Here is a 57,671-nt window from a genome sequence, read left to right on the forward strand (position 1 = left end):
TCTCTAGCTTAACTTAGAATCATGGGTACTACTCACTTCATGGATTGTAGTGGAAGGCGGCGACTCCAGCGGGATCAGCGGGACAGGTGAGACCCCGCAGATCGCGAAGCGACCGAGGAGGCTCACCGCCCGCCCCGCGGTAAGCGTCCGCCTGAAACGGAAATCAACAATATTAATGAATCAATCTTTATGTCCAAAATACCTGAAACACTGGATTTATCGAACTAAAATTATATACTTATCTTTTTAAAAAAGCTCCACTCACTGTTAGTTATAACAGTGAGTGGAGCTTTATCTATTTATTATCTTACACCTAGTGCCATTTTAGCGTAGCGAGACATATTGTCTTTTGACCAACCCGGTGTCCATACAATCTTGACGTCGACTTCTTTTACTTCTGGTAATTCATATAGTGAAGTTTTAACCATATCGACAATCATAGGTCCCATTGGGCAACCTAGTGACGTTAACGTCATCGTAACTACTGCAAAACCGTCTTCTGTCAATTCGACATCATAGACAAGGCCAAGGTTTACTATATCAATACCTAGTTCTGGGTCAATAACATTTTCTAATGCACCCATCATGCTATCGCGCATATCTTGATCCATGTTCATACCCCTTTCAACTTTCATCTATTTCTATCATAACAAATGGTTCTTATTCAGACAAATAATGAGACATGAAATTCGTCGATGCCAGCATTCCTTTTCTAGAAACGGCATGACTCGCAGTTTTGTCAGTCATAAATTGAAAACGTTGTGGATCGTGATCGTAAGATTTTTTTATCGCATTGAAAAAGTTAAAGGTCGGTTCATATGGAACCACATTATCTTGCATCCCGTGCCAGAAAAAAATGGGACGACCATTTAATTTAGTTGGATTCAGGGTGATATCGAATTTACTTAATGTTTCAAACATTTGTTTACGTTCTACATCTGTAATCGGCAATTTAAAACCTCGTGATTCAAACTGAGACATTTGCGCTTTGGCTAATTGCACATATCCAGGAGAACCCATCATAACAGCTGCTGTATCAATCCAAGGGTATACGTTTAAACAACCTAACGTGATAATTCCTCCCATAGAAGTGCCAGCTAGCCCAATCTTAGTATGGTCCGCTATTAAATTTCTATTAATGAGTTCATTTCGTAGCATCTTTATTTCTTCGATAGATGTTAAAATCGTTTCCCAAAATCTTAAGGATAATTGGACTTCGTCGAGCGGTTCCTGTCTTTCTCCATGTAAATGGGCATCAGGTAATAAAACTCGGAACCCTTTCTCTGCTAATTGATAGGCATAATGTAGATTATGCTCTTTTGCACTCGTGAAGCCGTGTAGAAAAATCACAACTGGTACTTGTATATCTTTTTCTGATTCTTTATATACATGTAATAGTGGAATATGTCCCCACTGCTCATTTTCAACGTTCATGCTTCCACTTCCTTTGCATCGTGTACTTATTATCCTAGCAAAACAAATGACAAATTTCAAAATTGAAGTTGCCTTTTTTTGACTAATGGCTGGTTGTGACGATACACTTTACTTTAGTAGGAAAGGAGTCCACAAATATGCAACCTCATTTAATTGTTTTAGATCTAGATGGTACGTTATTAACAGATGACAAAGTCATTTCAGAAAAGACATTACATACGCTTTTTAAGGCAAGAGAAAAAGGTCATGAAATCATGATTGCTACTGGACGTCCATACCGTGCAAGTGAAGCTTATTACCATCAATTAAAAATGCAAACGCCTATCGTGAATTTTAATGGTGCGTTTGTCCATCATCCAATGGATAACAATTGGAAGCCAATTCATGAGCCAATAAATCTTGGAGTTGTAAATGAAGTCATCGATGCCCTTCACGATTATAAGTTTTATAACATAATTGCAGAAGTAATGGATGATGTATATCTGCATTATCATGATGAAAAATTACTCGATATTTTCAGTTTTGGAAAACCACAAATAACGACTGGCGACATCCGTAATTATTTAAAAACAGATCCAACTAGTTTGTTAATTCATGCAAATGAACAAGATGTACCTTCCATCCGTCAGCATCTTCACGATGTACATGCTGAAGTGATTGATCATAGACGTTGGGGTGCGCCTTGGCATGTTATTGAAATCGTACGAAGTGGTCTTAATAAAGCGGTTGGTCTAGCTCACGTGTCGAAACATTTAAATATTCCACAACAGAATATTATTGCCTTTGGCGATGAAGATAATGATTTGGAAATGATTGAATACGCTGGTACTGGTGTCGCTATGGGAAATGCCATATCACCTCTGAAAAACATCGCCAATGAAGTAACGACATCGAATAATGAAGATGGTATTGCAGAATACTTACAAGAGCGATTAAACTTATAGAAATAGATATTTCCAGGGGGAAAAAAGATGAGAATATTTGCGGACAGTGCCTGTGATTTACCGAAATCTTATTTTGAGACAAATCCAGTTACATTAATTCCATTACGTGTTCATATCGATGAAACTGAGTACTTAGATGTCATGACAATCGATTCGCAAGAAGTTTATGCAGAAATCCGACAAGGAAAACAACCAAAAACTTCTCAAGCATCACCCGAACAATTCTTAACACTTTTTGAAGAACTGGCACAATCTGGAGAAGAAGGTCTCTACATCGCCTTTTCTTCCGAGCTTTCTGGAACTCATAACACAGCCGTCATGATTCGTGATCAAGTAAAAGAAGAGTTCCCAAATTTAAGCCTTACCATTATTGATTCAAAATGCGCTTCACTTGGTTATGGTTTGCTTGTAAAAGAGGCGGCTCGTTTACAAAAACTTGGTGAATCGGTGGAGCGAATAGCGGAAATTATCCGTTTCAAAGCAAAACATATGGAACATTTATTTACAGTTGAAGATTTAGACTATATGGCTCGAGGTGGACGTGTTTCCAAAACAAGTGCAATTATCGGGGGGTTGTTAAATATAAAGCCCCTACTTCATGTGGAAAACGGCAAGCTTGTACCGATTGAAAAGCTAAGAGGACGTAAAAAAGTAATGAAACGTATTCTCGAACTCATGGAAGAACGTGGCGAAAGGCTTCATGAACAAACCATCGCAATTAGTCATGGAGATGACGAGGCATTTGCAATCGAGATGAAAGATATGATTGAAGACACATTCCATCCTAAACAAATTGACATTTATATAATCGGATCCGTAATTGGTGCCCATGTTGGACCTGGAACTTTGGGTGTTTATTTTTCAAATCAATTACCGTCTTAGGAAACGGAGCGGATAAATATGGTGAAAATCGTCATCGTTGGAGCTGTAGCTGGAGGCGCAACAGTCGCTTCCCAGATTCGTTATTATGACAAAGCAGCAGAAATTATTGTGTTTGAACAAGATGATATGATGTCTTATTCAGCATGTGGAATGCCATATTATATCGGTGGAGAGATTACAGATGCCGATGATCTTATTGCAGCCACTCCTGAAAAGTTTAAAAAAGAGAAAAATATTGATGTTCACTTGAAACACCGAGTAATTAGCATTAATCGAGATAAAAAAACAGTTGAAGTGTTAAATTTAGAAACTCAACAGTCCGTTGAAGAATCATATGAAGTACTTATTCTTTCACCTGGTGGAACACCCATTATTCCAAAAACACCGGGACTTGAAAGCACCAAAATGTTCACATTACGAAATTTCAGTGATATGGAGAAAATTCATCATTATATCAACACGGAACAACCAAAAAGCTGCGTCATCGTTGGTGCTGGATTTATCGGTTTAGAGATGGCAGAAAATCTCGTAAATCTCGGTATGTCAGTATCCATCGTGGAAAAATCGCAACAAGTGATGAACATTATGGATGCTGATAGCTCTGATTTAGTGGAAAAAGAATTACTTAATCATGGTGTTAAGCTCTTTAAAGGAAATTTCATTACAAAAGTTGATGGCGCAAACCTAGAGCTCGACTTAGGAGAAAAACTACAAGCTGATTTTATATTAATGAGCGTCGGAGTCTCTCCAAGTACAGAACTAGCAGAAAACGCACAATTAACAATTGGCGAAACTCGAGGTATTGTTACAAACGAATATTTACAAACGAATGATGCCTCTATTTATGCAATTGGGGATGCCGCAGAAAACATCGATTTTATTACAGGTGATGCAAAACGCGTACCTTTGGCTTGGCCAGCTCACCGCCAAGCACATATCGTGGCTAGGCATATAACAGGTGACAATATTCCTTTTAAAGGGTTGCTTGGCACATCCATTTGTAAAGTGTTCACTCAATCCGTCGCATCAACAGGATTAAATGAAAAAACATTAACTGACCGTAAGATGAATTTTGAAAGTCTTACACAAACATCACTGTCGAATGCCGGCTACTATCCCGACCATGAAAAACTATTTTTAAAAATCCATTATGATTCTCAGACTCGCAAAGTATTAGGAGCACAAGTTGTTGGAGGCAAAGGCGTGGACAAACGAATAGACGTCCTATCCACAGCTATTTATGCAGGACTCACAATGGATGATTTACAAGCATTAGAGTTAGCATATGCCCCTCCCTACTCATCACCAAAAGATCCGGTGAATATGGCTGGCTATAAAGCAAAATAAAATCGCTTGAGACTCTAAGAGTCTCAAGCGATTTTATTTTGTTAATGTTTTTTTCTATGTGCGGTTTTCTGTCGACTATCGGCGGTTCTCTGTCGACTATCAGCGAAACTCTGTCGACTAACAGCGAATCTTTGTCATCTATCAGCGGTTCATCAAAAAAATGGGGACATCCAGCTTTGATGGATGTCCTTAACAATTCAGCTTTTTTCTTTAGATGGTGGTTGATCTTTCTATGAGCGGTTCTCTGTCGACTACCGGCGGTTCTCTGTCGTCTATCAGCGAATCTAAAAACTCTATGAGCGAGCCACGTCATAATGACCATTCACATAAGACCGTTTTCCGCTCTAACAATTTGTATTATTTCATTTCTGCTTCACGTTTCTTTTGTTTACCTTTTCTCCATACAAGATAGATAAAGCCAATGAACAAGATGTACACAAGAGCTAGCGCTGCCATATATCCTTTGTTGAATCCTTTGTTATCGTTGACCTTATAAAATTCAGCGATTTCACGGCTCAACACAAGTTTGTAATTGCCATCATCTTTTTGTCTTAGAATATCGCTTTCAAATAAGCCGTTAAGTTCTTTATTATCACCAATAACTTCTCTTGGTAAATCGAAGCTTTGAGTACCGCCTGTATTGTTTATTGCCACAATCCAAGATTCCTCTTCATTCGAACGTTTGTAAATCATTAATCCAGCTTCATTATGCAACATTTCGATTGATCCAGTACGAAGAGCAGCTGAACCGTTTCGAAGTTTCTGTACATCCCCGATAAACTCAATTAATTCTTCCTCTGTTTTAAAATTCATAAGCGGGTGTGATTCTGGTGGTTGCTCACCATTTACTGCAATTTCAGAACCATATGTCATTAATGGCACTCCTGGAATGGACAGCAAAGTAGCCATTGCCATTTTTAGGCGAGTAGGAGGAAACATATTTGACTCTGCAGAGTCAGCTGTAAATCGGCGAGAATTTAGTGAATCAACTTGCTGAATTACTGGTTTTCCTTCAGTTGGTTCAACAATTCCAGTTGTTTCATTTTCGACTGTTTTAAACGCCTGACGAAGCAATTCTTCTTGCTCAGTCGAAACTTTAGCGTCAAATTCCGCTTCACTTGGTTCATTGCTTAAAACATAAAAGTCTTCATTTTCTTCTTTAAGTGCATTAATCATGTCATTTAAGTAATTGGTGTCAACTTCTTCAATAGAAGTGATTCTCAAACCATCTACTTTATATTGTGTTACAAAATCTAAAGCCGCATTCAAAACAGCCTGTTGAGCATCTTCATTCGTTAAATCAAATGAAATGGTCCCGTCAGTATTTTCTATTATCCAGGCATCATTTGCTTCGTTAGACGCCAACACATGTTTTGAACTGACATTTTGTATAGGGAAATCAACAATAACACTCATATTTTTTTGGTGAATTTTGTCGATTAATGCGGTGAATTCTTCAGATGTACCAAAATGACGTTCTAACTTTCCATAATCCATTACACGTTTTCCATCGTAGGTTTCAGTTGAAAAGACTGGACCTAGCGAAATCATTGAAAAACCTAGCTTTTCAATATGATCGAGCTTTTCGACCACACCTTTAAAATCTCCACCTGCAAATGCTTCAGGTGTCTGTGTGTTTACTTCAAAATCATTTTCAAACGATTGATTAAAGTATCGATCAACTAGTAAATCATATATGCTTTCATCTTCTATAGTTTCTTTTGCTGCTGCTATTGTGGTTAACGGTGAAACCATACTAACAAATAGAGTCATAATAATCGTCATCAGCATCCATTTTTCTGTCTTCACGGGAGGTCCTCCTCAATCGAATCTTCACTCGTCATTTTACCAAACCCTACTGAGCCTCGCCATGATTAATGGAGAATTCTCTTTTATTTACGTCAATACTGTGAAATCAAGGAATTGGTTGATGAACCCTAACATTAAACCCAATTCCAACTTAAGAGCCTATTTTTCCAACTTGGAGGTCAAATTTTCCAACTTGGCCATGAAATTTTCCAACTTGGCAGCCCATTTTTCCAACTGAGCCACCGCTCACCTTCAAATCTATAAAAAAACCACCTCACTCCATATAAATGGAGTAAGGTGGTTCATTAACTTAACATATTAACAAGCTAAAGCTTTCTTTATTAAGCTAAAAAGTTAATACCCATTGGTAGTTTGAAGCCTAAGAACATCGTGATGAACAAGAAGACAAACAATAAAACCCAAAACATAGTTGTTGCTTTTTGTTTTTTCATACGTACTAAAATCATTTCCATCATTCCAATAATAAGAACGCCACCGATTAATTTAAATCCGTAAAGCATGCCCATATCGAAATCCATACCGTCCATAAATAAAGCTACACCAGTCAATATGATGAACACGTAAAATAAGCGTAATACCATATGTGTGATTTTTTGGCCTTTACTGCCGTTTGTCATTGTTACTGCTACAAAGAACAATATAATTCCGATTACCCAAGTTGTAATGTGTAAATGCGTGCTAGCTAAAAAATCCAAAATCGTCACCTCATCTAATTAGTTGTTCTATTCTAGAATATCATATCTACGGTTCTAATAAACTCTTTTAGGCAATCGCTTGTTGATATTTCCCGGGCAATTCTTTTTACTCGAATCGATTGACCAGAGTCCCTATACCTTCAACCGATACTTTCACTGTATCTCCCGCTGCTAAGAATTTAGGTGGGTTGAAGCCTTTTCCAACTCCAGAAGGGGTACCTGTTAAGATTACATCGCCTGGCTCAAGAGTCACAAGTGCTGAAATTTGAGCTATTAAATCTTCTACTGTGAAAATCATATCTTTTGTATGTCCATTTTGACGCACTTCACCATTTACTTTCGTAACAATCGATAAATCTTGTGGATCAGGCAATTCATCTTTCGTTACAAGGTAAGGACCCATCGGACATGATCCTTTCAAACTTTTACCTAAGAAAAATTGTTGGTGTTTTGATTGTAAATCACGAGCAGTCAAATCGTTCGCAATCGTATAACCAAAGACATGATCATACGCTAATTTTTTCGGGATATTGTCGCCTTTTTTACTGATGACAACAGCTAATTCGCCTTCATAGTCATATGACGATGTCACATTCGCGTGAACGGATAATGTTTCTTCATCCGCCGCTATAGTTGTAGGAGATTTTGTGAAAACCATTAAATTTTCAGGAGCTGATTGTACGCCCATCTCTTTTGCGTGGTCTTCATAATTTCGTCCTATAGCAATAATATTTTTCGGCGTACGTGGAATAGGTGATAACCACTCAATCGTTGAAAATGCATGTTTAAATTGATTCGGTTCTTCAGATTTCAAAGCAGCATCCGTAAGCTTTCTCATTTGTTCTACAAAATCCATGCCATTTGCAATTCCATCAACAATTGTTTGAGGAAAACTTGGTAACACCTGGAGCGTCTCTTGTATCGCCAGCACGTCCCACACTGCTTCTTCTTTTTTAACCTTAGGACCAAATTTGACAAGATCCTCGTAGCGATAAGACAAAATTTTCATACACCGACACTCCTTCTTAAAAAGAATTTGTTAAATTCAGTCTACGATACTTCGACAGATTTTTCATCCGAATTTTTTATTTTATTTTTCCGTACGTGGCTCTCTTCCAAATCGCTTCAACGGGTCCTTGCTTAAATTTAGATAACCATATTTCAGCAAAAATCATTTGAATGACAAAAATACCTACTGCCATCCAAGTTCCTGTCAGAACATCCATTTTTCCATATAAACCATAACCGTAGGAATAAAAAATAGTCGTTGCGATGAGAGACTGTGATAAATAAGTAGTCATGGACATGCGACCAACTTTGGCAACAGGACTTAATAGTTTGCGAAAGATTGATAGCTGACATAAAAGAGTAATCAAACCAGCATATCCAATCGCGACTAAAGGTCCTCCAAAGAAATCTTGAACAAACATGTAGTAAAAGTTTGCTTCAAACAAATATGGTAATTGTTTAAGAGAAAACCCAGCAATTAACGTAATAGCTGTTAACGTTACCCAAAACGTTTTCTTACTTGTCGTGCGTTCAATCAACTTTCCTTGCGCTGCTGCCGCTCCAAGTAACATATAAGGTAATATGGTCATTCCAATTAGAAATAGAGAACCTGATTCAATATTAGCGTAAGTCCAATCAGCTGCACGTTGCATGAAAATATCCATCCAAGAACCTGAACCAAATGCCTCAAGAGAGGACGTAAACTCTCCTACTCCTGTATAAAACTCTTCACCTGACGCTACAAATATATAACTCAAAAATGCGAGTCCCAAGTTCGGCAGGATATAAAGGAGTGAAGCGATGGAAATTAACCACATTTTCGATAAACGTAGTAAAGAGAGGACGATAAATCCACTTAGTGCATACGTGATTAAAATATCTCCTGACCACACTAAAAAAGCGTGAAGAATTCCGATGATTAACAAAATGCTTAATCTGCGTAACCCAAGAGGAATAAAAGAATTTCCCCGATCTTTTGATTTTCGAAATTGCATCATTAATCCGTAACCAAACAACATCGAGAATAACGGATACACACTGCCTTGTAGGATGATATCAATCCATTGAAACGTTTCTTTATCAAGCGGATCGGTATACCAAGTGTATGGATTAATGTAGTAAAAAGGTGTATGAAATGCGAGCATATTGACGATAAAAATACCAAGAAGCGAGAAGCCGCGCATCATATCAATGGCGACTATTCGTTCGTGTAATTCAGTAGGTCGAACTTTCACATTTAATCCTCCAGTAAAATCGTTTGATCAGAATCAAACAAATATAATATTTTTTCTTTTATCGTAATAGCTAAAATATGCTCAATCGCTTGTTTATAAAGCGATAGTTGCAGTCCGTAGCGATGTTGCATTTCACGTACAATCGATGCTTCTGTAATAAGGACGCCTTTAATTCGATCCGTTTTATAATCGAGCAGTACCCACTCCCCGTCCGCTTCTTGGAATAAACAGTCAGCGATACCTTGCAAAATTTGCGTATCACCATCGTCATCCGTTAAGCCATACGTAAATGGCACTTCTCGCAACACTTGTTTTGCTTGACGTACGCGAGCAGCCAGTGGGGATTGCAAGAATGCCCCTAGTGCATCTGTCTTAATAGCACTCGCTTCATTCGACGTTAACAGCTGTTTATCTGCAAGCTGTTGAACAAATGCTTCAATCGATTCCTTACTTGAATCTAAATTCATTTCCACATGTTGCATAGCTGTATGCATCGCAGTTCCGATTTCTGCAGATGTTAGTCTTTTCTCACCTTGCTGCAGAAAAGCAGGACGCTTATAGACACTTTTAATCGCTTGTTGAACTTGGCTCGGTCTGAAAAATTCAGGCTCTTCTTCTTTTCTTAATTGATCAAGCCTTTTGAGCTCGCTTACCGATTGTTTTGAACGTTTGTTAATGGAGCGATCGAATGGATAAACCGCATTAAAACGTCTGTCGATTTCGTCCATCATTTCTGTCGATACGACTTTAGCAATCGTGTCATCCGTGTCTTTTGGTGATTGTGATTCTACAAAGACTTCACGTAAATCCTCCACATAGATGGTCTCAAACGACCACTTAGACGGATGTTGCAGTCCCGTGTGTGGTTGCCCTTGCCATAAAGAAAAATCAGGATGTCTCGCAACTGCCGGTCCAATCCAATCTAAAAACCCTTTAGCTCGGGATCGTACATATTCGGGTAACCTGTCTCCGCTAGACTGGGCAATATCAACCCATTTATCAATTGATTTTTGTGCATCTTTTACTGTTGCCACAAGCATTAACTTTTCTTTTGCTCGCGTCATGGCGACATAAAGAACGCGCATTTCCTCCGATTTTAACTCTAGTTGTTTCTTTTCCTTCATCGCTAAAAATGGTAAGGATGTGTAGGCAATACGTTTGTCTGGATCCACTGCTTTTACAGCCAAACCAAACGTTTGATCAAATAAATATAATTCATTGAAATCCATTTGATTAAAATCTCTTCCTAAACCTGCAATAAAGACGTAAGGGAATTCAAGTCCTTTAGACGAATGGATGGTCATAAGTCGCACGACATTTTCTTTCTCACTCATGGCACGCGCAGTTCCTAAATCGTCTCCGCGTTTTTTCATGCGATCAATAAATCGTAAAAAGCGGAATAATCCACGGAAAGATGATTTTTCATAAGACAAAGCACGATCATGCAAGGCACGTAAATTGGCTTGTCGTTGTTTGCCTCCTGGCATAGCCCCGATCATTTCGTAATAATGCGTGTCCATGTATATTCTCCAAATTAAATCGGCTAGTGAACCTCTTCGTGCCAAATTACGCCATTCTTCGTAATGTAGGAAGAAACGTTGTAATTTTTCAGCTGTCTGTGGGTCAATCCCACTTCCACCACTTCGCACAAAGTTTTTCAGTGCTTCATAAAATGGCTCTTTTGGTGCTGATAAGCGAATATGTGATAGCTCGGATTCTGTTAAACCGACAAATGGCGCACGTAACACCGAAGCTAATGGAATATCTTGATATGGGTTATCGACAATGCGCAGGGTGTTTAACATAATCATCACTTCGAGCGCGTCAAAATACCCTTTTGACAGGTTCGCATACAAAGGAATTCCTGCTTGCTTAAACTCTTCTGTTAAATCAGCAGACCAAGTCATTGATCTCATGAGAATGACAATATCTCGGTATTCAAGAGGTCGTTCAATCTTCGTCCATGCATCGACCACCATCGTTTGGTCATTCATCAACTTACGGATTTTCCCGATGATATAACGAGCTTCCCACTGTGACTTTTTCAACTCTTCTAGTTCTTGAATCTCTTCATTAACTTCCCCATCATCATCTGCCAATTCTTCTTCTTCTTCTTCTTGTTGTTGTGAAAGAAGCGTCAGCTCTACCGTTGATTGTTGATCAGGATAAGGCGCACCCGGTTTCAAAGCAGCCGCTTCATCATATTCAATTTCACCAACACGCTCGCCCATGATTTGAGAGAAGATAAAATTGGTGGCATGTAAAACTTCTGGACGACTTCTAAAATTCGCATTCAAATCTATTTTGACACCGGTATCTAAAGCCTCCGTTGTAAACATTAAATACTTTGTTAAGAAGAGCATCGGCTCTGCTAAACGGAAGCGATAAATCGATTGTTTAACGTCCCCTACCATAAACATATTGCCATTTGCTTCAGTTCCACTTTTGACAATTTGTAAGATCGTTTCTTGTAAGCGATTCGTATCTTGATACTCATCCACCAACACTTCTTTATATTGTGCCATCACGTCCTCGGCAATATTCGAAGGAATGAGTTGTCCATTTTCTTCTGTCGTCAAAATCTGCAGTGCAAAATGTTCAAGGTCTGAGAAATCGACTAACCCACGTTCACTTTTTGCTAATCTATACTGTTCCCCGTAGGTAAGAGTTAAATCGACTAAGGTTTTGAGAATTGGGTGCATTAGTCTCATTTCATCTAGCAATCTTGCTGGAGTCCGAGTGAAGTAAGAATCTTTTATTCCATTAACTCGTTTCTTCAATTGATCGCGCTTATCTTTGGCTTTTTGAATGAGGTCTTCATCATACGTTTCTTTAGGAATGCGCGCTGCAGTCGCAAATTTTAAGGTTTGGAAATAGTCAAAAGTAGTTTGCCACGACTGTGTAGAAATTCGTCGAATCCCTTCAGCAATTAATTGTTGATCTTGCTCAACCGTTGTTGCGTATGGTGCTGGACCTGCTGGTTGCAAAGCAAACTGACGCATTTCCTCTGTCATCGCATAAGCCTCTTCAAGCGTATGTTGAATCGTTAATTTTAGTGCATCGATAAAAGGAAGTTCATCGATTTGAACTTCGCTCGGCACATCGTAACCTACTGGAATCGATAGTAACCACTTCTTCGGTTCTGGATGAACACTTGCTGCACCATGTAATTTTTCAACTAACGTTTCAATCAGTTGATCATCACGATCGGTTGTAAAACTATCAACAAGTCGATATATTTCTTCTGGGTTATCCGCTTTATAAGCCGTTTCTAACACGTCTGCCAATACATCATCACGAATTAACGCAGCTTCTGCCTCATTCGCGAGTCTGAATCCTGGATCCAAATCGAGAACGTATGCGTACTGTTTTACGATTGATAAACAAAATGAATGGAGCGTTGAAATCTGTGCTTTATTTAATAGACTCAACTGTCTTCTTAAATGACTTGAAGTCGGATCTTTAATCAACTCTTTTTCCAGTGCTTCCGCCATGCGGTGACGCATCTCAGCTGCTGAAGCGTTGGTAAATGTCACGACTAAGAGTTCATCTACATCAACTGGATTTGTTGTGCGAATCATTTTTTGTATAAGTCGTTCGATTAATACTGCCGTTTTCCCTGAACCAGCAGCTGCTGAAACGAGGACGTCACGACCTTCTGCAAAAATTGACCGCCACTGAGCATCAGTCCAAGTTACGTCTTGTGGTTTAGTCGGTATCAACATTTGGTGTAACCTCCTCTTTTATTCGCTGCGTGATTTCTTCTGGTGTGCTGATTGGTAGTTTACGGTATTGTTGCTCTGGATCTGTTGGATCAAATTGACACACACTTCGGAAGTTGCAATAATCACACGCCGTTTTATCTTTCATGCGGTAAGGGTACACGCGCGTATCGCCCGAAAGCATGCCATCTCCTGCTTGTTGATGTTTGGTCCGTACAAATGAACGTAAATTAGCCATATCTTGTGGAGAGACAACTTTTGAAATTTTCGAAATGGAGCCATCTTTATTAATTCTTGCAGGAATGACCTTAGAAGCACCGACAATTTCTGTATCCATTTCATTTAAAACAGCTGCATCATCAATTAATAACCCACGCATCTTATATTTCTTGAACACTTCTTCTTCTATATCCATATCAGACAACTCTTTTGCAAGTTTTAACATCGGATTATGAACATGAACATATAGCACGCCAGCTGGATCCGCTTCTTCACCTAACCAGATGGCAGAGTTTGTTGCCGCTACGTCTAAATACGTAAGCATTTGCAACGAAATTCCGAAATACACATCATTTAAATCAAGACCTTTTGCAGATGATTTGTAATCAACAATCCGAATAAATTGTTTTCCATCAATAACTGCTGCGTCCACGCGGTCGATTCGTCCGCGCATTTTCATTGCATTGCCGTTCTTAAGTGGAATCTCAAGTGTCGGCAATTCTTCCCCTGGACCAAAACCTGCTTCAATTGCTATCGGCACAAAGCTCGAAACACTGGCATGATCGCGCAAGGTCGTCATTGTTCTTTGCAAAATCTGAACAAGCTTCCGTTGAATATAGTAATACCTTTTTGAACTCAGTAATATTTGGTGAACGAAATAAGGTGAGATTTCTTCCACAGCTTGTCTTGCTAATTCCCAAGCTTGCGTTGTAGAAAGTTGAGCCCAAGAGATTCCTAGTCGTTTCGTTTCGTCAGCAATCCATTTTAAAGCAGCATGGAATAAGTCACCGATTGCGGGTGCTTCAAGACGATATTCACTTCTCTCTTCTAACTGCAATCCATATGTTGCAAAGTGTGCAAAAGGACAACTATAGTATTTTTCAACTCGAGACACACTCGACGTAAAGGAGTCACCATATAAGGCGTTTGTTGTGTCTGGATGTAAGCGTTGCGCTTGTGTAGGGTTGGATATTGGACGCATCACTCGCTTGAAAACACTTTGCCAAAACGGGTCATTCTCATAATAAGAAGCAACGGCTAGCCATTCTTCTTCAAGATGACCTTCCATTCGCGCTTGCTTTATTTTGGTAGCCAAAAACGGCATCGTTGCTCTAGGGTGTTGAATATAGTGAGTGGCGCTCTCTTTCAATACTGCAGGGTCAATCACAGCAAGTTCAACTTCAATATTTGGCATTAATTTTTGTAAACGTTTGATGTACGTTGAAGGTAGCAATGCTTTGCCTTCTTCATCAGCTACAGCATACGAGATAAATAGTTTGTCTGAAGCAGTTGTGACTGCACGATAAGCCATATACGTTTCATCCATCAAGCGCATTTTTGAAGTTGGGGCCAGTTCGAATCCAATTTGCATAAACCATTCCCGCTCGGTATCTGATAGTAACCCTTCTTGCTCAATGCGCTTTGGAAATACGCCATCATTTACGCCAATGACAAAAGCCGCTCGGATATTAGACAAACGTGATAAGTCGACTGTAGCGACAGTAACTTGATCAAGAGAAGGTGGAATACGTGAGAACTCAAGCGTATCAAAACCTTCTTCAAGCAATCGGAAACTTTCTTTCGGTGTTAGCTTTTCATCACCAAACATCAGAACAAATTGATCCAACACGTCTACCCACTGTGACCAAGCTTGATCATGTTCAGTTGCTAGTAGTAGATGACCGTGTTCATTTTCTTCGTCTTTTAACACTTGTAACTTATCGAAAATGTAGAGTTCTTCTACTAATTCAAATAAACTTTGAGCTACTTCTTTGCCTGTCTCACAGTTATTGATCTTATTAGCAAATGTTTGAAGAGGTGCTAACATGCAGTCGCGTACAGCTATAATATCCTCTTGTAAGGCCCGTTCTTCATCGGTTTGAGCTTTCGTATGAAATTCAAGACCTCGATATTTTTTCACAAGCCAGCGTTTTTCATCCGTCCACCGCTCTCCATAAATCCCTTGAGAGATTACGAAATTCTCTAAGCGGTCGGCACGTTCACGCCAAATTTGCTTGTTTGCTTGAAGCGGGAAAAACAAATCCGTTTTAATCGCTCTAAACATAGATTCATATTGATAATCGTTCAACACAGCTTCAAACACAGAACGACTCATTTCCACTAGAGGATGATGCAACATTGCCTTTTTGCGGTTTATGAATACCGGAATATCGTATTGAGCAAATGTGGTTTCAAGAAGTTCATCATATACTTCAGGTTGGCGGTAAAGCACCGCGATGTCTTGATAGCGCATTTCATCGTCTCGTACTAGACGTCTAATATGTCTTGCCACAGCATGAACTTCTGCTCGACGACTGTCAGCTTCAATCACATGTACATGCTCATGATTATCTATAGCTGGAGCGGGATACGTATGTAAATTCTCTTCTATATGCTGAATTTCGTTGTTGGTAAATCGTTTGTTGTCATGTAAATGAACAGATGGTTCGATGGCTACAGAACCTTCGCGCGCCATTTCTTTTAATCTCTCAGCTGTTTTTGCCGCTCCATGGAAAAGTGATTGATCGTCCATTAAATCTTCTATTTCGTTATTTAGTGGCAGAGCGATAGTGACGCGCTTCGCATGTTTCATTAACTCGCCTAATATTTCATACTCCCTTGTCGTCATTGTGACAAAGCCGTCCACATAAATATCAGCCTCTGCAATTAGCTCAGACTGATGAATTTGCTTTGATAGCAACGCATAATACCCTTCGCTATCGATATAAGCCGTGCCAAGTCGTTCTTCTAACGCACGCAGTAACACTGACAAGTCATGCGCCTTATCTTGCAATGTACGAGGGGCATCTACTTGCTTAAGAGACTCTTCAAGTGAATACAATGTATCGCAGTCTAGACAATAGCGAGTAAATTCTTTTAATAGCATTTCCATTTGGTCTGTAAAGCCGCGTTTATTTGCTGCTTGTTTGAAGAGAGAAAACTCTTCTTTATGTTCTTCTAGTAAACTACGTATTAACATGCGATAGCCAAACCCACTAATTTCTTGTCGACTAATCCCACCTGTTTCTTGTAACACGCGCCAAGCCAATCGCTTAAACGTCGTAACTTGTGTACGGATAATTCCTTTTACTTTTTGACTAGTTGATAATGCAGATTCAGTAGAAAATGACATCTGATCGGGTACAACAAAAAATATAGGAGACCCAAGTGGATTGCTCTCCGATGTTTCAGCAACTTCACGTCTCATATATTGTGATTTCCCTACCCCTGCTCGTCCCGTTATTAATCGCAGTGACACATGAAGTCCCCCTTAAATGTTAGTAGTAGTAGTGTTCAAAAAGGAGCATAAAAAGAGCCGTTTTTGGAACTCAGGTTAAGAACGCCAATTCCTTTGGCAACACCTGAGTGACCAACTTCCTGTTGGCCTAAGGCGGCGCAGTCTTCGAGCACCACAGCGTATGTCCTTAATACGTGAGGAGCGGAGAAGCAAGCCAACTGTATGGAATACAGCCTGAATTCGCCACTTCCTGTGGCACAGGCTGCATGACCCGCTTCGTGCGGGCCTAAGTTATTTTTAGCGGACTTTTTGAACTTCATGTAAAAAATCCCGAAATATATTCCCTACCTCTATTGTACAGAACTACTGCAAGAGGTGGAAATTATTCGGGACTTTTACCTGTAAAATCAATGGTTGCTGTATCAAGTGGCCAATACCTTGCCACGACTTTTCCGACAATATCATCTTTCTTTACAAACTTAAAATACCGGCTGTCTAGGCTTTGCCTTCGATTGTCACCAAGGACAAAATAGGAATCTTCTGGAATTCTCAATCTACCGGTGAGCGTTTGAAGTGTGAAATTCTCTGTCAATCTATCATTCGGATCTTGGTAGGCATCGTATGAGTGTAAAAATGGTTCTTCTACACGCTTGTCATTAATAAAAAGCTTGTCATTATAGTACGTAATAACATCACCTGGAAGACCAATAATTCTCTTGACGTAATCTTCATTTTCATCACTATGAAAAACTAATACATCCAAGCGGTCGATCTCACCAAGTGTATATGAAATTTTACTTACTAGTACTTTATCCGAATTGTGAAGTGTGGGCTGCATCGATTGACCAGAAACTGAGTAATTTGTTACTACTAAGGAACGAATGACGACAATGATTAACATGCCAATAATAATTGCTTTAGTCCATTCCCATGCCTCCTGTTTCAATACACTCAAACCATGGGCCCCTTTCCATTTTGTCTTTCTTTTTGAATCATTCTAAAATCCGCTTCAACTCGGGCATTCAACCTACGTTCAATCTGCTTACCTAAAAGCCATAACAATACAATCACTGCGACTACGATAGCTGTCCGTATTGGTTGTGTAATAAGTGCTCGAATATCATAGCCAATAAAACTAATGGTTAAAATCATAACAAACTTACCTGCAAGAAGCGTCCATAAATACGTATTCTTTTTAATATCAGAAAGACCTGCTACAACATTTACCAGTGCAGATGGAGTAAATGGGAAACATAATAAAAGAAATAACGGTCCAAACCCATGAGTTTCAACCCAATGTATTAATTTTTGAACGCGTTCATGTTTAGTCATAATGCGAAGAAAGCGCGCCCGTCCATACTTGCGAATGATTAAAAACACAATATATGAACCAATAGCTGTCCCAGCCCAAGAAATTAAAAACCCTATCCATAAACCATATGCGCTAGCATTGGCAAAAACGAATGCAAATAGGGGTAAAAAGGGTAAAAAAGATTCTAAAAATGGTAATAAGAATCCGATGAGAGGTCCAAGTGATTTGTAATCTCTTGTTAGTTCTAATAAATTTTCTGCTGTTAGCCAATCGAACATGATCCTCATCCTCAAAAATAATATAGTTATATTTCAGTTTTCCCGAGTCAGGCTAGCATCAAACATTATTGATAGGTAATGATTAGATGAGTTACAGACATCGTTTCACCGGCATTTATATAACGGTGTGTTTGACTTCCCGAAAAAACTAAGGTGTCCCCTGATTCGAGATTAACGTCTTCAGCTTCTAATATGATTTTCAATTGTCCATTGACAACCGTTAATGACTCCTCGACTCCATCCATATGTGCAGCACTTTCATACGAACAGTGTGGATCTAACTCAATCCTGTAAAGCTCCCAACCACGGTCTGGACTATACGGAATGATAGAAAATACCCGATAGCGTCCTTCGTCTTCTGTTAAGAATGGGATTTCTGAAGATGAAATTTTTTTCACAGTAGATTTTGGTGGTTGTAAAAGAGTAGAGAAACTAATTTTCAATCCATCGGCAATTTTCCACATGGTCGATACAGTCGGATTTGACTCACCTTTTTCCATTTGTGCAAGTTGTGCTTTACTGACATCTGTCAGTTTCGCAATATCATCTAAACTCATTCCACGTTGATGACGGATTTTTTTTAATTGAACACCTAAATTACGTCTCATCTGTTCCATAGTTTCACCTCTTATTGTTTATTTTAACATACAGTTGTATAATCTATTAAACATTCAGCGATAGGAGCATAATACATATGACATTTATGAATGGAATTCGGGCAGGATTAAGCATCGCAATCGGATACTTTCCAATTGCCCTAACGTTTGGTTTACTCGCTAAAACAACCGGCTTATCTATGTGGGAAGCAACGGCTATGAGTATATTTGTTTTTGCAGGGGCTGCACAGTACATATCATTAACCTTAATTTCAACAGGCGTTGATCCTATATTAATTGTTTTAAACACGTTTGTCGTCAACATTCGTCACTTCTTAATGACGGCATCATTGAATGAAAAGATGCAACCTGACGCACGTTGGAAAAAAGCCATATATGCATTTGGCGTTACAGATGAAACATTTTCAGTTTTAGCCACACAAACACGCGATAATATTCGGACATCCTTTGCTGCAGGCGTCATATTAATCTCCTACGGTAGCTGGGTCGTCTTTACAGCACTCGGACACGTGATTGGTGCTAACTTACCTGAGTTCCTTCAAGCAGCTATGTCTATAGCATTATATGCAATGTTCGTAGGCTTGCTCGTGCCTTCAATGAAAGGCAATCGAAAAGTAGTATTGCTCGCCTTATTCGGTGCAGCCATTCACAGTGCTTTGTATTGGAGCGGCTTACTATCAACTGGCTGGGCAATTCTCGTTGCCACCCTGGGTTCCGCTATGTTGGTTGAAATTCTGTATTCCAAGAAAGGACGTGAAGCTTAATGGAAAAGTGGTATTGGTGGATGATTCTCGGAATGGCAATTGTGACCTATATACCCCGTGCCTTTCCTTTAACATTTTTAGAAGGACGTGAATTACCACCACTAGTTAGTGGTGTTTTGAGAAATATTCCGTTTGCTGTATTAGGTGCTCTGATATTTCCTGCCATCTTATTCGTTCAAGAAGGCAATCTATTGTTCGGCTTCATTGGTGCTGTCGCGGCCTTTGCTTTCGCATTTGCTGGAGCAAACGTAATCATCGTAGTGATGGGCTCCATTGCAGTATTAGCGATCTATAGTTTGATAGGCTAAATGAGTAGGAGTATAGTGGTTCAGGTTGACGAAGTGACTCTCCAGGTTGACGAAGGGGCTCTCCAGGTTGACGAAGTTGTTCTTCAGGTTGACGAAGTGGCTCTACAGGTTAACGAAATAGCGCTACAGGTTGTACAAAATGGTCTCTACCCCATAAAGAGGCCGCGAGCTGGAGCTTCAGGTTGACTTAGTGATCTCTAGGTTGACGAAGTGATCTCTAGGTTGACGAAGTGGGGCTACGGGTTGACGAAGTGGCGCTCCAGGTTGTACAAAATGGTCTCTACACCCATTTTCAACCCATAATAAATAACTGAATGATTTATTTTCAAAAATATCTTGACGATTTACTTCGAAAAGCGTAAAGTCATAATCAATTCTTGCAACAATTTAATAGCAACACATCACTTTCTTATCTAGAGAGACCGAGGGACAGGCCCTTTGACGTCTCGGCAGCGGATTCAACTTAATTGTTGAAAACTGTGCCAACTCCTGCAAGCGGACAAATCTATTCGCTTGGAAGATGAGAACGAGATGGTTTTCCATAAATATGGAGAGCCTTCTTTTTCTTGAGTATAAGAAAAAGAAGGCTCTCCTTTTTCGTTCAGAGATAGAAAGTTGATTAGCTAAAATTGCTTGCGGAATCAATTATTTCTCTTACAGGGTTTCTAACTTAATCCCTTGAGACAATGGTTGACCATTCTTCAGTAAGGAGGTTCCGCTTAATTCATCGCACCCACTTCAACAAACAAGCTTTTACTAATTAAAAATTGGAGGAATATAAAATGACATTGGTAATTGATTTGAAATCTCGGATTTATGAAAGCATCGATAGCCATTCAGAGCGAATAATCTCATTAGCAAAAGAAATTCATGCGAAACCTGAAATTGGCAATGAAGAAGTATTTGCTAGCAGCTCATTAAGCGACTATTTACGTGAATTTGGTTTTGATGTGGATCTTGGTGTGGCTGGTCATGATACTGCCTTTTATGCTGTTAAAGATTCAGGTATCGAAGGTCCAACCATCGCATTTTTAGCCGAATATGATGCCCTTCCAGGTTTAGGTCATGCATGCGGCCATAACATTATCGGAACGACAAGTGTTGCTGCCGGCATTGCACTATCCGAAGCATTGTTAGAAACGGGTGGAAAGGTTATTGTCCTAGGTACTCCTGCAGAAGAAGGTGGTCCGAATGGTAGTGCTAAAGGAAGCTTTGTACGACATGGCTTTTTAGAAGATGTTGATGTTGCTTTAATGATTCATCCATCGGGACGTACTAGTTTAACTAGTCCCACATTAGCTGTGGATCCACTTGATTTTCATTTTTATGGCACAGCAGCACATGCTTCTGGTTCTCCTGAAAAAGGAATTAACGCGTTGGATTCCGTCATTCATTTATTCAATGGCATCAATGCTCTTCGACAACATCTCACAAGTGATGTACGTATTCATGGCATCATCACCCATGGTGGGGATGCGCCGAACATTGTGCCGGACTATGCTTCTGCTCGATTTTACATCCGTGCAGACACTTGGGCTAAAACAGAAGCTGTAAGTACACGTATTCGTGCGATTGCAGAAGGTGCTGCTTTATCAACAGGTGCAACCGTAAAAGTAGAACGATTCCAAAACGAGGTTCAGGACTTCGTGTTAAATCATGTACTCGACAGTGTGTTGCATGAAGAATTGGAGTCACAGGGTGAAGTTGTATTCTCAAAACGAAGTCGAGGATTAGGCTCAACGGACGCTGGCAACATTAGCTATGCCGTGCCGACTGCACATCCTTATATAAAAATAGGACCCGACGAATTAATTGCCCACACGAATGAATTTCGTGAAGCAGCAAATTCCGACATTGGTTACAACGCTTTAGTCACTGGCGCAAAAGCACTTGCTGGAGCAGGTTATCGCTTATTGAGCGAACCAGAATTACTACATCAAGTACGAAAAGCGCATGAAGCAGCGCTTGAATCTAAGAATAAAGAATAACTACTCAATCATTATCGTACAAAAAAAGAGACATCCAGATTTGATTAAGCCGTTCAGTTTTGAATCACTTTTCTTGAATTATAACCCTAAATAGACACCCAATTAGCTAGTCAATTGGATGTCTATTTTTTATTGATATATCAAGGTTTGTATAGATTTTACTCTTAATATAACCATCCCATTGACAGGTCAATTATTGCTATTACAACTGTGATTGTAAATTGATTATTTCGGTGTCTAATTGGCGTGATAAAGGGGTGTGGAATTGAATTGTTGAAAAACAACCAAATGAACTAAACAAGTAACCTGTAAACAGTAAAATGAATACTTGTGTTCAGAAAATATAAAAAAACACTGATTAATTTCTCAGTGTTTTCTGGTTGTAATTTTTAGTAAGCTTAATTTTCATCTACGCTTATTCAACTAAAGCACTCGTTAGTTAAAAATGGTACTCATTTAATTCTGTATGTTTTGTGCGAACTCTATTGCTTGTTCAGTGGAATAAATTAAAGATGAATTACCTTTTGATTTTCTAAGCTCTAACGCTGCCTGAAAGCATTTTATTGCATCTTCTACTCTATTTAATTCTAAGAGGCACTTACCTTTGTGCTGAAATGCAAAATCTAAGTATAAATTTTCATCCGTTTCCTCACATTTAATCAATGCCAGATTAAATTTCTCCAATGCTTCTTCAAGTTTATTATCATATTTCAAAGCCTCTCCAAGACGAATTAAAGAGATGATTTCTCTTTTGTAGTGCTTTCCCTCGATTGCATACTTTAGGTTTATTTCTAAATAGTTAATTGCTGTTTTGGGCTTCCCATATATCCTATAAAGATTTCCTAGTGTTCCATAAAGAAAATACTTTTCCTCTTTATTAATTAAAGTATCTTCTTTTATTTGATCTAGAAATACTTCAGCTTTAATAATAAATTGTTTTAACTTCGAAAGATTTGATGATTTCTCGCGAAGATACTGATTTGAATCAAAATAAATTATATCAGTAATTGAAGAAAGTTCTTCTCTCAACTCTTTGAAATCCATACAAATCCCCCTATTCATAAAAACTCTGTTCATTTGTCGTCTAATTTATCTAACCAATCGATTAAATCAATTATGTTTGAACTGGAGCAACACTCCAATTAATCTTATTTACACCTTTAACATTAATGTTGCCTAAACTCAAAATATGGGGAATATGTGCGAACATCCCAAATTTAACACCCTTTCTATGTTCTTCTGTGAAGTATGCTAATGTGTCTGATGGCAAAGCTGAACATTCTTGATATGAAATTATATCAATGATTTGAATTTCTTCATCAGGAATATCCGTAGCTGGACCTTTATAATTTTCTTTATTATAGAAATACACAGCATTTTTATTTTTCATTCTTTTTTAATACTTACACCATGAGAATGTAAAGCTTCGTAAACATAGTAAGGGTGAAGGGGTAGTAAAAAAATTACATCATTCCATAGACAATTTAATTTGGGGATGCTTTTCAATAATAAGCTCTCCCTTTCTGGATGGTCAAAATACTTTTTTGAGTAGGTTTTATAAAGTTCGGGATGCATCAATTTTATCTCATTAAGAGAAATAAGAGCCTCTCCCGTCATTTTTTTAGACACCATATGATAAACGTAATCCATCAAATTTCCTCCTCATAAAAGGTTAATTCTTAAAAGGACGACTTCCTTAGTATCCTTTTATTCCCTTTTCACCACTCATATTACCTAGAAAAACAAATAAAAAACAGACTGATAATTTATGGAATAATATGCTATAATTGAATTAACTTAGAAACAGAGAACCGCTAGAGAATGTAATTCTTCTCTAGCGGTTTTATAATGTTCTGCCAGTTTCTTATTGAACTAACCTGCCCCGTTAGTACAATAAGTTCAACAAAAAATGCGTTAATCCTTCTTGGATCAACGCACCCGTTAGTGAAATTTAATCCCAATAATTAAATACCAAATGAGTATAAACAAAACATTATTTAACGCACTTATACATAAGAATATCATCTACATATTTATCTTCATCTATCTTATATTCTTTTATTAAACGTCCTTCCTCAATAAAACCCACGCTTTTGTATAATGATATCGCTCTATGATTAGTGGCGAATACCCCTAAACTTACCTTTTCAATAAGAGGTTGTTTTTCAGCCCAATCCAGTAATGTTTGCAGAAGAATTTTCCCGATTCCAGCACCTCTATAGTCTCTACTTAAAGACATTGAAATTGAACCAGTATGAGATAATCTTTTTTTGTTATTAGATCGAAATACTATTGATCCTACAACGACATCATTAATTTCAGCAACAATTAAAGTTTCTTTATCATTATTTATTATCTTTTGAATTTGTTCCTTTTCTTGTTCAATTGACATTTTTTCTAATTCCTCAGATACTACGATAAAATAATCTCCTTCAGAAATAACGGAAGCTGAAATTTCTATAAGTGCTTCAGCATCTTCTAATTCTACTGTTCGAATACTACATTTTTGATTGTTTATTATGTCTGACATTTAAAATCCCCCCTGTCTATATTCAAAAAGAATTCCACAAACACATACCTATATCCTTCTTCAAGTAATGCACTCGTTAGTTGAATAAGAAAATAAAACATCAACTATCTACTTTATTTAAGTCTAGATTAAACAATCGTGTTAATAAATCATTAAATTCACCCTATCTAAAACCTTTTAAAAAGTTTCCTTTGTTTCATATAATCAATAGCCTTAGTTTTATTCTTTTGTTTAGAAACATATATTGCTTCATTTATATCTCTATAATAGCTATTTAATCTTTCTTCTAGAAGAATACCAACAGATATTGCTTTTTTAACTGCACAGTTAGTCTCATTTGTATGAGTGCAGTCAGAAAACTTACAACTCGAAGATAATTCCAATATATCTTCATATTCATTACCTAATTTTTCTTCATAATCTACTATTTCAAACATCTTTTTATTAAACTTCATTTTATAACTCCCTTTTTGTACTATGACTAACCTTCCTTTTTATTTGAAGAAGAAAAAGAGTGCCAATTCAACGCCACGATCTTTAACTAACCTGCCGCGTTAGTAAAACTACTCATTATGTCTTTAATTCTATTAAGTTGGCAATAATTCCTTTAATCTTACATTTTTAGGAGGTATGGAATTGTTACTGTCAAAAGCTTGGGCTTCGTTTGAAGCTGATAAACGAATAGAGGGTTTTTCATCGCAAACATTGAAGGCTTACCAGTTACAGACTTTGCTATTAATTGGTTATTTTAAGGATGTAGAGATGGAATTACTGGATACAAATCAACTGAAAGAATATCTTGCTATATCGGGCAAGCATTTAAAACCAGCCAGTCTTGCACATCGTATCCGCTTTATGAAATCGTTTTTTCGTTGGTCTCATGAAGAAGGTTACCTGAAAAAGAATCCAACTTCCAAAATTAAAGAGCCCAAGGCTGGGAAGAGGATACCAAAGTATTTAACAGAACGAGAGATTGAACATCTGCGTGAATCCTGTCATTCCCCAATGGAAAAAGCGATTTTCGAATTCATGTTTTCTACAGGTTGTCGAATTGGAGAAATAGTTGCGTTAGAAAAGAACCATATTAATTGGTCCAATCAATCCGCGATCGTAAGAGGGAAAGGTGATAAGGAGAGGGAAGTTTATTTTAATATACGATGCGAGATATGGCTTAAACGCTATATCGAAAGCCGTGATGACAATAATCCTGCCATCTTTGTGACAGCAAGGCAACCACATAAAATGAGTGTCGCTCAAATGCGATACATCATCATGCGAATCTCAAATCGTGCTGAAATCAATAAAGAGATTCATCCACACCAACTTAGGCACAGCTATGCAACTCATTTGTTGAATAATGGAGCTCCTATTGAGGTCATACAAAGTCTTATGGGGCATGAAAAAAGTGAAACCACAAGGATATATGCTCAATTAAGCGGAAGGTTAAGGAAAGAGTATTATCAGAAGTACTTTTAAACGTAGAAGGAGCAACATCTTATAAGACGTTGCTCCATTTGACTAAAGCACCCGTTAGCCATCCATGTAGCTAAAATAATAGCTACACCACAGATCATGAAAGAATATTACGTTCTTTCATGGGAGTTGAAGAAGAAATTTTATAGGTATATTATTTTAAGTTTTTAGTCCTGCTCAATATTTCTGAAACTCCTATTGCTATACTTGCATTAAGCATTGCGAATATAGAAATAATCATAGTTGTACCATCATATTCACCAATAAAATTCATTACAAAAAATATGAAACTAATGAAAAAAACAAGTATGCCAAAAACAAATAAAATTCTATCCAACATTATCACCTCATACCATATAATAATCTTTTTTCACTAACCTGCCCCGTTAGCAATAAGTTCAACAAAAAATGCGTTAACCCTTCTTGGATCAACGCACCCGTTAGTTTAATAAGGAAATTGTTAGAACTATAACATTGTTCTTTTAAATACGCATACCTAGTCTCAAAAACGCAAATTGCTTAAGTTATAAGACAATTAACTTTTTTGTGAAAACCAGTTTAGAGTTGTTTTATTATCGCAAATGGTCGCTTCCCAATTCATCCTTCTTATAATTCCAGCGATATTATCATCTTTTGTTAAGAATAACGTGGTATAGGCATCATATTCACTTATAAAGGCAAACTCGAGTTTATCATCCATGAGCATAAATTCCGCTGGTGTTAAATCAGACATCTCTTCTAATTTTATTTCCTCTATTTTTAACCTTCCTTTTTCGCCTTCAAGCGGTGCAGAGTATAATACAAAATCAGCTCCTTTGGATCCAAGTACATTCACGATATCATTCAGTAAAAAAACCGAAATTTTGTCTTCCCTCGGATAATAAAAATCGGAATTAAAGCATGTGCGAAGTTGATTCGTTAAGTCAGGTCTCTTATCTCGATGATCGTGTACTGCTATTCCGACCTCTTGCAAGGTTAAGTCGCTTTGCTGACTGATTTGATTCCACGAAACTGGTTTACCAATGTTTAATATTTCTTCGTCGCTTGGGTAGATGTGTTGAAAAGGTCTTTCCCGTTTCCTTTTTTGCCACCCATTAGGCATTTGGACAAATGGATGAAGCAGAAAAGCTGCTGATTTAAAGTGATTCGATATTTGGCTTAAAATAGGTGAAACATCTAACTGTATATATTCCAGCATGTAAATTCTCCTTTAAAATGTTTTTTGTTCAACTAACCTGCCCCGTTAGTAGAACAAGGTTTAAATTATCCCTGACGTAATATCTTTTGAAACATTCTCGGTTGATGTTTTTCAAAACCTTTTATCAATTCTTTTCCAAAAATAGTGATGGTCTCTTCCCAAGGGTGTCCTAAAAATCCCCATTCAAAATTCTTTTGAATAAAAAAGTAATAATCACCGTTAGGAAAAACAGGTACAATCCATTCATCAAACTCACTTTTCTGAAACTCCAAACGGGGGTTTATCCAATAACCTGGATGCTGCCAATCTACCGCATACATACATTCATTCTTCTGTGTGAGTTCTTGAAAAACAAGCAATGACTTATCCTCTAGGTCATTATAAATCTCATTATAAGTACCTGAATCTCCGGACCAACTTATATATGAGGATATATCATATGTGATAAATGGATTTGGAACTTCAAAAGATGGGAAATTTGATATGCTTGGTTCAAAATTAAATTCATCATATATCCTATCCCATACCTCTTTATATTCTAATGCGGATAATTCAATCCAATTTTCCATTTGAATAGCCACCTTTACGATGCTTTTATTGGGGTTATTATATTATTGCTTGTTCAACTAAACTGCCTCGTTAGTTGAATAAGGAAATCTCTTATATTTATTTTATTATACCAAGAATATCCATTTTTACCTCTAAAAATTTAAAATTTTCTATTATTTATAAAAGCACCTCGAAAAGAGGTGCTAATTCGGGTTATATTTGGCTGTTTATTTTGTTAATAAAACAGGCTTGATTTGACCGTTTATTTAGGGAAAAGTGACTCAAAACTGAACGGCTTAAGATTTGATGGATGTCTTTTGTTTTGGAGATTTTTAGAGAGACTGTTGTATGCTATGAGCGGTTTTGTGTCGACTATGAGCGCATTCCTGTCGACTATCGGCGCAAAAGACATGGCTATCGGCGAATCTTTGTCGTCTATCGGCGGTTCTCTGTCGTCTATGAGCGGTTTAACAAAAAGTGAATGGCCATTGAGCCATTCACTTTTATATCGTCCATTGTACGAATAAATCCCACCAAATTTTTATAGCAGTGGCTGTAATTAAAACTGCTAATATCCATTGCAAGACTTTTTGATTTACTTTTTGTCCATATTTAGCACCTAATGGAGCGGCTAGTAAACTCGCGACAACAAGAACAATAGCTGGAATTGGTAATACTTGATCAGTAGCAACTTTAGCAATCGTTGTACCTATTGATGAAATGAATGTAATCGCGAGTGATGTGGCAATGGTAATGCGAGTAGGTATCTTTAAAAAGACTAACATGATTGGCACCAATAAAAATGCGCCCCCAGCCCCAACGACGCCTGATAATACTCCAACGATAAATGCTAAAAATGTTGCCCATATAAGCGAATACTGCAAGTCCTTCATTTGTATATCCTCGTTCATTTTGCTTGGAAGAAACATCAGAAGCGCAGCTATCAAAGCGACGATTCCATAAATCAAATTAACGGTTTGCTCTGACAAATCGCCTGATCCAAATCCGCCAATCAAACTCCCTATCAATATGGCACTTCCCATGTAAACAATAAGTCGCTTATTTAAAAAACCACTATTACGATATACATAAACGCCACTCATTGTAGCAACCAAAACTTGAACTGCACTGATTCCAGATACTTCATGTGCACTAAAAGCAGCAAATCCAAATAACGAGGGAATAAAAAGCAGCATCGGATAATTAATAATAGCTCCTCCAATGCCGACCATCCCCGAAATAAATGAACCTACAAATCCAATAGCAAAAATTAGTACAATAAAAGCGATTGTATAATCCATCGCTTTATTGCCACTGACTCATTCCGCCACGTACATTCACGACATTCGTGAAGCCAGCTTTCGTTAATATTCCAGCTGCACGAGAACTACGCATGCCACTTTGACAAATAACATATGTTTCTTTTGTTTTATCAAGTTTATCTAATTTAGAAGGAAGCTGATCAAGTGGAATGTTTTGGAATTGTGAAATATTTCTGCCTCTATATTCTCCAGGCGTTCTTACATCTACAAATTGTTTTGATTTATCATTTAGCAGTCCTTTTAAATCCGTTGTAGAAACTGTCTTAACACCTTTTGCTGGTTTCATGCGCCATACGATAAATCCTACTACCACAGCGATTAATATCCATTCCATTTAAATCTCCCCTATCTACTTTTCATCAGTAATTTTACAGCTTGTTTAACATGTTCATCTGAAGCGTTCCCCTCAGCCATGCTTGTCCTCACACATTGCTCTAAGTTTTCACTAACAATTAAACCAATCGTGCGATCAAGTGCACCTTTAATTGCACTTAACTGAGTTACAACATCGTTGCACTCGCGAGCTCCTTCGATCATTCGAATCACACCTTGAAGCTGACCATCCACTCGATTTAATCGATTTGTAATTTGTTTTGAATAATCCATCGGTCTTCTCTCCTCTTTAGAAAAGCGTAAAGCGCCACTCTAGCTCGACTCCTTGAAATGTGAAACAGGCCACTTTAATCCGACTCCAGTGCTAGCTCGACTATATCGAAACTTATTTTTCGAATGAGAAGAATAGCTAAGTTCGCGACATCATGTCGCAATGCCTTCATGACTTACATCCTGTAGGACCAAACTTAGGCGCGGATTGGCTTGTGCAACTGAACATATGATGCTTGAAAGAACGCAATGTCAGTCGCCTTTCTCACCTTAAAGAGGAACGAGAGCTGGCGCTTGAAGCCAAACATAACCAACATGTAAAGAGGGTCATTGCCCTCATATTTATGCTTTTACTAACTCTAATACGCGATCTGGATCAAATCCTAAAACCCATTGACCATTAATGTTTGTTTGTGGAACACCCATTTGACCAGTTGTTTCCACTAGTTTTTGTGCAGCTATAGCATCAGCCTGCACATTCACTTCTGTGTAAGCAAGTTCATTTTGTTGCAAGAAAGATTTCATCATGTCGCAATACGGACACGTGTTAGTTGAGTAAACAGTAATTTGTGGTTTCATTTTCAATTCCTCCATTTTTATGCTTTTTTGTATGCAGCGTAACCGCCAGCAAGATGCTTTACATTTTTGTATCCAAGAGATTTTAATACACTCGCACCAATTGCAGATCGAGCGCCACCTTGACAATGCATTAATACTGGCGTTTCTTTTGGCAAATCAAGGTCACGAAGTTTCCCTAAAAAGTGATGATGGGCTCCTTCAATGTGACCTTCTTTCCATTCAGTATCATTTCGTACATCCATCACATATGAAGTTGAAATTTCGTCTTTAAATTCATCAACTGACAATGTTTCGTATGACGTTAAGTTCATTTCATTCAATACAGATGGATCAACAAACGATTTAATGTTATCTAAATGGATCGATTGAAGTGAGCGAACGATTTCTTCTCGTTGTGCTTCTTCCGCTATAATACCCATTTGTTCATCATAGCTCACCAACCAACCAGCCCAGTTAGTGAATGCTTTGTTAAATGGAATGTTAATGGCACCAGGCAGAAGACTGTTCTCCACTAAATTCGCAGGACGAGTATCCAAAATGAAAACTTGCTCAGTCTGCATTTCAGTTTCTAACTCCTCTTTGTTTTGAATTGTTGGAATTACTTTGTCTTCTAATAAAGCTGGTCCCATTTTATTCACTTTTTTCATTTCCGCAAAGTACACAGGTGCTTCAGGTTGATCTTTCAATAATTCATCAACAAATGCTTGTTCATTATCTTCTTTCATTGCCCAGTTAAATTGTTTTTCATAACCAACAGTTGAAGAAGGAACAGCTCCTAAAGATTTCCCACACGCTGAACCTGCACCATGTCCAGGCCACACCATCATATAATCAGGTAGTTCTTTGAATGTTTGAATGGAATTGAACATTGCACGTGCACCCTTTTCGGCAGTATCTGCAACGCCAGCTGCTTTTTCCAATAAATCAGGTCGGCCAACATCGCCAACAAAAACGAAGTCTCCCGTAAATATCCCCATTGGTGTTGTTGCGCCGCTGCCACGGTCCGTTAATACGAATGAAATACTTTCAGGCGTATGCCCAGGTGTATGCAACACTTTAAAGTCGATGTTTCCTATTGAAAAAGTTGAACCGTCTTTAACCATTTCAACATTTAGACCATTTGTATATTGATATTTCCAATCATCATCGCCTTCGTCAGACAAATACAATGTTACACCCAAATCATGAGCTAGTTGACGAGAGCCTGAAACGAAGTCAGCATGAATATGAGTTTCTGTTGCTGCCGAAATGTGCAAGCCTTCCTTTTTTGCAACTTGGATAACGTCAGAAGTATCACGTGCTGGGTCAATAACAATAGCTTCACCAGTTCGTTGACAACCTATTAAATACGAATATTGTGCTAATTTTTCATCAAAGAATGAGCGAAAATACATATAAGTTCCCTCCAGTTTTTAAAATCGTTTTTCTATATTTATAATATACCACTAGGGGTATATTTGTTCAAGTAATTTGTTTTACATATAACTTATTATTTCCCTAAATCATTTTTTTAACGCAAAATTGGTTCTAAGTGAGTCAATTTCAAAATTGCCTTTTGATGGATGATACACGAATATTTAAATTGTAATCCTAAGTTTATGGACTCAGAAAAACAAAAAAACGCCTCTACACATATGTGTAAAGACGTTTCGTTTAATCTTCTTGTTTTTTGCCGCGTTTCATCATAAGAGTAGCGTACCAAAATCCAATAGTTAAGGACAAGGCATCGACGATGTATAACAACCAAGTATGCGTGTATCCGGCATATACGGAAGCTGTAATAAGAGCGACAGTTAAAATCAACGCTACAATATGTGAGAACGTAATGCGTGTAAATAAGACAACGAGCAAGCCCGGTAAAAACAAAGCTAATATAATTTTCGTAACCATAGATTCCATATATGTTCTCCTATCTTACGACCAATAAACCGAGACGATGGTGGTCGTGACGATAAATAACATGTTGGCGTAAACGTACTTCTCCTTGATGATCGAGAACTTCAAGTCGACAATGTGCGGCGTTTATCTGAATCGCCTCATATAATTCTCTTTCGTTTGAAACAGATTGTCCATTTACTTTGCGAATACATTCGCCAATGACAAGACCCATCTTTTCAGCTGGTGAATCTGGCAAGACTCCTGCAATCATGACACCTAAATCTTTAGGTGCAACAGCGTGGTTGCCTTGTCGTTCTTTGATCGCAAAGTACATCCATACCCCAACTCGTGCAATTGCACCGATAGCTAAACTAATAGCCGCCATCACTGGGAACCAAAATGCACTGATTGATAAAATCACAGTCAGGAAACCAACAGCTACAACAGACATTCCTAGTTTTGGGAATAAATTTACTGGTAGTGAACGGCGAGCTTTTTGTTGGAATCCAATGACAATTGGGAATAATACCAAACCAAATGATTCACTTCCAAATGTTAATTGAGGCCAGTATGGTGAAAACTCTTGAATAGCATCTCCTGGTACAATTACGAGTAATGGAATCATCCATAGTCGCTTGGCTAAATAGCTTGCTGCCGTTAGCCCACGAGAAGATTTCTCTAAAATTGGTGAAGCTGATTCTGCACCCGTTTTACTGATGAGTAGACCTTCTACAATGACCGTTGCACCGATAATGAAGGCAACAGGCAATGATAATTGAATCCAATTCATTTCTCCCGACCAATCAAAATTCATAAATGAAAATGTGCGGTTCATTACATAGCCAATCCACAATGCTGCGACAGCTAGTGCACCTGCTACAATGGGTGAACCCAATTGATACATGAAAAGCACTACTAGTATGGCACTAATGATACTATACGTTGCAATCCAATCTGTCGTTACGGTTAAACCAATACCTACACTAAGTATCGATAATATAACTGCATACATCCAGATGTCCGCAAACATTCGCTTCATTTCAGTCCAACCCCATAAAATGCGCGTTCGAAAAGAACGTCTTTCTCTTTTCACACGGACATATCCGAGGAGTACTGCGAAAAGAATCGCAACGTAAAATAATGGATTGATAAACAATTTACTAATTCCTTTTAACAACTCTAATCCTATCTCTTGCCACATAAAACCTAACACCACCCATTCAACGGTTCGTGCATTTCTTTCCATTGTAACAAACCGTTGATGGAATGCGTATAGGTTTTTTCTACTTTTGAATAGAGTGGAACAAATAACCTAATGACTTTTGCAGTTGATCGTCGTTTTTCTTGCTTGTTTTATACTTTAATATCGACTCTCTAGCTGCTTGATAAAACTCTGTATTCATGATGGAATCGTTTTGAAGTTTCTTTTCTTTTTTGAAAGCTAACACAGCTTTTGCCGTATCTTCATCGAAATATCCGTTTACTTTAGTAATAGGATACCCTAATGCCTTTAACGCTTTTTGTCCATAAATGATATCTTCATGAAAATCTCCTACTTGATAAGTACCACTTATAGGCAACGGCTCTAGTTGGTAAAGCTCATTTGCTTCAACTTCAAAATCAGCTTCTATTCCTTTACCATGTATCCACTGTTGTTTAGGAGTTAACCATTTATGTGAGGAAAGCTTCATTTCTCCTCCATTAGTCAGTTCCCATGTTTCCTGGACAGTCCCCTTGCCAAAGCTCTTAGAGCCAGCAATGAGTGCACGTTGATTTGACTTTAATGCCCCACTTAAAACTTCACTTGCCGAAGCACTACCTTCGTTTTGTAACAATACAATTGGAATCTTTTTCATTTCTTTTGCGTAGTCATCATCATTCGTTGCTTTTACAGGTAATGGTTCAAGTACACCTTTCGCATCTTGCATATAAGCGTAAATTTGGCCGTTCTTCAACATGGTACCGATAATTTGTTCTACACTATGTAAATACCCTCCTGGGTTACCACGAACATCAATCAATAAACCATCGATTCCTTGTTTAACTAAAGTGCGTGTTTGTTGTTCCCATTCTTCAGCAGTTTTATCACCAAAAAGTGAAATGCTGACATAGCCAATAGAAGAATCATCTTGCTTGATGCGCTCACTTGTAACTGTGTGTATTTGTAGTGCTGATCTCATCATACTTAATTCCATATGTCGATCTTCAGTTGGTCTAAAGACAGTTAAAGATACATTGGTTCCTTTCTTACCTTTAATGGCTTTAAGCAAATCAGATAAACTTTTACCATCTACACGTTCCCCATCTACTTGTACAATTTCGTCATACGGTTTAACGCCAGCTTTTTCAGCTGGAGATTCTTTTAAAGGCGTTACGACAATAAAACGTCCTTTATTTTCAACAATTTCTAAACCAATACCCACGCGCTCGTCCGATAGTGATTCGCGATGCGATTTCGCTTCTTCTTTTGTCATGTATTTACTGTAAGGATCACCAAGTGTTTCAGCCATTCCTCGAAGAGCACCTTCAATCAAAAGTTTCCCTTCTACCGGATGGACTGAGCTGGCTAAAATCCGTTCATAGGCTTCATCAATAGGTGACATAGGACTTGTCGCATTACTTGTCTTATCTTTTTTTAACGGTGTCCAAAAAATGAGCAAACAAAGAATCAAAATAACTAAAAAAGCAAACAAAAAAACCCGGCTTCTTTTCAATTAATATCGCCCCCTACTTTCTTCGTTTCATTGTATGAACGAGGACAGGGCAATACGACAAGAAGAAGCCAGATTTATTATTAATCTAAATTTGAAACAAAATCTTTCATCATGTTTTCATCCATTGGTCCAACAATTTTATTTTGAATTCGACCTTTTGTATCAATCATATAAGAGGTTGGAATCGTAATGGCTTGATAAGTCTCTCCAACCTTTCCTTCCACGTCCATTGGGATTGGAAAAGTTAACCCATAATCTTCAACAAAATTCTGTACACTTTCTACTTTATCTCCATTTGTTAAGTTGACAGCTAAAATTTCGACATTTTCATCTTTTGCAAAATCCTCATAGTAATTTTGCATATGAGGCATTTCAGCTTTACATGGAGGACACCAGGTCGCCCAGAAATTCACAATTATTTTTTTTCCTTTTAGATCAGATAGTTGAACCTTTTTACCATCGAGTGTGGTTAATGTGAAATCAGGGGCCATATCCCCTTTGACTAATCCTTCTTCAGCTGACACATTTACTAAATCAACGCCACGTTGTTCGCTGGCAAACGACTCCTCTGTATCGATATTCTTCTTCACAAAACCTGCAATCATTATGGCAATTAGACTTGCGACAACTACCAAACCGAATATTTTTTTCGTCATAATTTTTCCTCCGTAAATTCAAGTTGTTTATTGGTTAGTACGTAAGCTAGTGATCCGCAAATCACGAATATACCCGTGACAAAGAGAGGACTTTGAAGTATACCTTGGGGTTGAATAAGCGCAACGAAAATGTGCGTGAATAAAAACAAGAAAGTTAATTGAATTTGCCAAGTGCTTGATATGGAGATTTTCAACCAAGTCAGTGTTACTAATGCAACAAATAAAACCACTGTGATGATTTTTTGCCAAAGCAAGGCTTCGTTTACTAGAACCATAATTATTTGATATACAGATTGTAACATGACTATTGAAAACAACAGGGCAACTAGCTCTGATACAGGCCAATTTTTCTGTCTAAACCTCCATAATAATTTTAACAAAGCAGCACTCAAACCAAGAAATAACCCTAACCTACCTCCATTAAAATAAAGTATGGACAGCGGAGAATCAATGATCAACTTAAAATCGGTGAGGACTACACTAAATTTCCAAACAAGTAAAAAAAGAATGGCTGCATCTGAAAACCAGTCTTCTGTTTCTTTTCCAAATTTGCGCCATACAATAATTCCTGTAATTAGTATGGCCAAAAGTACAGCTAGCCATGATGACGGGATAGTTAATGATTTTATGATAAACCATTCAGTGACAGGCATAATCTCTCATCTCCAAACAACTTTTTATATACCCTATATCGTATACTATTTTTCATTAATCCGCGACAAATTGATTTGTATATGAGTCCTTCATCTCCTATTATAAGGGGTTCATTGGGAAATCAATACATAGAAAAAACTCACTCTCATTAAAATGAGAGTGAGTTTTTTCTAGATTTAATTAAAATGATACGTAACGAATTGGATTCACAGCATTTGAACGTGAACTATTCCAAGGACCTACATGAACTTCAAAATGTAAATGTGACCCTGTAGAGCGACCCGTACTACCCATTTTACCGATAAGTTGTCCTTTTGAGACAGATTGGCCTACGCTAGAATTAATAGCGCTTAAATGTGCATAAACAGTTGTGAAAATTTGACCATTAATTGAGTGAGTAACCATGATCACGTTACCGTAAGTTCCCATTGGTCCAGCGTGAGAAACAATTCCATCCGCAGCAGAAACAATCGGTGTTCCGATGCTATTAGCAATGTCACTACCATAGTGGAATTCATTTCCAGACCCTATGTTCCGTCCTCCGAATGTTGAAGAGAATCGACCTGAAGCAGGGCGTGTCCATGTTCCTGACGATACTGATACAACCGGTGCAGGTGCAACTGGTCGTGATACTGTTGTTGATTTTTGTCTTGAAGCGCTTTGATTTGCAGCATTTTGTCGTTCACGTTCTGCGGCTGCTTGTCTTTCGCGTTCTGCAGCTGCTTGTCTTTCACGTTCAGCCGCCTCTTTTTTCTTACGAGCGATTTCAGCTTGACGAGCAACTTCTATTAAACGAGCTTGTTCAGCCACAATTTTATTTTCAACGGCTTTACTTACTTTAAGTACTTCTTCATGTTCTTCTTCAAGATGACCTTTTTCTTCTATTAATAAGGCTTGTTGTGCTTCTAGTTTATCTACTAATTTACCTTTAGAAACCTTTTGTGAATCAAGAGTTGCTTTAAGATTCATTAGCTTGTTACGGCTTTGTTTTTGTTCAGCTAATTTCTCTTCAACTTCTGCCTTTTGTTCTTCAAGCGATTTTTTATCAGCCGCTTGTTCTTCTAATATTTTACGATCCGCATCCATTAATGTATTAACAGCAGAGAATCGGTCAATAAAGTCTGCGAAGCTACTAGCACCAAGTAAAACATCCAAATAATTTACAGATCCACCGCTTTCTTGAACCGCGCGTAAACGTTCTTTAATTAATTCGTCACGATCTGCAATTTTCTTTTCTAACACTTTAATTGTTCCGTGTAATTTGTCAATTTCATTATTGGTACGCTTAATATCAGCAAGAATACTATCAATCTCTTTATCTGTTTCATTTATTTTATTATCAAGAGATTGGATTTGAGCAAGCAAATCCTCTTGAGTATTTTGGTTTTTAGAAATGTCGCCTTTTTTCTTATTAATTGTTGAATTCAATTGGTTCTCTTTCTGCTCCAATTGTTTTTGTTCACTTTTTAAGTCATTTAATGAGTTTGCCGAAGCATCAGGTTGAGTCATAAATACAGAACTTCCTAATACTGTTGCTAAGGTAACCATCATCCATTTAGATTGTTTCTTTCCCATGTTATGCCCCTTTCAAAATCGCGCTTATTATTAAACGCGTAAAAACTTTCTCACCGACATGAAGCTTCCCCATACGCCAATAAAAATACCCATCACGATAATTAAGATGTTTACTTGGAATAAAAATGGTGTAAGTGGTAATAAATTAAACAATTCGCCTTCTAAATATGGTTGAAGTATTTGATATAGATTGTAATAAAGAACACTTACAAGAGTAATAGGTAGGATGGAACCAAGGATTCCTATCCACATTCCTTCTAACACGAAAGGAATTCGGACAAAACTATTTGTCGCTCCTACTAGTTTCATAATCTCTATTTCACGACGACGTGCAACAATCGTAATTCGAATCGTATTTGAAATTAAGAACATTGCGGTAAATAGTAAGGCTAAAATCAAGCCTAGTCCTACATTTCGAGCAACATTTAAGAATTCGAACAACTTCTCAATTTTACCTTCGCCATATTCTACTGAATATGTATTTTTAAGTCGGTCAATATTCTCTGCAACTTTTTCAGTTTCTTGAGGGTTAGTTGCTTTTACGTAAAAAGCAGCTCGAAGGGGATTGTTTTGATCAGATAATCCCATGGTTCCACCGAAATCTTTAATTAAATCTTCAAGTTCGGCTTCTTTCGTAGAGTATGTAAGAGATGCTACGCCATCAAGATTTTTAATTTGTTCTTCTAACTTTTCAGCAGCTTTTTCATCAGATGTTAGTTCGACTAATACTTTGATTTCAACATCTTTTTCTAAATCGTCTGCGACTTTATTTAAATTCATCATGATCATGACGAATACGCCTACTAATAGTAATGTAACGGTTACAGCACTTGCAGAAGCAAATGTCATCCAACTATTACGACCTAAACTTTTAAAACTTTCTCGGAAATGACGACCTACTGTTCTAGCTTTCATAACCGTAGGCACCTCCAACTTCATCACGTACTACTAATCCGCCTTCAACGGCTATAACACGGTGTTTATTTGTATTTACAATTTCTTTATTATGAGTTGCCATAATAATTGTTGTTCCTCGACGATTAATTTCTTCAAATAAATTCATAATATCCCATGAAGTTTCAGGATCTAAGTTACCTGTTGGTTCGTCCGCAATCATCACTTTCGGAACATTGACAATAGAACGGGCAATTGAGATACGTTGTTGTTCTCCTCCTGAAAGTTCAGTTGGAAACATGCGTGCTTTATGTTTTAGGCCTACTAAATCCAAAACTTCCATTACACGTTTACGAATTACTTTTGGTGATTCTTCAATTACTTCTAATGCAAAAGCAACGTTTTCATAAACAGTTAACCGAGGCAATAATTTGAAGTCTTGAAAGACTACGCCGATTTGTCTTCTTAAATAGGGAACACGTTTCGACTTCAGTGTCGCCAAATTGATACCATTAACTACTATATCTCCGCTCGTTGGTCGTTCTTCTCTATACATCATCTTGATGAATGTCGATTTACCAGCCCCACTGGGACCTACCACATAAACAAATTCACCTTGTTTTATTTCTACGTTAAATCCATTAGCGGCAACTATACCGTTTGGATATTTTTTATAGACATTTTTCATTGAAATCATATTTTTTGTAACCACCTATACTTACTAAACTTATTGAAAACTATCTTAAAAATTTTTCCAACAAACTCATTATAACAAGGTTAACGACAAAATTTTATTACATTAATATTACAATATGTCTTAAGAAAGCTTATAAAACCTTATACCCATTACTATTTACACAAGTAAATACTCCTGCACTGACATATAATTCAACATTCTAGTCGAAATTTCCTTCTTTATCTTCGACAGTATTTCACAAAATAAAAAGACCAACGCAAGATTATGCGTTGGTCTCTTATTATTTCTTATTTGATAACCATTCTGCTACTACTTCTGCCTCAGCACCTTCAACAATATTAGCAGGCATTGCACCTTTACCTTCTTGTATAACTTTTAAGATTTCTTCTTGTGATAGTCGAGACCCAACATCCGAAATATTAGGGAAGTTACCTTGACCCTCTAAATTCCCACCGTGACAACTTGTACAATTCCCTTGCACAATTTTCTCAGCATCTTGCGTTTCAACGACTTCTCCACCATTTTCTTCATTTGTTTCGGTAGCTTCATCATCTCCACCGCCACATGCGGCAAGCATTAATGCAGAACCAAAAATAGCTGCGAGTAACTTCTTGTTCATTATTTTCCCTCCCGGAAAAAGTTTTACTTTCTACTAAAGTATACCAATATCAAGGACGTTTGAAACCTTCACCCAATACCTCATAGGAATCAGTTACAATGACAAATGCAGATGGATCAACAATTTTTATTACTTGTTTTAGCTTTGAAAACTCGGTTTGATAAACAACTACAAGTAATATTGGTCGTTCTTGTTCTGTATAACCACCAACTGCTGAAAGTTTTGTAACACCCCGATTTACTTCGGTATAAATAGCATCCCTTATTTCTTCTTGTTTATTCGTAATAATGTAAACCATTTTCGATTGGCTGAAGCCAAGTTGGATGATATCAATCGTTTTCGTAGTTACAAATAATCCAATTAGCGCGTATAAACCTTTTTCAATATCAAAAACTAAGGCTGCTGAAAGTACAATCAATCCATCAATTAACATAACGCTTGTACCAAGTGTAAGACCTGAGTATTTTGTAATTATTTGAGCTGCTAAATCGGTACCACCTGTTGATGCACGGCCTCTAAACACTATCCCGAGTCCTACACCAACTGAAATACCACCAAATAATGCCCCTAGCAAAGGATTTAATGTCGCTGGTTCCCAACTTGCTGTTAACAAAACAAATAATGGCAACGTAAGTGTACCGACAAGCGAGCGTGCGCCAAATTGTTTACCTAGAAAAATAACACCCGTAATAAACAAAGGAATGTTAAATGCATATTGCACAATACCTGGATTCCAGTCGAATACACCTTTTAGTATTGTACTTATTCCACTAACTCCACCCGATGCTACTTCATTAGGTAATAAAAATACGTTAAAACCTACTGCAATAATTGCAGCTCCGATGATGATATATATATATTCTAAGACGGAAGATAATATTGGATGTGGCTCATTCCGTACTTTACGATTATTCATGATCATTCCTACCTTCTAGATATCTAAAATTCCTTATGAAGTATAGCAGACGCTTTGTATTGTGTGAACTTCATCATGGTGAAGCATTACTGCTTTAGCGTAGGCATGGATGCTTCATTTATTTCTATAGTCGTCCTCACTAAAAGTGACGCACACATTATAGAATGAAACAGGAGCAGACAATTATACTCTTGAGTAAATAGACGTTCAGGTCGCCTTTGTTGTGTTCCAAAGCAACTTAGTAATTCAGTGCATCTAAGTGGTATTTTGTCACCATTAGGTTTTCACAGCAGCGCAGCGAAAACAAAACTATATAAAAGCACTTAGTTATGAGTCATTGCGCTTTCTATGGTTGAGATTGTTTCAATAAGTTAACTAGGACATGAGACGTGTTTGAGCGATAAACCTTCAGAAATGAGTGATAAATTCTCAAAATGAGCGACAAGTCTCCAGATTGAGCGATAAACCCGACATTTTGATCGATAAATTTTTCACAATCGAAATTGGCTATACATAATCGTCTCATAAGCCAAGTTATCTATCTGTTGAAACGTGACCACATTACAAGATAATATGTTCGATCATTTTTCTGGACACCAAAAAGCGGGCATCCTTTAAGGATACCCGCTTCTACTATTAGTTCATTCTTGAACGTAAATACGAATTAATAAATAAATCAATATCGCCGTCCATTACTCCTTGAACATTACCGCTTTCAGTACTTGTGCGGTGATCTTTTACCATTGAATAAGGGTGGAAAACGTAAGAGCGAATTTGACTTCCCCATCCGATTTCTTTTTGATCGCCACGAATTTCAAGCATTTCAGCTTCTTGTTCTTGAAGTTTTAACGCATAAAGCTTAGCTTTCAAATACGTCATTGCTTTTTCACGGTTTTTAATTTGAGAACGTTCTTGCTGACACGTAACAACTGCGCCAGTTGGTAGATGAGTGATACGCACAGCTGAGTCAGTTGTATTAATATGCTGACCACCTGCACCGCTTGCACGATACGTATCAACTTTTAAATCTTCAGTTCGAATTTCAATCTCAATCTCATTATTGAATTCAGGAATTACTTCACAAGATACGAACGATGTATGGCGACGACCAGAAGAATCGAAAGGTGAAATACGTACTAACCGATGCACACCTTTTTCAGCTTTTAAGTAGCCATATGCATTATGACCTTTAAAACTTAACGTTACGGATTTAATGCCCGCTTCGTCTCCAGCTAAATAATCGATTGTTTCGACTTTAAAGCCACGTTTCTCACCCCAACGAGTATACATACGAAGTAGCATAGAGCCCCAGTCTTGAGACTCCGTTCCACCAGCACCAGGGTGTAATTCTAAAATGGCATTGTTTTTGTCATAAGGTTCACTCAGTAATAATTGCAATTCGAAGTCACCAAGTTTTAAAGTGAATTCCTTCATTTCTTTGCTGAGCTCTTCATGCAATTCTTCGTCTGGTTCTTCACGCAACAATTCCAATGTCATTTCTAAATTTTCTTGTGTATCAACCAACTCTTGATATTCATTCACAATTTCTTTTAAGCCATTCGCTTCGCTTATGACAACTTGAGCAGCATCCTGATCATTCCAAAAGTCGGGGTACGACATATTTTCATCTAATTCTGCAATTCGTGCCTCTTTGTTCTCTAAGTCAAAGAGACCCCCTAAAGTCGAATAATTTTGAAGCGGTTCTGTCTAATTCATTGCGTACATCTGATAATTCCATCATTACTAAATTCCTCCGTTATCATTCAACAGCACCGTGACAATTTTTGAATTTCTTGCCACTGCCACAAGGACAGGCTTCATTTCTTCCAACTGTAGCTTGTGCGCGTACTGGTTTTTTCTTAACAGGTCCACCCTCTTCTTTCGGGTTCACAGCTTGACCTTTTGCTACTTCCTCACGTTGAAGGTTGTTGCGTATTTCTGCCTTCATTGCATATTTCGCTACATCTTCTTGGACAGATTCGACCATTGCTTCAAACATAGCAAACCCTTCGTTTTGGTATTCACGAAGTGGATCAATTTGTCCATATGCACGTAAATGAATTCCTTGTCGAAGTTGATCCATTGCATCGATATGATCAATCCATTTCGAGTCAATAGAGCGTAGTAATACAACTTTTTCAAATTCACGCATACGTTCAGGAGTCATTTCTGCTTCTTTTTCATCATAGCGTTTGTACACTAATGTTTTCACATACTCAGTAATTTCTTCAGACGTTTTACCTTCTAATTCAGCCCGTGAAATCGCACCTTCAGATAATAAATTCGCATGAATTGTATCTTCAAGTCCTTTATAGTTCCACTCGGCTTGTTTATCAGACGATGTGTGTGCAGCAACAGTACGTTCGATTACTTCATCGATCATCGTTTCTACAAGTCCACGCATATTGTCTGTATCTAATACTTCTAAACGTTCTTTATAAATAATTTCACGTTGTTGACGTAAAACATCATCGTATTGTAACAAACGTTTACGTGCATCGAAGTTATTACCTTCGACACGTTTTTGAGCCGATTCTACTGCTTTTGTAACCATTTTAGATTGAATTGGTTGTGTATCGTCCATTCCTAAACGAGTCATCATAGCACGCATATTATCAGATCCAAAACGGCGCATTAAATCGTCTTCCATTGATAGGTAGAATTGTGTGATACCAGGATCCCCTTGACGTCCAGAACGACCTCGAAGCTGATTATCAATACGGCGTGATTCATGACGTTCAGTACCGATAACGGCTAAACCGCCTACTTCAATAACACCTTCGCCGAGTTTAATGTCAGTACCACGCCCGGCCATGTTCGTTGCAATGGTTACCGAACCTTTGTGACCTGCAGTCGAGATAATTTCAGCCTCGCGCTCATGATTTTTCGCATTTAACACATTATGTTGAATTCCGTGTTTTGTTAATAATGTTGAGATGATTTCAGAAGTTTCAATAGCAACAGTACCTACAAGAACTGGTTGCCCAACTTTATTTCTCTCCGCAATTTCAGCCGCTACTGCTTTATATTTACCTTCCATAGAAGCATAAATTAAGTCTGCACGGTCTTCACGCCCAATTTCGCGATTGGTTGGAATGACAATTACATTCATATTGTAAATATTACGGAATTCTTCTTCTTCCGTTTTTGCAGTACCCGTCATCCCAGAAAGTTTATCGTACATTCTGAAATAGTTTTGGAACGTAATAGTAGCCATCGTCATAGATTCATTTTGAATCTCTAGACCCTCTTTTGCTTCAATAGCTTGATGAAGTCCATCTGAATAGCGACGACCTTTCATTAAACGACCAGTGAATGAGTCAACAATGACCACATCCCCTTCTTGAACCACATAATCCACATCATTATGCATACTTGCATGCGCTTTTAATGATTGGTTAATCGCATGATTTAAACGGACATGTGTTAAATCGAATAAGTTATCAATACCAAACGCTTTTTCAACTCTTTCAATTCCTGCTTCAGTCAGAACTACACCTTTTGTAGATTCATCGTACGAATAGTCATCTTCTTTTCGAAGAGCTTTCACAAGTGCATTTGATTGCTTGTAAAGTTGAGCAGATTTAGCTGCTTGTCCAGAAATGATTAATGGTGTACGTGCTTCATCAATTAAAATCGAGTCAACTTCATCGATTACAGCATAGTAAAGCGGACGTTGTACGTGTTCCTCTTTATATAACACCATGTTATCGCGTAAATAATCGAATCCTAGTTCGTTGTTCGTCGAATACGTAATATCCGCTGCATAAGCTTCACGTTTTTCATCTTTATTTAAACTGTTTAAATTTAAACCTACTGTTAAGCCTAAGAAATTATACAATTTGCCCATTTCTTCAGCATCACGACTTGCTAAATATTCATTGACCGTCACTACATGGACGCCTTTACCAGTAATTGCGTTCAAATAAACCGGCAATGTAGATGTTAAAGTTTTACCTTCACCAGTTTTCATTTCAGCAATATTACCTTCATGAAGTGCTGCCGCACCCGTAATTTGAACACGGAAAGGGTACATTCCAAAAACACGTCTTGAAGCTTCTCGTACAACAGCAAATGCTTCTACTTGTAGGTCTTCCAATACAGTCCCACTTGCAAAACGTTCTTTAAATTCATCTGTTTTCGCACGTAATTGATCGTCAGTTAAAGCTTCTGTTTCGTTTGCTAACGCTTCAACTTGATCTGTAATTTTTTCTAATCTTTTTAAATCTCTCTTATTTAAGTCAAATACTTTATTTAATACTCCAAGCATTTAAATTCACTTCCCATTTAGTCTAAGGTTTATTTTAACACTGCTACTAAAGGGGTGCAAATAACGGACTTGTACTTACAAGGTTGTGTCGTTATTTAAAAACTGATGCAATTGCCCTTTATTAAGTGGTTTACTGTAATAAAAACCTTGAATAATATCTGTTTCCATTGCTGTGAGGAGTTCCAGTTGTTTCACTGTCTCAACCCCTTCTGCAACAATATTAAATCCTAAATTATGTGATAAGTCTATCACCGATTTAACAATTGCTTGAACTCTTTTATCATTTTCCATTTGCTGTACAAAAGTTTGATCGATTTTCACACGATTAATCGGGAGTATTCGCAAATAATTTAATGAAGAATACCCTGTACCAAAATCGTCTAGAGCGATGGAAATGCCCATTTTCTTTATATTATGGAGAGTTTGGAGAACATCATCTCCTCCGTCAATAAATAATGACTCGGTTATTTCAATTTCAATAAGACTGGGATTTACTTGATATTTCTTCAACAGTGTTTTCAGACGATGAATAAAGTCAATTTCTCTAAGCTGTAATGCACTAACATTGATGGCGACAGATGATACGTGTGGAAACTGATGTTGAATTTCTTTAATTTCACGAACTGCCGTTTCAATTACCCAGTCTCCAATTACTTGAATAAGACCTGATTTCTCTGCAATAGGAATAAATTCAACCGGAGATATCATCCCCCATTCAGGATGGCGCCAACGCAATAACGCTTCCAAACTTTCTGTCCTATTTGTTTTCAGGTTGAATTGGGGCTGATACACGAGTGTAAAGTGATTGAATTTTATTGCTTCACGCAATCCTTGTTCAAACATATGTTGTTTTTCAAACTCTTCTTTCATTTCATAATTAAAATAAAGTATTCTATTTCTGCCCGCTTCTTTCGCTTTATATAAAGCCGTATCAGCGTTTACTAATAATTGCTCACTTGAGTCAGCATCAGTTGGAAAAAGGGAAACGCCCATAGAAGGGGTAACGAATACAGCTTGTTTATTTAAGTAAAATGCTTTTGAAAATGCATGGTGCACATTCGTAAGAGTCGTTCTTAGTAAAGGAAAGTTTTCCTTTTTAGAATGCAAAAGCACAATAAACTCGTCCCCGCCAAATCGGCCGAAATAACTATCCTCTGGTAATAAATGTTGAATTCGTTCTGCCACTTGAATTAAGAGGGCATCTCCATATGAATAACCTTTCGAATCATTAATTTGTTTGAAATGATCTAAATCTAAGAAAGCAACAGCAATTATATGGTCTTGATTCATTTCCTCAATCCATTTTACGAGTTGAAATTGAACGGAAGAGCGATTTGGCAAGCTTGTTAGCGGGTCGAATTTAGCTTGAAAATCCATTTCTTCTACTTGTATGTTTAACAATTTACCCATTTGCTCAATTGATTGTGCGATTTCTCCAATCTCATCTTTACTATCAATATTCATTTCAGACACTAAGTTACCTTGTTCCATTTGTCGAACATGTTTCACAATAGTTGGTAAATCTTTCAACATATAACGCAAAAGTATAGACAAAATGATTAATAATAATAAAGCAGCAAGAATCCAGGACAAACCAATCGTATAAACAAAATCGTGAAGAGAATCGGTAACCATATAGTCAGGCACATAACTCACAAGTTGCCAACCTGTCCCTTTAATTTCACGGACTTCAGCATAGAAGTTCCCTTTAGAAGTACTAACTAAAGTGGTAACATCATCCGAAAGATTGAGATCTTTTATTTCAGACCAAATATTATCTACATCATACAAAATCTGTCCTTGTTCAGTTAATAAAACATGTTTGTGATTGTTAATTTCATAGGGTGCAATTAATTCAGGGATTGTATCTAAATGCATATCTAAACCAAAATACCCGAGTCGTTTGCCATCTTTTTCAATGGGCTTGATCACACTGACTGTATACTTTTTAGTTGAGTAATCAATATACAAATCTGAAAAAGATAAGTCTTTTGCTGCTCCTGCTTTAGCTGTCCAAGGTCGTTTTTGAATGTCATACGCTTCATCCGTTACATATCCATGATCAGCAATTAAAAAATTGGGTTCCAGTAGAGCAATCCACACAAGACCTAAACCTTCCGTGCTTTCTTGAACTCGAGTCATAAGTTGATTGACTTTGTCATAGCTAGCAGAAGACTTAACAGATTTTCGCTCGACTGGTGATTCTAAAAATTCTCTGACATCTTCTAGTTCACCAAGTTGCTCAGCAATTCCTCTTTTACTGTTTAACAATGTATAAATTTCCTGTGCAACTACTTCATTTTCTAGCCCTAATTCCTCTTCCATTTGTTTTTCAAATAAATTCTTTTGATAAGTATATGAAATACCTGCGATTACAAAAAGAATTGAAATGACGACGGCACTCATTGCTAATAAAACCTTGCCTCGAAAACCAAGTTTGCCCCAAAGCCGTAGTTTCGACATCCAATTCCCTCCCCTTTTGAAACGGAATTATGTATTCTTTTTATCTACTGAGTTAATTTCATAATTCATAAAACCGGATGTAAACACGAACATTCTTAAAATGGAGATTATGTCGATTTACGTTACGGGCGGACGCTTTCCGCGGATGGTCCGTGTGCCTCCTCGATGAATGAAAAACCTATGCTCCTGCGGTTACTCGTCGCAAACGAATTGTGCCCAATTCGTTCACTCCGCTCTCTGCGGGGTCACACCTGGACACACTTTTCCCGTCTTAGTCGCCGTCCTTCACTTCAATCAAATTACCGAAACTCTTAACAAATTCAAAGGAATACATTTCACATAATCGTGTATCATTCATCAAAAGGCATTTATCAAATTAACTCTATTTAATTATTCGCTTTAATCGAGTGAATTCCTGCTTTATCGACAAATACAAAGGTGAATTTTTCATTAAAAAAAAAAAAAAGAAAGCCCACAAAAATGGGCTTTCTTTTTACGTTTATTTAGTTTGTTTCAATTAATCCGTACTTGCCATCTTTACGTTTGTAAACGATATGTGTTCCATCAGATTCAGCATCAGTGAATACGAAGAAATTATGTCCAAGCATATCCATTTGTAAAACGGCTTCTTCTTGATCCATTGGCTTCAATTCAAATTGTTTAGTACGAACAATATGAATTTCTTCTTCATTATCATCGTGTTGTGTTGTTTGTTCTGGTGTTTGCACGTTAGCAAAATATGCGCCTACGCCTTCACGTTCACGGAACTTACGATTTACTTTCGTTTTATATTTACGAATTTGACGCTCTAATTTATCGACGATTAAATCGACTGCTGCATACATATCATTATGTCTTTCTTCAGCACGAAGCGTTAAATTCTTCATCGGAATCGTAACTTCGACTTTCGTTTGACTGTCGTTATATACCTTTAAATTGACATTTGCGTTCGCTTGGATTTCTTCGTTGAAATAGCGTTCAACTTTATTGATTTTGCTTTCAACGTGTTCGCGAATCGCAGGAGTTACCTCAACGTTTTCACCGCGGATATTATAATTTAACATGTAAACTCCTCCTTTAATTAAGGCTATGTTAACCTTATTCTACTTATCCCCTAATAACTCCTGCAACAAACCAAAAATAAATTAGAAATTTGTCGAATGTAGTCATTTCCCTTAAGTTTTTATGCACGAATTAGCGTCAATGCATTGACAGAACTTGCTCCTGCTTTTTTCAAAACGTAGGCTGCATGGTGCAGTGTAGTGCCAGTTGTATACAAATCATCGATTAATAAAATATGTTGTTTTTGAACATCCTGCGTAACCGTGAAAAGTAATTCTGAAGAAACTCGTTCTTTTTTCGATTTTCCGACTTGTGAATGATTTAATGTTTTGGACAAAACATGATGATAAGAAACATTTGCAGCAATTAGTAATTCATCAACTTGTGAAAAAGTCCGAGCGACTAACATGTCTGGATGCAGAGGAATGGGAACAATTTTCTCTTTAACTTTAAGTAACGGCAGAAAATCCGCTCTAAATATGTTTGCCAGTTCCACATCTAATTGAAATTTATATTGCTGATAAACCTGTTTCATCCAGTCGTTGTAGCTGTAAATTGAAGTAACGGAATCGAGTGTACCCTCGTAAACAGTTCCTATCCATTCATTTCTCCAATTTCTTTCTTCAGCTTTTTCGAATTTATTTAAACATTTTTCGCAAACTAACTGCGGTGATTTAATTAAGAGTAGTTTCCGCCATGAAGCAATTTCTAGAAATGAGACAGAACAAATCAAGCACTTCATAAAAGTTCTCGATTGGTATTATGTTCTTCAATCGTTGTTTTTGCCTTATCCATTTCTAGAGAAATTCCATGATGAAAAAACACTAAATCTCCACTCGGAAAATCTACAGATCGACCAACACGCCCACTTATTTGGATTAATGCGCTGCTTGTAAAAATCTGTTCATCTGCTCCCACAACTGCTACTTGGACATTAGGAATAGTAATCCCTCGTTCAAGTATGGTCGTAGTAAGTAAACCACATACTTGATTTCGGCGTAATTTTAGGACCTTTTCTTTCCTTTCAGAATCCTCCGCATGAACCGCTAAGATGTCTACATGAATGTGCTGAAATAATGGTAATGCCCGTTCCATTAAGTCAATCGTTGGGAAAAAAATTAAAAATGGTTGGTCACTTTGTAAACGTTGCAGTGTCCAATTAGCTAACTTTTGGGGAAGTTTATCTTTATACATATGCTTCTTGTAGTTCCATAAACCAACGAAGCGTGGTACAGGCAAAGGAAACCCATGAAAACGCTGTGAAATGAGAGAAATATTATCTGTTTGCTGCAATAGCTCTTCAGAAGGAGTTGCGGTAATGGTATGAACAACCGCATGTTTGTATTTTGCTTTTTGAACAGCAAATTGTAGGGACTTGTCCACTGTATAAGGAAAAGCATCTGCTTCATCCACGAATACGACATCAAATGCTTCTTCAAAACGCAATAATTGGTGCGTAGTTGCAAGAATCAATTGACCAAAGTTCGATTGTTCAGGAGACCCACCATACAAAGCATGCATAATAGTTTTCGGGAAAACTTGTTGAAACCTTGGAGCAAGTTCCAACACAACGTCTGTTCTGGGAGTCGTTACACACACACGGAGTCCTCTCTGCAAAGCATCAAATATCGAAGGAAATAATAATTCTGTTTTACCAGCTCCGCATACAGCGTAAATTAAATGCCGCTGATTTCGTTGAACACTTAAAAGTAATTCTTTTGAAGCTTTTGCTTGTAGTGAGGTTAAGGTTCCAGACCATCTAAAACAGTGATTCGCCTGTTTGACTACGGATGGACCAGTCCATGTAATTAACTCGCTACAACTACTTATTCTGCCCATCTGAATACATTGTCTGCAATACAAACAAGAACCGTTACATTTTGCACATTGAAATACGGTCAGTTGCTGATTTCCGCAACGACGACAAGTTGCACTTTTCGTTTTTTTACTATTGGAATTTTGATTAGACTGAATGCCTGAGTGGGGGGTTATAAATCCTTTTTGAATAAATTCTTCAATTACGGCTAAAGGAAATGGGGTTTGTTCCTTCAACCAAATTCGACCAGTTAAAAAAGCTTGTACTTCTTCCATGAGCATTCCTCCGTTTCGGGATTGTACTCATTCCTATTTAATTAATAGTACCGAAGAAAAACGGAAAGCGCTAGATTACCTTTTAAAAAACCTCGCTTTGCAAGTGGCCTCTGAAAAGTATACTTAGTTTATCAAAGTCACCCTATCTCGAAATATCGAGATAGGGTAGCTTTTCCTTAATAATGGATCTTTTAATACGATTTAGTCGATTTTCGTTCCAGGCGGACGCTTTCCGCGGGTGGTCCGTGTGCCTCCTCGTTCGCTTTGCTCTCTGCGGGGTCACACTTGGACACACTTTTCCCGCTGGAAAGATATTGGACGAACTGTCATTCGTCCAATATCTTTGCGACGAGTAACCGCAGGAGCAGATTTTTTTCGCCGCCTTTCACTCCAATCATCTACTCAATTTAAAATGAACAGTATTTAGGTCTATGCTTTTTTATAATAAAAGTACTTAATTATTATGTGACATTATACAAGGAGCCACATCCAGAATAAAAAGCCTAATGAAGGAAACAAAAAAAGGCGAAATTTCGTTCAAAATCGAACGAAATTTCGCCTTTTCTTTATCTAAACTAACTCTCAATTTACTCCACGAGTTCTTCAGTGCCGTCCTTCGCTAGAAGTTTTTTAACTATCTATTCAGCTACGTCTCCAATGAAATAAACGCTTGTGACACGCCATTCTCCATCTTCCTTAGCAAACACCGTCACTTGTCGACCTGTTCGATCAAGTTCTGCTCCTGTTGACTCTTGTTTTAGCGATATAGCAAGTGAGGCGAAAACTTGTGCTTGATTTTTATTGTATTTAATTACGGTTACATCTTTAGCAGTTCGATTAACTTCATATTGCTCAAAGGTTTCTTTAACAGTCACTTCTTCTTCCTGGTAATCAAACCCTTCAGGCTCAGTAGCGATTACAGACATATACTTCTCACTATCTTCTTCATTGAAAGAAGTAATATAGGTATCAAAAGTTTCAAGCAATTCCTTTTTCTCAGCAGCTGGTATGTTTTGAGCTTCTTCAATATTTGAACCAACCATTTCAAAACCAACTTCATCATCAGCTTGATCTTTTACGCTGTGCTCTAAAGGACTATTTTCCCCAGACGATTCACCATCAGATACTGAACCTGCACCTTCGCGATTTTCTTCGCTCGAACAAGCCGAAAGAAAAATCGAAAGGATAACAAGTAATACTATATATTTAAATTTCATTAAGTTCGTCCCTCCTACTTCGGCTATTTTGACATAAAACTTAATTCCTGACAATAATTATAGCCTTCAATACTAAAGACGTTAGACCACTTGTGAAAGTTTCGTGTAAAAGAAATGATCTGTCAAAGGAACGAAATGATCTGCCATTTGAGGAATGAGGTTATTAGTTTGGCGAAACAACTTTAGAAATTGTGTCATTGATTAGGTGGGGTTGGCGGCATTTTGTGCAACCTGGAACGTCACTTCGTCAACCTGGAGCAATTTAAAGAGTTAGTAGATGATGAGACTACTCCATATTTAGTTAGCTGACGCATTTTGTACAACCTGGAGAGTCACTTCGTCAACCTGGAGAGCTACTTCGTCAACCTGGAGCAATTTAAAGAGTTAGTAGATGATGAGACTACTACGAATTGAGTTAGTTGACGCATTTTGTACAACCTGGAGCGTCACTTCGTCAACCTGGGACATGACTCCATCAACCAAGATCATCAATTTCTCATATTGTATTTCAATCTAAAAATGTTCTTTTGAATTTGCTTAAATATATATAAAAATGATATTTTGATAATAACCCCAAAAATTAAAAGGAGTGATTTTTATAGACGAAACTCGGGAAATACCTCATTCACTTATTGTTTACCAAAGGCTACTTCAACGTGTACCGATTGGTCATCCGCTTTACTTAGAAATAGAGACTAGAATTAATAGAATTCGAGCAGGATTTAACGGAGAAACTTATGTAGATCATTTTTTAAAGAATATAGAATTTCCATGCGATTATATCATTTTTAAAGATATAAATTTAAAGACTTCCCCAAGGTCAAAGACTCAAATAGATACTTTAATTATCACCTCTAAATTTATATGCATCTTAGAAATAAAAGCGATTAAAGGTAAAATAGCATTTCAGCAAAACCCAGCTCAGCTAATACGTGAAGTAGATGGAATTCATACTCCTCTTAAGTGTCCTGAAGAACAGTTGAAACGGCATGAAAGAAAGCTCGCGTTTTGGATGAAATCAAATAATATTGATTTACCTATTAGAAGTTTCATTGTACTTGCATTTTCAAAAACACTTGTAAGCTTGCCCCCAAAATACTCAAAAATTATAATGGGCTGTGATATAAGCTCCTATATCGAGGATTTATTTGAATTACCGAATATTATATCTCAAACCCCATTTACCCAACTGGTTAAAAAAGTGAGACAAGCTCAAACAAGCTTTTCCCCCATCCCACTAGTAAATATAATCCCAATTGAAGATTCCATTATAAAAAAAGGTCTTATATGTCCCAAATGCTCGCGAAATATTGGGAATCTGTACAAATGCCCAACTTGTAAAATATCTAGAAGAGTGATAATTGCTAATGCTATTGAAGATTGGTTTTATTTGATGAAGAATACAATAACGAATAATGAATGTATAAATTTTCTCGGGTTAAAAGATAAGACATCTGCAGCACACATTTTAAGCAGGTCAAAACTGTTTCCAAAAAACAACGGACGTTATAGGTACTATCAATTAACTGATGATGAGACTCCTTCGACTTGAGTAAATTGGCGGCATTTCGTCAACCTACGGAGCTTCTCCGTTAACCTGGAACAATTTGAAGAGTTCAGTAGATGATGAAACTACTCCGAATTGAGTTAGTTGACGTATTTTGTACAACCTGGAGCGCCACTTCGTCAACCTGGAGCGCTACTTCGTCAACCTGGAACGCCACTTCGTCAACCTGGAGCAATTTGAAGAGTCAGTAGATGATGAGACTCCTCCGACTTGAGTGAGTTGGCGGCATTTTGTACAACCTGGTGAGCTACTTCGTCAACCTGGAGCAACTCATACTCACAAAAATACCCTCACAAGCAAAAGCTTGTGAGGGTTAATCGTAATATTTGTATTAACGTACTTCAACCCAACCATTTTTAATAGCTGTAACTACGGCTTGTGTACGGTCATTTACATTCATTTTTTGAAGAATGCTAGATACGTGGTTTTTTACTGTTTTTTCAGAGATAAACAACGTTTCACCAATCATGCGGTTACTTTGTCCATCAGTTAATAACTGTAAAACTTCACATTCGCGTTTTGTTAATAAGTGGAAAGGACGACGAATTTCTGATTGATGGAAAGTTCCTTTGTTTTCGCGCTCACTTAAACGACGGAATTCCGACACTAAATTACGTGTCACTTTTGGATGTAAATAAGATCCACCAGCAGCAACAACTTTAATAGCTTGGATGATTGCGTCTGCATCCATTTCTTTTAACATATAGCCAAGTGCTCCTGTTTTCAAAGCGTGCATGACATACGATTCATCGTCATGAATAGACAACATGATAACTTTGGCTTCTGGATATTTCGCCATCAGTTCACCAGTTGCTTCAACACCATTTTTACGTGGCATATTGATATCCATCAAGATTACTTCAGGTACGTATTGTTCATATAAACTTAATGCATCGCTTCCGTCATCGCCTTCAGCTATTACATCAAATGAATCTTCGAAATCTAATATTCTTTTAACACCTTCACGGAATAATTGGTGGTCGTCAATGATTACAATTTTCGTCATCGTCATTTTCCTCCTAGTATATAAGACAAGCTTATTTCTGTTGTTCCTCAATTAAGGGAATTTGAAACTTCATAGTCGTTCCTTTACCGATAGAGGATTTAACAATCATTTCACCCTTCAATAAATCGACCCGTTCTTGCATCCCAATCATACCGAAAGATTTATCTCGAACTAAACGTTTATCAAATCCTGTCCCATTATCTTTTACAGTGACAGTTACCAATTCAGGAGTCCATTCAACATCCACCCATATGTTTTGAGATTTACCATGTTTCGTCGCATTCGTTACAGATTCTTGAATTAAACGGAAAATAGCAACTTCAAAATTGGTTAAGAGTCTTCGTTGAGCTCCATGTGAACGGAAATATATTTGGCAACCCGTATTATATTCTTCGATAGTCATTAAGTATTTTTTGAGGGTAGGCACTAATCCTAAGTCGTCTAATGCCATGGGTCTTAAATCGTAAATAATTCGGCGCACTTCTGATAGTGCATTACGAACCATTAGTTTTAAACTAGATATTTCAAGTAATGCCTTATCTACACCCTTTTCCCGATATGTTCGTTCAATTAAATCTGAACGCACTAACACATTAGCCATCATTTGAGCTGGGCCATCGTGTATTTCTCGAGATAAACGTTTGCGTTCTTCTTCTTGTGCTTCAATAATTTTCATGCTGAAATCTTGCTTTAACTTCGCTGTTTCTAGAGCTTGTCCCACATTTTTCAAATCGGATGTTAGATAGTTAGTTACTACATTCGCTTGCGTAACGAGTTGGTCCGCATGCAAAATTGCATCGTTCAAATCATTTAAACGACGTACTAAATCATCTCGACGTTCCTGCAATTGGCGATCTTCAGTTCGATTAATCGAAAGTTTAATTTGCAAATCGTTAGCGTGTTCATAAGCTTCCCGCACCTGCTCTTCTGTGAACGTGTTAAAATGCTTAGAGACATCTCCTAAACGTTTTCGGGATAACCGAGTCTCTTCAATAAGCAAATCACCTTCAATAAAAACATCTGCTAACTTCGAGTGAACAATTTCCAATTCTTTTTGCATTTGAATTAAGCTATGTCGATTTTGTTCACTTATAATGAAGATATCATTTTTAGAACGGTTCATTGTTTCAACCATTTGACTAAATATATAATCAAGTGAATTGATATCTACCTTTTTACCAGACATCAGGTATTCTCCTTTTCGAGCAACATTCTGATGAATGACGTTGCATTCATTTCACTCTCTATTACTTATACGTCATATATGCCAATTATCCTGCAATGACTGCATTTATTATATCACTATATACACAATTTAATATTAAAATTGCGTGACAACTAGATTTCAAAAGGAGTGTTAAATTTTGAGAAAAGATTACCTAACAGTTAAAGGATTCGGCGAATCAGAAATAATTATTCAAAAATCGCGCTTCCTTACCTATATAAACCGTGTAGAGTCAGAACAACAAGCTCAAGCCTTTATCGAAGAAATAAAAGCAAAACATAAATCAGCCAACCATAATTGTTCAGCCTATTTAATTGGAGAACATGATTCCATACAAAAAGCGAATGATGATGGTGAACCGAGTGGAACTGCTGGTTTTCCAATGCTTGAAGTATTAAAAAAGCAAGGTTTAAAAGACACTGTTGTCGTCGTAACCAGATATTTTGGCGGTATTAAATTAGGTGGTGGTGGCTTAATCCGAGCTTACGGGAAAGCAACCACAGAAGGCTTAATGGCCGCACAGATTGTAGAGAGACGTCTTCACCACTTAATGAAAGTATCTGTCGATTATACGTGGTTAGGAAAAGTCGAAAACGAAATAAGGACTTCAGCGTATCCGCTTGATCGCATTGATTATGCAGAAGCTGTCGAATTATTTCTATATGTGCCTATTAATATGGAAGAAACTTTTAATGACTGGATTGCAGAAATGACGAATGGCCAAGCGATTGTGGTACCTCAAACACAAGATTTCATCGAATTTGACACATGAATGTAATAATCTTTTCCTTTTACGATTTGGGGAAAGCATTGTATAATGAGGAGTGCTGTAGTTCTTTGAAAATCTATTTTCATAGCTCAGTATTGAATGTGTAGGGTCATTCCTGCTTAAAGGAGAATCCAAATGAATCGTAGACAGTTTAGAACAACTCGAGATTATTCAACAAATAATCCACCGAAAAAATCAAAAAACAAATCATTAATTTTAAAAATCTCACTTTTATTCATAGCATCAATTCTTATATCTGTAACTGCTTATGGCATATTCTTAATGAAAAAAGCAGAAAGTGCAGCTGATCGCTCTTTAGAAATCACAGAGCGAGAGAAATCCAGTCTTCGTGATGAAAAAGTTGAACCTTTAGAAGATAATATTTCCATTCTATTCATGGGTGTTGATGACAGTTCAGAACGTGACCAAGGAGCGAATACTCGATCGGATGCTTTAATTGTTGCTACATTAAATAATGAAAGTAAAACTATAAAAATGTTAAGTATTCCTAGAGATTCTTATGTGTATATTCCTGAAGTTGGATACAAGGATAAAATTAATCATGCATATGCTTATGGTGAAACAGAAGCCACACTGGATACAGTGGAAACTCTTCTTGATATACCGATTGATTATTATGTGAAAATGAACTTTGATGCTTTCATTGATATCGTCGATTCTCTTGGAGGAATTGAAGCCGATGTTCCTTACACTTTAATGGAACTTGATTCGGAAGATAACAGAACGATTAATCTTCAACCCGGTTATCAAACATTAAACGGTGCTGAAGCTTTAGCCCTTGCTCGAACTCGAAAACAAGATAATGATATCGAACGAGGTAAACGTCAACAACAAATATTGGAAGCAATCATGGAAAAAACAGTTTCAGCCTCTTCCTTTACTAAGTACGGAGATTTAATCGATGCGGTTGGAGATAATATGAAAACCAACATGACCTTTACAGAAATGAAATCGATGTTCGAATATGGTAAAGACGGAATGCCTTCCATAGAAAAACTGAATTTGTTAGGTTATGACGATCAAAGTACGGGTGTTTATTACTATCAATTAGATGAACCAAACCTTTTAGAAATTAAAGCGAAAATGCAAAGCCATTTAGATTATCAACATAATGCATCTGAGTTCACCTCAGGAGAAGATGCCTCTATTAATTCTTCAGAATCAGATGGAAGTCATAGTCATAATGAGGAATATGATCAAAATGACACAAGTAACCAGCCTTAATCGGCTGGTTTTTTTGTACAAAAAAACTCCACATTCATCACTGAATGTGGAGTTTAGAAGTTAGATTAATTCCCTAGA

General features: G+C 37.5%; 55 protein-coding genes and 1 riboswitch (1 of these 56 running past the window's edge). Of the genes, 11 read left to right on the top strand and 44 right to left on the bottom strand.

Annotated elements, in window-relative coordinates; translation table 11 throughout:
* Positions 1-302 precede the first annotated feature (302 nt).
* Both WBG45_RS02525 and WBG45_RS02530 read right to left on the bottom strand, forming a co-directional pair.
* Positions 303-611, bottom strand: coding sequence for a metal-sulfur cluster assembly factor (locus WBG45_RS02525; RefSeq protein WP_024535294.1), 309 nt, complete (start codon positions 609-611; stop codon positions 303-305).
* Positions 612-660: 49 nt separating this feature from the next.
* Entirely contained in the window at positions 661-1,434 is a 774-nt protein-coding gene (locus WBG45_RS02530) for a prolyl oligopeptidase family serine peptidase (protein WP_424412227.1), read from the bottom strand.
* Positions 1,435-1,571: 137 nt separating this feature from the next.
* On the opposite strand from WBG45_RS02530, the gene WBG45_RS02535 reads away from it, so the two are divergent.
* From WBG45_RS02535 to WBG45_RS02545, 3 genes are read left to right on the top strand one after another with little or no spacing between them, the layout of a single operon-like run.
* Positions 1,572-2,378 carry a Cof-type HAD-IIB family hydrolase gene (locus tag WBG45_RS02535; RefSeq protein ID WP_424412228.1) on the top strand — a complete coding sequence of 269 codons (807 nt, stop codon included), beginning with the start codon at positions 1,572-1,574 and terminating at the stop codon, positions 2,376-2,378.
* Positions 2,379-2,405: 27 nt separating this feature from the next.
* On the top strand, positions 2,406-3,260 hold the full coding sequence (locus WBG45_RS02540; protein ID WP_424412229.1) for a DegV family protein: 855 nt from the start codon (positions 2,406-2,408) through the stop codon (positions 3,258-3,260).
* 18 nt (positions 3,261-3,278) lie between these two features.
* Positions 3,279-4,607, top strand: coding sequence for a CoA-disulfide reductase (locus WBG45_RS02545; protein ID WP_424412230.1), 1,329 nt, complete (start codon positions 3,279-3,281; stop codon positions 4,605-4,607).
* A gap of 357 nt (positions 4,608-4,964) precedes the next feature.
* Here WBG45_RS02545 and WBG45_RS02550 read toward each other — a convergent pair whose 3' ends face one another.
* From WBG45_RS02550 to WBG45_RS02595, 10 genes are all read right to left on the bottom strand, one after another.
* The gene (locus WBG45_RS02550; RefSeq protein ID WP_424412231.1) at positions 4,965-6,416 is read right to left on the bottom strand and encodes an alpha-amylase family glycosyl hydrolase; all 1,452 of its coding nucleotides are present in this window, start codon (positions 6,414-6,416) and stop codon (positions 4,965-4,967) included.
* Between the two features lie 341 nt (positions 6,417-6,757).
* Positions 6,758-7,132 carry a YisL family protein gene (locus WBG45_RS02555; protein ID WP_424412232.1) on the bottom strand — a complete coding sequence of 125 codons (375 nt, stop codon included), beginning with the start codon at positions 7,130-7,132 and terminating at the stop codon, positions 6,758-6,760.
* Positions 7,133-7,238: 106 nt separating this feature from the next.
* On the bottom strand, positions 7,239-8,141 hold the full coding sequence (locus tag WBG45_RS02560) for a fumarylacetoacetate hydrolase family protein (protein WP_424412233.1): 903 nt from the start codon (positions 8,139-8,141) through the stop codon (positions 7,239-7,241).
* A gap of 76 nt (positions 8,142-8,217) precedes the next feature.
* The gene (locus WBG45_RS02565; RefSeq protein WP_424412234.1) at positions 8,218-9,375 is read right to left on the bottom strand and encodes a DUF418 domain-containing protein; all 1,158 of its coding nucleotides are present in this window, start codon (positions 9,373-9,375) and stop codon (positions 8,218-8,220) included.
* Between the two features lie 2 nt (positions 9,376-9,377).
* Entirely contained in the window at positions 9,378-13,100 is a 3,723-nt protein-coding gene (gene addA, locus WBG45_RS02570) for a helicase-exonuclease AddAB subunit AddA (protein ID WP_424412235.1), read from the bottom strand.
* Entirely contained in the window at positions 13,084-16,575 is a 3,492-nt protein-coding gene (addB, locus tag WBG45_RS02575) for a helicase-exonuclease AddAB subunit AddB (protein WP_424412236.1), read from the bottom strand. Before addB ends, addA begins: the two co-directional genes overlap by 17 nt.
* Positions 16,576-16,610: 35 nt before the next feature.
* Entirely contained in the window at positions 16,611-16,874 is a 264-nt protein-coding gene (locus WBG45_RS02580) for a hypothetical protein (RefSeq protein WP_424412237.1), read from the bottom strand.
* A 62-nt stretch (positions 16,875-16,936) separates the two neighbouring features.
* Positions 16,937-17,509, bottom strand: a complete 573-nt coding sequence (gene lepB, locus WBG45_RS02585) for a signal peptidase I (protein ID WP_424412238.1) — start codon at positions 17,507-17,509, stop codon at positions 16,937-16,939.
* Positions 17,506-18,144 (bottom strand): TVP38/TMEM64 family protein, encoded by a 639-nt coding sequence (locus WBG45_RS02590; protein ID WP_024535307.1) that lies wholly within the window; start codon positions 18,142-18,144, stop codon positions 17,506-17,508. The genes lepB and WBG45_RS02590 overlap by 4 nt, the downstream gene beginning before the upstream one ends.
* A 65-nt stretch (positions 18,145-18,209) precedes the next feature.
* The gene (locus tag WBG45_RS02595; RefSeq protein ID WP_424412239.1) at positions 18,210-18,761 is read right to left on the bottom strand and encodes a helix-turn-helix domain-containing protein; all 552 of its coding nucleotides are present in this window, start codon (positions 18,759-18,761) and stop codon (positions 18,210-18,212) included.
* Between the two features lie 77 nt (positions 18,762-18,838).
* Here WBG45_RS02595 and WBG45_RS02600 point away from each other — a divergent pair, with 77 nt between their 5' ends.
* The 3 genes from WBG45_RS02600 to WBG45_RS02610 all read left to right on the top strand — a co-directional run bounded on the left by WBG45_RS02600 (position 18,839) and on the right by WBG45_RS02610 (position 21,821).
* Positions 18,839-19,525 carry an AzlC family ABC transporter permease gene (locus WBG45_RS02600; RefSeq protein ID WP_424412240.1) on the top strand — a complete coding sequence of 229 codons (687 nt, stop codon included), beginning with the start codon at positions 18,839-18,841 and terminating at the stop codon, positions 19,523-19,525.
* A complete protein-coding gene (locus WBG45_RS02605) occupies positions 19,525-19,833 on the top strand; it encodes an AzlD domain-containing protein (RefSeq protein WP_024535310.1) in 309 nt (102 codons plus the stop codon). The genes WBG45_RS02600 and WBG45_RS02605 overlap by 1 nt, the downstream gene beginning before the upstream one ends.
* A gap of 406 nt (positions 19,834-20,239) precedes the next feature.
* Positions 20,240-20,360: riboswitch (SAM riboswitch) on the top strand.
* A gap of 255 nt (positions 20,361-20,615) precedes the next feature.
* On the top strand, positions 20,616-21,821 hold the full coding sequence (locus WBG45_RS02610; RefSeq protein ID WP_424412241.1) for a M20 family metallopeptidase: 1,206 nt from the start codon (positions 20,616-20,618) through the stop codon (positions 21,819-21,821).
* Between the two features lie 456 nt (positions 21,822-22,277).
* On the opposite strand, the gene WBG45_RS02615 is transcribed toward WBG45_RS02610, so the two are convergent.
* From WBG45_RS02615 to WBG45_RS02635, 5 genes are all read right to left on the bottom strand, one after another.
* Positions 22,278-22,865 (bottom strand): hypothetical protein, encoded by a 588-nt coding sequence (locus WBG45_RS02615; RefSeq protein ID WP_424412242.1) that lies wholly within the window; start codon positions 22,863-22,865, stop codon positions 22,278-22,280.
* Positions 22,866-22,935: 70 nt separating this feature from the next.
* A complete protein-coding gene (locus WBG45_RS02620) occupies positions 22,936-23,211 on the bottom strand; it encodes a hypothetical protein (protein ID WP_424412243.1) in 276 nt (91 codons plus the stop codon).
* Positions 23,208-23,471 carry a hypothetical protein gene (locus WBG45_RS02625; protein WP_424412244.1) on the bottom strand — a complete coding sequence of 88 codons (264 nt, stop codon included), beginning with the start codon at positions 23,469-23,471 and terminating at the stop codon, positions 23,208-23,210. The genes WBG45_RS02620 and WBG45_RS02625 overlap by 4 nt, the downstream gene beginning before the upstream one ends.
* A 343-nt stretch (positions 23,472-23,814) precedes the next feature.
* On the bottom strand, positions 23,815-24,351 hold the full coding sequence (locus WBG45_RS02630; protein ID WP_424412245.1) for an N-acetyltransferase family protein: 537 nt from the start codon (positions 24,349-24,351) through the stop codon (positions 23,815-23,817).
* A gap of 167 nt (positions 24,352-24,518) precedes the next feature.
* Positions 24,519-24,806 (bottom strand): hypothetical protein, encoded by a 288-nt coding sequence (locus tag WBG45_RS02635; protein WP_424412246.1) that lies wholly within the window; start codon positions 24,804-24,806, stop codon positions 24,519-24,521.
* Between the two features lie 181 nt (positions 24,807-24,987).
* Between WBG45_RS02635 and WBG45_RS02640 the strand changes: the two genes are divergently transcribed.
* Positions 24,988-25,827 (top strand): tyrosine-type recombinase/integrase, encoded by an 840-nt coding sequence (locus WBG45_RS02640; RefSeq protein WP_424412247.1) that lies wholly within the window; start codon positions 24,988-24,990, stop codon positions 25,825-25,827.
* Positions 25,828-26,359: 532 nt separating this feature from the next.
* Here WBG45_RS02640 and WBG45_RS02645 read toward each other — a convergent pair.
* Both WBG45_RS02645 and WBG45_RS02650 read right to left on the bottom strand, forming a co-directional pair.
* The gene (locus WBG45_RS02645; protein ID WP_424412248.1) at positions 26,360-27,022 is read right to left on the bottom strand and encodes a DUF2711 family protein; all 663 of its coding nucleotides are present in this window, start codon (positions 27,020-27,022) and stop codon (positions 26,360-26,362) included.
* Between the two features lie 65 nt (positions 27,023-27,087).
* A complete protein-coding gene (locus WBG45_RS02650; RefSeq protein ID WP_424412249.1) occupies positions 27,088-27,591 on the bottom strand; it encodes a DUF2716 domain-containing protein in 504 nt (167 codons plus the stop codon).
* Positions 27,592-27,924: 333 nt separating this feature from the next.
* Here WBG45_RS02650 and WBG45_RS02655 point away from each other — a divergent pair, with 333 nt between their 5' ends.
* A complete protein-coding gene (locus tag WBG45_RS02655; protein WP_424412250.1) occupies positions 27,925-28,098 on the top strand; it encodes a hypothetical protein in 174 nt (57 codons plus the stop codon).
* Here WBG45_RS02655 and WBG45_RS02660 read toward each other — a convergent pair.
* The 22 genes from WBG45_RS02660 to WBG45_RS02765 form a co-directional block, all read right to left on the bottom strand.
* Positions 28,075-28,872, bottom strand: coding sequence for a sulfite exporter TauE/SafE family protein (locus WBG45_RS02660; protein WP_424412251.1), 798 nt, complete (start codon positions 28,870-28,872; stop codon positions 28,075-28,077). The two genes, WBG45_RS02655 and WBG45_RS02660, sit on opposite strands and share 24 nt — an antisense overlap.
* Before the next feature lie 4 nt (positions 28,873-28,876).
* Positions 28,877-29,227: a rhodanese-like domain-containing protein gene (locus WBG45_RS02665; RefSeq protein ID WP_424412252.1), complete on the bottom strand. Its 351-nt coding sequence runs from the start codon at positions 29,225-29,227 to the stop codon at positions 28,877-28,879.
* An 11-nt stretch (positions 29,228-29,238) separates the two neighbouring features.
* Positions 29,239-29,499, bottom strand: coding sequence for a metal-sensitive transcriptional regulator (locus WBG45_RS02670; protein WP_024535313.1), 261 nt, complete (start codon positions 29,497-29,499; stop codon positions 29,239-29,241).
* 339 nt (positions 29,500-29,838) lie between these two features.
* Entirely contained in the window at positions 29,839-30,075 is a 237-nt protein-coding gene (locus WBG45_RS02675; protein WP_424412253.1) for a glutaredoxin family protein, read from the bottom strand.
* 17 nt (positions 30,076-30,092) lie between these two features.
* The gene (locus WBG45_RS02680) at positions 30,093-31,469 is read right to left on the bottom strand and encodes an MBL fold metallo-hydrolase (RefSeq protein WP_424412254.1); all 1,377 of its coding nucleotides are present in this window, start codon (positions 31,467-31,469) and stop codon (positions 30,093-30,095) included.
* 259 nt (positions 31,470-31,728) lie between these two features.
* Complete coding sequence (locus tag WBG45_RS02685; RefSeq protein WP_424412255.1) at positions 31,729-31,974, bottom strand: CsbA family protein; 246 nt, start codon at positions 31,972-31,974, stop codon at positions 31,729-31,731.
* A 10-nt stretch (positions 31,975-31,984) separates the two neighbouring features.
* Positions 31,985-33,199: a PDZ domain-containing protein gene (locus WBG45_RS02690; protein WP_424412256.1), complete on the bottom strand. Its 1,215-nt coding sequence runs from the start codon at positions 33,197-33,199 to the stop codon at positions 31,985-31,987.
* Positions 33,200-33,236: 37 nt separating this feature from the next.
* Positions 33,237-34,667 carry a S41 family peptidase gene (locus WBG45_RS02695; protein ID WP_424412257.1) on the bottom strand — a complete coding sequence of 477 codons (1,431 nt, stop codon included), beginning with the start codon at positions 34,665-34,667 and terminating at the stop codon, positions 33,237-33,239.
* Between the two features lie 80 nt (positions 34,668-34,747).
* Complete coding sequence (locus WBG45_RS02700; RefSeq protein WP_424412258.1) at positions 34,748-35,323, bottom strand: redoxin domain-containing protein; 576 nt, start codon at positions 35,321-35,323, stop codon at positions 34,748-34,750.
* A complete protein-coding gene (locus tag WBG45_RS02705; protein WP_424412259.1) occupies positions 35,320-35,976 on the bottom strand; it encodes a hypothetical protein in 657 nt (218 codons plus the stop codon). Before WBG45_RS02705 ends, WBG45_RS02700 begins: the two co-directional genes overlap by 4 nt.
* A 181-nt stretch (positions 35,977-36,157) precedes the next feature.
* Entirely contained in the window at positions 36,158-37,552 is a 1,395-nt protein-coding gene (locus tag WBG45_RS02710) for a murein hydrolase activator EnvC family protein (RefSeq protein WP_424412260.1), read from the bottom strand.
* 30 nt (positions 37,553-37,582) lie between these two features.
* Complete coding sequence (gene ftsX / locus WBG45_RS02715; protein ID WP_424412261.1) at positions 37,583-38,467, bottom strand: permease-like cell division protein FtsX; 885 nt, start codon at positions 38,465-38,467, stop codon at positions 37,583-37,585.
* Positions 38,457-39,143, bottom strand: coding sequence for a cell division ATP-binding protein FtsE (gene ftsE / locus WBG45_RS02720; protein WP_424412262.1), 687 nt, complete (start codon positions 39,141-39,143; stop codon positions 38,457-38,459). Before ftsE ends, ftsX begins: the two co-directional genes overlap by 11 nt.
* 280 nt (positions 39,144-39,423) lie before the next feature.
* The gene (gene cccB / locus WBG45_RS02725; protein WP_424412263.1) at positions 39,424-39,762 is read right to left on the bottom strand and encodes a cytochrome c551; all 339 of its coding nucleotides are present in this window, start codon (positions 39,760-39,762) and stop codon (positions 39,424-39,426) included.
* 49 nt (positions 39,763-39,811) lie between these two features.
* Entirely contained in the window at positions 39,812-40,684 is an 873-nt protein-coding gene (locus tag WBG45_RS02730; protein ID WP_424412264.1) for a YitT family protein, read from the bottom strand.
* 630 nt (positions 40,685-41,314) lie between these two features.
* Positions 41,315-42,416, bottom strand: a protein-coding gene (gene prfB, locus WBG45_RS02735) for a peptide chain release factor 2 (RefSeq protein ID WP_424412302.1) whose coding sequence is annotated in 2 segments (ribosomal slippage) — positions 41,315-42,343 and positions 42,345-42,416 — 1,101 coding nt in all. Because the reading frame shifts where the segments join, the coding sequence is not laid out codon by codon here.
* 21 nt (positions 42,417-42,437) lie between these two features.
* On the bottom strand, positions 42,438-44,948 hold the full coding sequence (gene secA / locus WBG45_RS02740) for a preprotein translocase subunit SecA (protein WP_424412265.1): 2,511 nt from the start codon (positions 44,946-44,948) through the stop codon (positions 42,438-42,440).
* 75 nt (positions 44,949-45,023) lie between these two features.
* A complete protein-coding gene (locus tag WBG45_RS02745; protein ID WP_424412266.1) occupies positions 45,024-47,411 on the bottom strand; it encodes a bifunctional diguanylate cyclase/phosphodiesterase in 2,388 nt (795 codons plus the stop codon).
* 503 nt (positions 47,412-47,914) lie between these two features.
* The gene (gene hpf / locus WBG45_RS02750; protein ID WP_424412267.1) at positions 47,915-48,475 is read right to left on the bottom strand and encodes a ribosome hibernation-promoting factor, HPF/YfiA family; all 561 of its coding nucleotides are present in this window, start codon (positions 48,473-48,475) and stop codon (positions 47,915-47,917) included.
* 119 nt (positions 48,476-48,594) lie between these two features.
* Positions 48,595-49,215 (bottom strand): ComF family protein, encoded by a 621-nt coding sequence (locus tag WBG45_RS02755; RefSeq protein WP_424412268.1) that lies wholly within the window; start codon positions 49,213-49,215, stop codon positions 48,595-48,597.
* The gene (locus tag WBG45_RS02760; protein WP_424412269.1) at positions 49,212-50,564 is read right to left on the bottom strand and encodes a DEAD/DEAH box helicase; all 1,353 of its coding nucleotides are present in this window, start codon (positions 50,562-50,564) and stop codon (positions 49,212-49,214) included. The genes WBG45_RS02755 and WBG45_RS02760 overlap by 4 nt, the downstream gene beginning before the upstream one ends.
* A 638-nt stretch (positions 50,565-51,202) precedes the next feature.
* Positions 51,203-51,781, bottom strand: a complete 579-nt coding sequence (locus WBG45_RS02765; protein ID WP_424412270.1) for a DUF4440 domain-containing protein — start codon at positions 51,779-51,781, stop codon at positions 51,203-51,205.
* 589 nt (positions 51,782-52,370) lie between these two features.
* On the opposite strand from WBG45_RS02765, the gene WBG45_RS02770 reads away from it, so the two are divergent.
* Positions 52,371-53,333, top strand: coding sequence for a nuclease-related domain-containing protein (locus WBG45_RS02770; protein WP_424412271.1), 963 nt, complete (start codon positions 52,371-52,373; stop codon positions 53,331-53,333).
* A 346-nt stretch (positions 53,334-53,679) separates the two neighbouring features.
* On the opposite strand, the gene WBG45_RS02775 is transcribed toward WBG45_RS02770, so the two are convergent.
* Together WBG45_RS02775 and WBG45_RS02780 are read right to left on the bottom strand one after the other, a co-directional pair.
* A complete protein-coding gene (locus WBG45_RS02775; protein WP_424412272.1) occupies positions 53,680-54,354 on the bottom strand; it encodes a response regulator in 675 nt (224 codons plus the stop codon).
* 31 nt (positions 54,355-54,385) lie between these two features.
* Positions 54,386-55,540 carry a sensor histidine kinase gene (locus tag WBG45_RS02780; protein ID WP_424412273.1) on the bottom strand — a complete coding sequence of 385 codons (1,155 nt, stop codon included), beginning with the start codon at positions 55,538-55,540 and terminating at the stop codon, positions 54,386-54,388.
* Positions 55,541-55,718: 178 nt separating this feature from the next.
* On the opposite strand from WBG45_RS02780, the gene WBG45_RS02785 reads away from it, so the two are divergent.
* Together WBG45_RS02785 and WBG45_RS02790 are read left to right on the top strand one after the other, a co-directional pair.
* Entirely contained in the window at positions 55,719-56,351 is a 633-nt protein-coding gene (locus WBG45_RS02785) for a YigZ family protein (RefSeq protein WP_424412274.1), read from the top strand.
* Between the two features lie 132 nt (positions 56,352-56,483).
* Positions 56,484-57,593: an LCP family protein gene (locus tag WBG45_RS02790; RefSeq protein ID WP_424412275.1), complete on the top strand. Its 1,110-nt coding sequence runs from the start codon at positions 56,484-56,486 to the stop codon at positions 57,591-57,593.
* Positions 57,594-57,658: 65 nt separating this feature from the next.
* Here the strand turns inward: WBG45_RS02790 and WBG45_RS02795 are convergent, their stop codons facing one another.
* Positions 57,659-57,671 carry the 3' portion of a cell wall-binding repeat-containing protein gene (locus tag WBG45_RS02795; RefSeq protein ID WP_424412276.1) on the bottom strand. Its footprint extends 4,637 nt past the window's final position, so the window shows 13 of its 4,650 coding nt (coding positions 4,638-4,650); its start codon lies off the right edge, out of view — the gene reads right to left on this strand; its stop codon occupies positions 57,659-57,661.

Source organism: Paenisporosarcina sp. (assembly GCF_049671445.1).
Classification (GTDB): Bacteria; Bacillota; Bacilli; order Bacillales_A; family Planococcaceae; genus Paenisporosarcina.

Excerpts from the sequence above, each read along its gene's own strand:
- WBG45_RS02765 (WP_424412270.1), bottom strand. The coding sequence starts at position 51,781 with ATGAAATTTAAATATATAGTATTACTTGTTATCCTTTCGATTTTTCTT.
- WBG45_RS02755 (WP_424412268.1), bottom strand. The coding sequence starts at position 49,215 with ATGAAGTGCTTGATTTGTTCTGTCTCATTTCTAGAAATTGCTTCATGG.
- WBG45_RS02665 (WP_424412252.1), bottom strand. The coding sequence starts at position 29,227 with ATGGAATGGATATTAATCGCTGTGGTAGTAGGATTTATCGTATGGCGC.
- cccB (WP_424412263.1), bottom strand. The coding sequence starts at position 39,762 with ATGAACAAGAAGTTACTCGCAGCTATTTTTGGTTCTGCATTAATGCTT.
- secA (WP_424412265.1), bottom strand. The coding sequence starts at position 44,948 with ATGCTTGGAGTATTAAATAAAGTATTTGACTTAAATAAGAGAGATTTA.
- WBG45_RS02630 (WP_424412245.1), bottom strand. The coding sequence starts at position 24,351 with ATGTCAGACATAATAAACAATCAAAAATGTAGTATTCGAACAGTAGAA.
- WBG45_RS02610 (WP_424412241.1), top strand. The coding sequence starts at position 20,616 with ATGACATTGGTAATTGATTTGAAATCTCGGATTTATGAAAGCATCGAT.
- WBG45_RS02775 (WP_424412272.1), bottom strand. The coding sequence starts at position 54,354 with ATGACGAAAATTGTAATCATTGACGACCACCAATTATTCCGTGAAGGT.
- WBG45_RS02645 (WP_424412248.1), bottom strand. The coding sequence starts at position 27,022 with ATGCTGGAATATATACAGTTAGATGTTTCACCTATTTTAAGCCAAATA.
- WBG45_RS02650 (WP_424412249.1), bottom strand. The coding sequence starts at position 27,591 with ATGGAAAATTGGATTGAATTATCCGCATTAGAATATAAAGAGGTATGG.
- WBG45_RS02530 (WP_424412227.1), bottom strand. The coding sequence starts at position 1,434 with ATGAACGTTGAAAATGAGCAGTGGGGACATATTCCACTATTACATGTA.
- WBG45_RS02745 (WP_424412266.1), bottom strand. The coding sequence starts at position 47,411 with ATGTCGAAACTACGGCTTTGGGGCAAACTTGGTTTTCGAGGCAAGGTT.
- ftsX (WP_424412261.1), bottom strand. The coding sequence starts at position 38,467 with ATGAAAGCTAGAACAGTAGGTCGTCATTTCCGAGAAAGTTTTAAAAGT.
- WBG45_RS02660 (WP_424412251.1), bottom strand. The coding sequence starts at position 28,872 with ATGGATTATACAATCGCTTTTATTGTACTAATTTTTGCTATTGGATTT.
- WBG45_RS02605 (WP_024535310.1), top strand. The coding sequence starts at position 19,525 with ATGGAAAAGTGGTATTGGTGGATGATTCTCGGAATGGCAATTGTGACC.
- WBG45_RS02680 (WP_424412254.1), bottom strand. The coding sequence starts at position 31,469 with ATGTATTTTCGCTCATTCTTTGATGAAAAATTAGCACAATATTCGTAT.
- WBG45_RS02620 (WP_424412243.1), bottom strand. The coding sequence starts at position 23,211 with ATGAAAAATAAAAATGCTGTGTATTTCTATAATAAAGAAAATTATAAA.
- WBG45_RS02540 (WP_424412229.1), top strand. The coding sequence starts at position 2,406 with ATGAGAATATTTGCGGACAGTGCCTGTGATTTACCGAAATCTTATTTT.
- WBG45_RS02700 (WP_424412258.1), bottom strand. The coding sequence starts at position 35,323 with ATGACGAAAAAAATATTCGGTTTGGTAGTTGTCGCAAGTCTAATTGCC.
- WBG45_RS02580 (WP_424412237.1), bottom strand. The coding sequence starts at position 16,874 with ATGAAGTTCAAAAAGTCCGCTAAAAATAACTTAGGCCCGCACGAAGCG.
- WBG45_RS02545 (WP_424412230.1), top strand. The coding sequence starts at position 3,279 with ATGGTGAAAATCGTCATCGTTGGAGCTGTAGCTGGAGGCGCAACAGTC.
- WBG45_RS02790 (WP_424412275.1), top strand. The coding sequence starts at position 56,484 with ATGAATCGTAGACAGTTTAGAACAACTCGAGATTATTCAACAAATAAT.
- WBG45_RS02635 (WP_424412246.1), bottom strand. The coding sequence starts at position 24,806 with ATGAAGTTTAATAAAAAGATGTTTGAAATAGTAGATTATGAAGAAAAA.
- WBG45_RS02675 (WP_424412253.1), bottom strand. The coding sequence starts at position 30,075 with ATGAAACCACAAATTACTGTTTACTCAACTAACACGTGTCCGTATTGC.
- WBG45_RS02595 (WP_424412239.1), bottom strand. The coding sequence starts at position 18,761 with ATGGAACAGATGAGACGTAATTTAGGTGTTCAATTAAAAAAAATCCGT.
- WBG45_RS02710 (WP_424412260.1), bottom strand. The coding sequence starts at position 37,552 with ATGGGAAAGAAACAATCTAAATGGATGATGGTTACCTTAGCAACAGTA.
- hpf (WP_424412267.1), bottom strand. The coding sequence starts at position 48,475 with ATGTTAAATTATAATATCCGCGGTGAAAACGTTGAGGTAACTCCTGCG.
- WBG45_RS02525 (WP_024535294.1), bottom strand. The coding sequence starts at position 611 with ATGGATCAAGATATGCGCGATAGCATGATGGGTGCATTAGAAAATGTT.
- WBG45_RS02625 (WP_424412244.1), bottom strand. The coding sequence starts at position 23,471 with ATGGATTACGTTTATCATATGGTGTCTAAAAAAATGACGGGAGAGGCT.
- WBG45_RS02690 (WP_424412256.1), bottom strand. The coding sequence starts at position 33,199 with ATGGAAAGAAATGCACGAACCGTTGAATGGGTGGTGTTAGGTTTTATG.
- WBG45_RS02780 (WP_424412273.1), bottom strand. The coding sequence starts at position 55,540 with ATGTCTGGTAAAAAGGTAGATATCAATTCACTTGATTATATATTTAGT.
- WBG45_RS02535 (WP_424412228.1), top strand. The coding sequence starts at position 1,572 with ATGCAACCTCATTTAATTGTTTTAGATCTAGATGGTACGTTATTAACA.
- WBG45_RS02560 (WP_424412233.1), bottom strand. The coding sequence starts at position 8,141 with ATGAAAATTTTGTCTTATCGCTACGAGGATCTTGTCAAATTTGGTCCT.
- WBG45_RS02685 (WP_424412255.1), bottom strand. The coding sequence starts at position 31,974 with ATGGAATCTATGGTTACGAAAATTATATTAGCTTTGTTTTTACCGGGC.
- WBG45_RS02730 (WP_424412264.1), bottom strand. The coding sequence starts at position 40,684 with ATGATCATGAATAATCGTAAAGTACGGAATGAGCCACATCCAATATTA.
- addA (WP_424412235.1), bottom strand. The coding sequence starts at position 13,100 with ATGTTGATACCGACTAAACCACAAGACGTAACTTGGACTGATGCTCAG.
- WBG45_RS02655 (WP_424412250.1), top strand. The coding sequence starts at position 27,925 with ATGAGCGGTTTTGTGTCGACTATGAGCGCATTCCTGTCGACTATCGGC.
- WBG45_RS02760 (WP_424412269.1), bottom strand. The coding sequence starts at position 50,564 with ATGGAAGAAGTACAAGCTTTTTTAACTGGTCGAATTTGGTTGAAGGAA.
- WBG45_RS02615 (WP_424412242.1), bottom strand. The coding sequence starts at position 22,865 with ATGGATTTCAAAGAGTTGAGAGAAGAACTTTCTTCAATTACTGATATA.
- WBG45_RS02670 (WP_024535313.1), bottom strand. The coding sequence starts at position 29,499 with ATGGATTATTCAAAACAAATTACAAATCGATTAAATCGAGTGGATGGT.
- ftsE (WP_424412262.1), bottom strand. The coding sequence starts at position 39,143 with ATGATTTCAATGAAAAATGTCTATAAAAAATATCCAAACGGTATAGTT.
- WBG45_RS02600 (WP_424412240.1), top strand. The coding sequence starts at position 18,839 with ATGACATTTATGAATGGAATTCGGGCAGGATTAAGCATCGCAATCGGA.
- WBG45_RS02590 (WP_024535307.1), bottom strand. The coding sequence starts at position 18,144 with ATGTTCGATTGGCTAACAGCAGAAAATTTATTAGAACTAACAAGAGAT.
- WBG45_RS02705 (WP_424412259.1), bottom strand. The coding sequence starts at position 35,976 with ATGCCTGTCACTGAATGGTTTATCATAAAATCATTAACTATCCCGTCA.